We start from the raw sequence: 48172 nt of genomic DNA, 5'->3' as shown, positions 1-48172 counted from the left end.
TCAACCGCGCCCGCCGCTTGCCCGTCCGCTACGAACGCCGCGCCGACATCTACGAGGCCTTCACGTTCCTGCAGGCAAGCCTCATCACCCTCCGCCAGATCAGGCGGTTCTGTTAGGCGCTCTTAATTTTGCTATTCGCAACTTCCGGATCTTCGGCGATAGTCGCTAAAATGACCTGCTTCCTGCCGCAAGCTATCACTGCAGAAAGGGTTCAAGCTAGGCTGCCATAAGACTCTGAGCATAAGACTCTGATGTCGTGGCCGCCACTCAAGGGGCTGCTTCTTCCTACGAAGCGGCCATCTGAGCTATGGTGCTTCAAGGTCTGCATGGGGTCAGTTTCGGCTCTGAAAGTCAGCGAACCGCGCGCTCAGGCGATCGCGATCCGGTTGATCGGCGCGACGGTTGGGGAGCCGTATTGTGCGGCCGGCCATTGCCTTGATCCCCTGTTCTAGCATCGGGCCGTCATCGATCGCCAGGAGCTGCGGGCTGACGTGTATCCGGAAGTCTGGATCGATGCCGATGAGGTGGGCGTCGAACGCGGCATGGTGCACCTTGGATAGTGGCAGACCGTTCGGCACGATCGGCTGACCGAGGGTCTCGTCCCGGTCCGGTGCTATGTGCGCAGCGTCAAGTAGGCGTGGCTCCGGCAGCCCCGAGATCGCGCATCGCCCCCCGTAGGCGGCCAGGACGGCCTCCCGGAATGTAGCCTGATGCAGGCGCTGCCGCACGAGCCGCAGGCCATAGCGCCGCTCTGCCGCCGTCGGCATGTTCCGGGGGGCCTCTGCTTCTCTGAGCCCGAGCTCGCCGGCTGGCGCTCCGAATGCGAGCCGCGCCGTCAGCGTGTCCGCTGACCAGTCGGCGACATAGGTCGGGTACACCAGCGTGTAGCGGCCCGGTGCGACCCCGAGGAAGTACAGGATCGGCACCGCTTCCCGCATCGCCTCGCGTAGGTGACGGTTCTCCGGCATGTCGGGGCCGCCGACCATGAAGGCATAATCCACCACTTCGTCGCCGGCCAGAATCTGGCGGTGAACCTGCCGCTGGTCGTCGTACCAGATCTTGCTGCCCGTGCTCGGGAAGACCGTGCGCACGCTGAGCAGGTGACGCATCACGCGTGGGCGGAAGATGCCGCGCTGCGGGTTGATCAGAGGTACGCGCTCGCCCGCGTAGGCGAAGCCGGCCGCGAGGTCGTCCGACGTGAGCACGCCTGCAACCGCGCGGCGCCGTAGCTGCTCGACGGCGGCTGCGCGCATCGCCGCGTCGGTGAGCGGGTCGGCTGTCATCCGCGGTAACGTTCCTCGCGGTGCCAGCGCAGTGCGTCAGGCGATGGCGCTCCGCCGCGCGGCGGACGAACCGTTGCACCGTGCAGGTCGTAGTACTGTCGGCCGTTATCGAAATCGGCCTTCAGCCGGGCGCTCACCTCAAATCGGTGGTCCGGCGAGACCGTGACGTAGCCGAGATCGAAGAGTCGGTGGATGTCGGTGCGCAGCAGCAGCCCGTTGGAGAGGTGATGCGCACCGCCCTCAGTGAATGGGCGGATGTGGGCGGCGTCCAGGATCGGCAGCGTCCGCTCGCCCGTGACGGCACAGCGCCGCTCGTAGCCGTCGGTCACGGCCAGACGGAACGCTCCCTGACCAAGACGAGGCAGCACCAGCACAGGGGAACCGTAGCGGGGAAGGTCTACAGCAGGCGCTGCCGGCTCAGACGCCGAACCTGTGGCGAGACGCTCAGTCACAGCGTCCCAGATCGCGCGTCCCTCAAGTTCGTCGGTGCTGTACCCCTTACCCTGAACGATGGCCTTGGCGAAGCTCGCTGGGGTCGGTAACCATTGCGCGCGAGGCCAGAAGAACGGCTGCGTCAGGATGCGGCAGCCGATCATCGGATCGCTGCGTGGGTCAAGCGGTCCCGCCTCTCGCCGGTAGCGCGCGATGCGTCGGCGCATCTCGGCGAGACTGGACGCCCCATTGCGGGTCTCGAAGGCTTCCCAGGCCAGTGACAGTGGTGCGAGCGAGCCGTGGGAGAATACGCCACCGCCGACGATGACATCGTCGGGCGCGTGTAGTTTGAACAGCAGCAGTTCACCCGGCTGTAGGGCGCGGAAGTTGTAGCGACCGCTCGGCTGCCAGAAGTTTACCTCATCCGGCGTCTGCCGGGCGAGGGCATCGAACCAGTCCCGGTCGGTGATCGCGACGAACAGGTGAACCATCCGTCGAGCGTGGTGGAGCGCCCGACGTTTGGCAAGGCCACGATCGTATCGCTGGCCGACAGACTTGATGACGCGCCCGCGTCGACGCAGAACGTCCCGGTCTCTTCATCGCCGATCCAGTCGGCATTTCTGCTCCACGGGCCGCATGAGTGTTTTAAATGGGGCCATCGCCGCCTACGATCGCGGAGCGGCGGCGTTCACGGCGCGCTACGAAGCGGTGAGCGCTGGAGCTCTGTGGGGGCGGCTTCAGGACCTGTTGCCGAGCGGTGCGGGACGCCTCGCCCTCGATGTCGGAGCGGGCTCCGGCCGTGACGTGGCGTGGCTAGTCGGCTTGGGCTTCGAGGTCGTAGCCGCCGAGCCTGCCGCTGGGATGCGTGCGGAGGGCAGGCGGCTGCACCCGGAGCTGCGCTGGGTCGATGATCGATTGCCCGCGTTGACGGCCGTGAACTGCGCCTGTCGTTGCGCCGAGAGCAGTGGGGTGGCTGTGAGGTTGATGAGCGTCTCCAGAGGCATTGACCTATCGGGCCGAGCTGGAGGTCGCTGACCGCCGTCGAGGCCGCATGTCGGCAGAACCGGCCCGTCGAGAGGTGCCAAGTTTCAAACACTTGGCGGGGTCAAGATTCGTGGAAAATCTGCAATGGTCCGCGTCGGGTGGTCGCGGTGCTGAGGTCAGCCGGGCGGAGAGCTCAAGAGCGCTAAGTCATAGGGCATGGTGGCAGAGGTGCCGGGGACCAAGGGGGCATTCAACCGCCTGCCGGCTGTACGCCGGTGCTTACCGGCTGAGGCGCCGTAGGCGGCAGGGCGGCCTGCCGGTCCAGTCCGTCTGGCGCCGGCTGGAGTGATTTTCGGTGTAACGTAGTGGCCGCTATCGGCGCCAAATAGCCGTGGACGCGGTCTCCCTACGCAGCGATGCTGAGCTGGCGTGTCGGACGGCCGCGCCCTCAGCGCTTGTCGCTGTCCGCGGCCTTCGCCCGTTGTAGTTGCCAGACCGGCACTTGGTTCGGGTCGAGCCGGGCACGACGCTCCGTCATGAACCGGCTGAACGAGGACGTCGTCGACAGGACCGCGTCTCCAATCGCCAGTCGCAGCCGCCGCTGGCCGCTTTCCTCAATGTCGTCGGTCTCGCGCAGCAGGCCCTGCACTCGGTGGAGGTCGACCGTGCCGCCCGCGATCAGCGCACTGGCGTTCATGGCATGATCGGGGGCCTCGGTGTGGCACCAAAGCCAAAGCAGGTGCTCCGCGCTCGCCAGCCGCGCCGGGACGCCGAACCACGGGCGGGTGATCGCATTGCCCAGCAGCCCCGACTCGGTCGCGCAGGTGCAGGGCCGCAGCGTCAGCTCGATGGGCCGCCGGCATAGATGCGGGTCCATATGAGCGGCGAACCGGGTCCGCGTCGCCCGCACGAGGTCTGCCGCGCGCTCGCCCCCATCCGTGCCGAGATCAGCCACGATCTCGATGTCGCCGACAAAGCGAGCCTGCTCGTGCAGCGTCAAGGCGATGCGCCCGAGAACGGCGTAGGCGGCCCCAGCCGCGTCGAGCCGCCCGATGATGTCGCGGAAGATCGCTGGCAGCATCGGCGTGGCGCGCAGGGTCGAGAACAGCTCTTCCGCCGCCACGTATGACCGACAGGCCTGGAACTTGGCAGTACGGATGTCGCCTGTGCCGAGGCTGCACACGAGCTCGTTGCGGCCCAGGCATCGCCGCAGGTCGGCCGGAACACGGCGTCGGAAGTGGAAGATGCGTCCGCGCTGGACGATGTTGGCGACCGAACCCAAACCGCGCTCCCGCCGTCTCGCGGACGGCCTGTGTAGCAGCGGTGTGTAGCAACACGCTCAAACCGCAGGGCGGTTCAGCGAATTCGTAAATGCCTGGAGCAGCTTAGGTCGCCGAGTGGCTGGGGGACGTGGATTCGAACCACGACTAACGGAGTCAGAGTCCGCTGTTCTACCGTTAAACTATCCCCCAACGAAGCGGTGCATGCCATGGAGCAGAGGAGCGATCCGTCCGCCCGGTGTGTTGCGTCACCGCCTCGGGTGCGGTGGAGATAGGCGGGTTCGCGGATCCGGTCAAGGCCTTCTTGCGCGGCCGGGCCGGATGGCCATCGCCGCGGTTGCTCGGGCGCGGGACGCCGGGGAGCGTGGCCGCCGCACTTCGGTCGACGGCAAGGTTTCGACGCATCGGCCGCCAGGGTCGTCCGTCTCGCTGTTTCGACGCGAAGGCTGAAGCCGCGATCGCTGCGGTGCAGCAGGCCATGGGCCCGGCGCGTGACCAGCGGCGCGACCGCCGGCGCGCCCGGGAAGACCGATCGGGAAAAACCAGAGTCCGGCCGCGATACACAAGTTTTCCTTGGCGGAGCGGCTGTTTCACTTGATGACGGCGTGATCCGCCCGATATGCCTGGACGACTCGGAACGTGCCGGGTTGTTCAGATCGGGATGGAACCTCGTGTCGGACGTCAACCTGGAGCAGGCATCTGAGTTCGTCGGTCTCGCGGCCGACATCGTCTCGTCCTATGTCGCCAACAACAATCTTCAGGTGGCGGAGCTGCCGGCCCTGATCGCGTCGGTCCATGCCGCCCTGGCCACCCTCGGCCAGCCGGCGGCGCCGGCCGTCGAGGAGACGCGGGCGACCCCGGCGCAGATCCGCAAGTCGGTCACGGCCGACCACCTGATCAGCTTCATCGACGGCAAGCCCTATCGCTCGCTCAAGCGCCACCTGACCTCGCAGGGGCTCACGCCCGCGGAGTACCGCCAGAAGTTCGGGCTGCCGCACGATTACCCGATGGTCGCGGCGAGCTACGCCGCCCAGCGCTCGGCCCTGGCCAAGAGCCTGGGCCTCGGACAGCGGCGCCGCGACGCCGCGGCGGCGGCCGCGCAGATCGAGGAGGTTCAGGCCGCAGCGGCCGAGCCCGTCGCCGTGCCGGAACCCGCCGCCGAGCCCGCGCAGGACAAGCCGGCCCCGCGCCGGCGCGCCCGCAAAGCCGCGGCCGAGTAGGATGGCGCTCGCCAATCCCTGGCGGCGGTCGCGCGGCCGGCGCCTCCCGTCGCGCGAGCAGGTTCTGCTGCTCCTGGCCGGGGCGGCGATCGCGGCGGTCGGCGTGGCGCTGGCCGGCGGCGACCTGCTAGGGACTTGGCCCGCCGGGACTTGGCCCGCAGGGACATGGTTTGCACGGACCTGGCTCGGATGACGCGGCGCCGATGAAGCAGACCTCATGCGCGATGGCGCTCGTCCTCGTGCTCGCGACGGGGGCGGCCGCGGCGCCGGACGGCAAGCCCGTTTCCGCTGCGGCGGTGATCCGCTCTTGCAGCGGCGAGGCGCTGCCGGAATACCGGAAGGGGGCGTGCCTCGACGAGGCCGCCAAGGCGCTGCGGGGGCGGCTCGATGCGGCGGTGGAGCGCAAGCTCGCCGCCATCGCGGCGGTCGCCACCCGGCCGCCGAGCCCCGGCAGCCTGGCCGGCCGCGAGGATGCCGAGACCTGGCGCAAGGCGTTCCTCGCCGCACAGGGCGCCTGGGACGAGTATTTCCGGCGCCACTGCGACAGTCTCTACGACTTCGACTACCATGGCGGCTCGGCGGCGGGGCAGCTCGCCTCGGCGTGCAAGATCCGGCTCCTGGCCGCGCGGATCGACGAGCTGCGGGAGCAGCAGTGAGGCGCGAGGAGGGCTGTCGATGAGCGGGCCGCTGACCTTCGAGGACGACGTCGAGGCGCGCCTGGGCGCTCTCGAGCTGATCGTGACCGCCTTGCTGCGCGAGCGGGCGGAGCGGGACCCCGACGCCCGCGAGGCGGTGCTGGAAGCTTTGCGGCGCGAGGCGGCGGTGCCGGCCCCGCCGACGCCGAAGACCGAGGCGGCTCTGGCCAAGGCCGTGGCGCTGGCGGAGATCATCCTGGCGCCCTGATCGGGCGCACCGCCCTGATCGGGCGCTAGGCCCGGACGAGCCGGGCGCGTCAGGCGCCGCCGATCGGCTCGGTGACCGTGCCGGTGCTGGCAAGATCCGGGCAGGGCCCATCCGCGATAAGGCCCGTACCGCTGCAGCGCCGGCGGAGGTTCCCGCTGGTGCCAGGTGTCCCGGGATCGGCCCTGTCGCCGGGCTTCGGCACGTCCTTGGGTGGGCCCGTCGGCGAAGCGGCCATCGCGTCGCTCCCTCGGACCGGAGGTCGGCCGGGCGGCACGATGCGCCCGGCCTCATCGTCACGCGGGGGAGAACCCGCGGCCGGCCTCAGTAGCCGTAGCCGTAGGAAACGCAGGTCCCGTCATACGCGTTGTAGGTCGCGTAGGGCCCGCAGACGCCGTCGTAGCCCGCATCATACCCGCCGCCGTAATAGCCGACGTTGGACAGGCCGTAGCCGAGCCCGAGGCCGAGGCCCACCCCGGCGAGCCCGTAGCCGATCCCGCGCCCATAGCCGCCGCGGTACCCGTAGCCACGATAGCCCCCGTAGCCGCCGCGATAGCCGCCGAACCCGGCACCGCGATAGCCGCCCCGGTATCCACCGCCGAACCCGACGCCGCGATAGCCGACCAAGCCGCCACCAACAAGGCCGCCACCAAGGCCACCGCGGTAGCCACCCAGGCCCGCCCCCCGGAAGCCGCCACCGAGGGCGCCGCCCCGGAACCCGGCCCCGCCGAAGCCGCCCCCACGGAAGCCACCGCCACCGAAGCCACCGCCGTGGAAACCGCCTCCGCCGAAGCCGCCGCCCCGAAAGCCGCCGCGGGCATCGGCCCCGGCGGTGGACAGGGCGAGGGCGCCGGCGGCGACCGCGGATGCGAGTACGAGATGCTTCATGGCACCGTGTCCTGCTTGTGAAGAAACGCTTCCTTCAAGGCCTGACAACGTTGGCGGAGGAGGGCGGTTCGGAGCCCTTTCGTCGCGGCTCGCCGGCTCGCGGGGTCGTGACCGCGAGCGCTCGGCCCGTCATCGGACGGACTGCGCCTGGCAGCCGGGTCGCCCGTCCGAACCGCTCGCCACGCCACCTCCCTTCTGAACGCACTCCCGACGATAGATATTTCCATCAATCCCCCTCTGAAAATATATTTTATTGTGATAACATGTACACAGCCAGTGTAAGTACAATTCAACAGAATCATAGTATTTATTCGCAACGTTCATCATGTCTGATTTCGACATGATTACTCACGATAATGTTGCAGACGCTGCCCGATAGCGGGGCATGAACTTTGCCACGGGACACGGCGTGACGGTCACATCGACCAAGAGGGACGCTACGACCTCGGGCTCTACCCTCGCGTGGAACGACGACGCTGCGGCGATGACCCGGTCGCGGCAATGCCCGGAAGCCTGTGGGGGGCGCCGTGCGCGACGATCAACAGCGTCATCGACGATGCGGTGCACCAGTGCCGTGGATCAGCACACCGTCGTCATGGCGGCGACGGTCTGAGCCGGGCGATGGGCGCCGTCCCCAAGGGAAGCCGGCCCGGCCCGCGACGGCGCGAGAGGAGGGGTTCGGTGCCTTCCCTCCCACCGGCTGGCCGAGGCGCCGGGGCTGCCCGGACCGGCACGCGCTCGGCGGGCGGCCGGTCCACCGTCTCGTCGGTGCGGCCGGCGACGGCCTGTGCCGTTGCGCGGTCGGGACGACGGCGATGCTCCCGACCGAGAGCGGCCTGGCCCCGGCGCCGGACGATCCCGCGCTGAACCGCTGGGGCGAGCCGCGTGGGTGACCACGGCCCGGAGCATCGGGTTCCGCCGGATCCCTCGAGCAGCGTCCGACGAGACGGATACCGGTTCATCGTGGACGAGGCGGCACGATCACAGACCTGAGCAGCGTCCGATCGCAGCGCGATCGAGCGCCGCCTCAGCCGGAAAACGCACGAAGATCAGTGATCTACGGCGTCGCCCGGTGGCCGCGTGATCGCGCGAGGCTCTACTCCCGATGCGTCACCCGCGGCTCGCTCACGGTCGGCCAGGGCTGGGCCGCCTCGACGGCGCGCGACGCCGCGAGCACGCGGGCATCCGCCCCCATCGGTCCGACGATCTGCAGGCCGACCGGCAGGCCGGCTTGCGTCAGCCCGCAGGGCACGCTCGCGGCCGGCTGCCCGGTGAGGTTGAACGGGTAGGAGAACGGGGTCCAGTTCAGCCAGTCGTCGCCGAAGCGCCCGTCCGGCGGGGTGAGGTTCCCGACCGCGAAGGCGGGGACGGCGAGCGCAGGCGTCAGGAGCAGGTCGTAGCGGCGGTGAAACCGCGCCATGGCGGTGAACAGGGCCCCCCGCGCATTGAGGGCGGCGACGAAGTCCGGCGCCGCGATCGCGCGGCCGCGCTCGGCCGCCGCCCGCAAGGCCGGCTCGACGAGGCCGCGCTTCTCCTCCGGGATCCCCCGCAGCACGCACCAGGCGCCGACGAGCCAGATCCCGTTCAGCGTCTCGACCGGGTCGGGGAAGCCCGGATCGGCCTCCTCCACGATCGCCCCGAGATCCGCGAAGGCCCGCGCCGCCGCCTCGGTCAGGCGCGCCACCTCGGGATCGACTTGGCCGGCGAAGCCGAGGCGCGGGCTCCAGGCGACGCGCAGGCCTCGCACCCCGTCCTCGAGGCCCGCGAGGTAGTCCGGCGGCTCGATGAGGGACGCGGCCATGTCGCGGGGATCGGGCCGGGCGATCGCCTGCATCATCAGGGCCGAATCGCGGACGGTCCGGGTCATCGGCCCGAGATGCGCCACCGGCCCGAACGGCGAGGGCGGGAAGGCCGGCACCCGGCCGAAGCTGGGCTTCAACCCGTACACGCCGCAGAACGCGGCCGGGATGCGGATCGAGCCCGCCCCGTCGGTGCCGATGTGGATGTGGCCGAGATTGAGCGCCGCCGCCGCGGCGGCCCCGGCCGAGGAGCCGCCAGTGGTGACCCGCGTGTCCCAGGGGTTGCGGGTCGAGCCGGTATGGGTCGAATCGCCGAGGCCCTTCCAGCCGAATTCCGGCATCGTGGTCTTGGCGATCGGGATGGCGCCGGCCTCGAGGAGCCGGTCGACGATCGGGGCGTTCTCGGTGGTGGGTGCGTCGGAGGAGGTGAGCGAGCCGCGGCGCATCGGATGGCCGGCCCAGGCGATGTTGTCCTTGACCGTGACGGTCACGCCGTCGAGGGGGCCGAGGGGCTCACCCTTCGCCCAGCGTGCCTCGGAGGCAGCGGCCGCTGCCATCGCCCCATCGCGGTCGACGAGCACGAAGGCGTCGAGGTCCGGGCCATGGCGCTCGATGCGGGCGAGGGTGTCGGCCACCACGTCGCGCGGCGAGAGCGTGCGGTCGCGGTAGGCCTGGAGCGTCGCGGCGGCGTCGAGGTCGCGGATCTCGGTCATGCTGTCTCCCTCGTGAGCGTCAGGCCGCCGGGTAGGTGCGCCCCTTCCAGGTGGCGACCCCGGCTTGGGCCGGACGCAGGAGCGCGTTCCATTGCAAGGTCAGCGCCAACGCCACGGTGAGAGGATGGAGCGGAATCGTCCAGGGGTCCTCGCGGGTGGACAGCGTGATCGCCGCCCGGGTGAACAGGGAAAGGGCGAAGGCGGCCAGCGCGAGCGGCAGGCTGCCGGCCCCGAGAAGGGCGGCCAGCACCAGAAGCAGGGGCAGCACGTGGCCGCCGCCGAGGAGCAGTGTCCAGACCGGGAGCGCGCGGGGCGTCGCCATGCCCTCGTGGGCATTCTTGGAGAAACCGGCCCAGGATTCGCGGAAGTTGGTGTACATCCGGCAGGTCGCGAGGCCGGAACCCGCGACGAGGTCGGTCGTGAGACCGGCGCGGCGGAAGATCCGGGGCAGGTGCACGCCGTCGTGCAGGCTCGCGCGGATCGCGCCGTGGCCGCCGACCCGGCGATAGCCTTGCGCCTCGACCAGCACGAGCTGGCCGCAGGCCGCCCCGAGGGCGGGATCGCGTAACGTGCGCATCAGCGGGATCGGCAGGTAGCCGAGCAGCATGAGGTTGATCATCGGCACGGTCAGGCGCTCGCCGAGCGAGCCGGTGACCTGCCGGGGCACGCCGCTGATCAGCGCCGCGCCCGCCGCCTCGGCCGCTGCGGCCATGGAAGCGGCGCCATGGGGCGCGAGGCGCACGTCGGCGTCGATGAACAGCAGGTGGCGCCCGGTCGCGGCCTGGCTGAGAACGTGGCAGGCGTGGATCTTGCCGGTCCAGCCCGGCGGCAGCGGCGGCACCGGGATCAGGCGGAGACGCCCATCGCGGGCGGCGACCTCCGCGACGATCGCCGCCGTTCCGTCGGTCGAGTGGTCGTCGGCGACGATCACCTCGACCGGGACCCCAGTGCTGGCCAGAGCCGCCGCCAGGGTCGGGCCGATATTGCCGGCCTCGTTGCGGGCCGGAATCAGGATCGAGACCAGTCCGTCCGGCGCCGGTGCCTTCGGCGCCTTGCGCAAGGCCAGCAGGTTGGCGAGGGCGAGCAGGGCCGGCAGCAGGGCTAGGGCGAGGGCGAGAACCGCCAGGATCGTGGGAACCGAGACGGTCACGGCGCCCGCCCCTCGCGGTGGCCGGCCACGAAGCGGCGCCCGGTGAGCGCCGCGACGACGCGATTCCAGGCATCGTAGACGCCGCCGACGCCGCGGCGCCCATCGAGCAGGGAGGTGAAGCGGGCGGGATCGCGGCTCCGCACGTCGGTGGCGAGGCGATCGAGGGTGGCGGTCAGGTCGGCCTCCAGGCGGGCGAGGCGGTCCGGGCGGGGCAGGGCGAGGAGGTCGCGGGCCGGGATCCCCGGCCCGAAGGCGAGGCAGGCTTCCGCCCCGCGCTCCTCCCAGAAGGCGTAATCGAGGGCGAGCGGCACGAACAGGGCCTCGGGGGCGAGTTCGGCGATCCGCGCGACGCCGGGGCGCAAGCCCAGCGGGCGCTCGCGCACGTCGCTGAAGCGGCCTTGCGCGGTGATCCACATCACGCGGCCCGGCCGGTCGAGGATCGTCCGCGAGGCGGCCATGAACGACGCGGCCCCGCGGGGCGAGTCGAGATCGACCCCGAAGGCGCCCATGCGGGAGAAGATGCGGTAGCGGGCGAGCATCGCGGCGTCGAACGGCGCGAAGCTCTCGGCCGCGGGGAAGAAGCGCTGGGCGAGCAGGATGATCAGCGCCGCATCCCACCAGGCCGGGTGGTTGCAATAGACCACGACCGGCCCGGCGGCCGGCGCCGCCGGGGGCTGGCCCCAGGTCGCGAGCCGCACGGCGTTGAGATGGCGCCTCACGAAGCGGGCGAAGTACACGCCCATGAAGCGCCAGATCAGGGGGGAGCGGGCCGCGACCGGGTCCGGCGGCAAGGCCCGCCCGGCTGGGGTAGCCCGCCCGCTCACGAGGCCGCCTTCAGGTCCTCGGCCATCTCGCGGGGATCTTGGCCGCGGGCGTCCTGGTCGAGGGCGTCGGCGGCGATCCAGCCCGACATCATCACCATCGGCATGCCCGGCCCCGGATGGGCGGCGCCGCCGGCGAGGTAGAGGCCGCGGACCTCCCGCGAGCGGTTGCCGGGCTTGAACGCTCCCATGATCCGGCCGTGCGAGGCCAACCCGTAGATCGCGCCGTTCAGCACCTTGTAGCGCGAATGGATGTCCGCCGGGGTCAGGTGGCGCTCGACGACGATGCGGTCCTCGATGTCCGGCATGCCGGCGGTGCGCTTCAGCTTGTCGAGGATCTTCTGCCGGTAGGCGGGCAGCATCTGCGACCAATCGTGGTGCGGGCGCAAGTACGGCGTGTGGACCAGCACGTAGAGCGCCTCGCCGCCCTCCGGCGCCACCGACGGGTCGGTGCTGCTGGGGGCCGCGAGATAGGCGGTCGGGTCCGGCGCCGGCTCGCCCTTGCGGTAGATCGCGTCGAACTCCTCCTCGGGGTCGCGCGAGAACACGAAGTCGTGGTGGGCGAGGTGGTCGTAGCGCTTGTTCAAGCCGAGATAGAGCACCACGCCCGAGCAGGCCGGCTCGAAGCTGCGCTTCTCGTAAGTCCGCCCGACCGCGCCGCCGACCAGCTCGCGGTAGGTGCGCACCGCGTCCATGTTGGAGATCACACGATCGTAGGGCACGACCGCCCCCCCGACCCGCACGCCCTTGACGGCGCCGTTCTCGATCGCGACCCCCTCGACCTCGCTGTCGGCCTTCAGCGTCGCGCCGAGGTCGCCGGCGAGCTTCATCAGCCCCTCGGCCACCGCCCGGGTGCCGCCCATCGGGTACCAGACCCCGTCGGCGGTCTGCATGTGGGCGATGGCGCAGAGCACCGCCGGCGCGCCGTAGGGCGAGGAGCCGACATATTGCACGAAGTGGTCGAGCATCTGGGCGAGGCGCGCGTCGCGCACCTTGCCCCGGATGGTGCCCGCGACCGAGGCGTGCATGCGCAGCGAGAGCACGTCGCGCAGGGTGCCGGGATTGAGGTTGGCGCGGATGTCGATCGTGTCGAACAGGTCCTGCACCGGCTTCCAGAAGAAGAACTTTTCGGAGACGCCGTGCAGGTGCTCGGACAGGGCCAGGAAGCGCCGGTAGCCCTCGCCGGCCCCCTGGCCCGGGGCGAACCGGTCCATCTCGGCCGCCATGGTGGCGACGTTCTCCATCAGGTCGATGCGGCTGCCGTCGTCGAAGAAGCAGCGCCATTGCGGATCGAGGCGGCGCAGGTCCATGTAGTCGTGCACCGAGCGGCCGGATTCGGCGAAGATCCGCTCGAGCACCCGGGGGACCGTCAGGATCGTCGGCCCCATGTCGAAGCGGAAGCCGCCCTCGTGCAGCACCGCGGCCTTGCCGCCGATCCAGGCATTCTTGTCGTAGAGGGTGACGTCGTGCCCGCGCGAGGCGGCCACGCAGGCCGCCGCCAGACCGCCCAACCCGCCGCCGACCACCGCGACCGAGGTCCCCGCCATCACGCCTCTCCCGAGCGGGCATCAGCGCCCGTTTCGGACAAGCTAGGCCCGGGTCCAGACCGGTCAACGCGCGGCGAGCGGTCCACGTTGCCGCGCCAGGGGCATTCCGAAAGTTCAGGGACCCGGGCCCGGGCCCGGCGGGTTGACCGGGCAGACGAGTAGCTCCGCCGCCTGGCGGAGAACGGCTCCGCCGCACCGGAGACATCATGCCATGAAGACGACCCTCGCCCTCGTCGGCCTCCTCAGCCTCGGCCTCGCCGGCCCGGCCCTCGCCCAGGAGGCCCTCGACATCACCGTGAGCCCGCGCGCCCCGCAAGGAGACCCGCTCGCGACCGGCAGCGTCCGCCCGCTGCGGCCGAACCCGAACGTCACCCCGAGCAACCCGATGGGCGTGGTCGGCTTCGACGGACCGCCCGGCGGCACCACCAGCGTGATCGGCGACGACGAGCCGCTGGCCCCCGGCTCGCCCGCCGCGACCCCGGACGCGCCCTTCGCCCGGCCGTGAGGCTCGGCCAGTCTCTTGCAGAGTCTCCTGTGGATGGATCCGCCCGCGACGTTTTCGTCCCGGTCCGGTTGACTTGTCGCCCCCCCGCCGGGTAAGTCACGCGCCTCCGCACGGGCGGTGCTCCGCATCGCCCGGCGTCGGCGTTCGTCCTGGACGGTCTTCGTCTGGGACATTCGCCGCGAGCCCGCTTTCCCATCCGCGCCCGGGCGTTCCGGCGCACCGACGTGAGACCAGACCGATGAAGATCCGCAACTCGCTGAAGTCGCTCCGCGGCCGGCACCGTGACAACCAGCTCGTGCGCCGCAAGGGCCGGGTCTACGTCATCAACAAGACCCAGAAGCGCTACAAGGCCCGCCAGGGCTGAGGATGCGGACGGCCTGCCGGGTTGGAACCGCGGCAAGCCATCGCGTTGACGGGACCGCGCCGGCGCCGGACAGTGCCGGCATGCACCGTCTCTCTCTTCCGATCCGCATGATGGCCGGCCTCCTCGGAGCGCCGGCTTTCGTCGTTTCGGCGGTCGTCCCGATCGCGATGAGCGGCCCCGCGGTCGCAGCCCCGGAGGCCCCTAAGAAGGACGCCCCGAAGGAAGCGCCGCGCGCGCCCGTCACCCTCGACGACCTCTATACGCGGCTGAAGGCGGCCAAGGACGATGCGGAGGCCCGCGGCGTCGCCCAGCTGATCGAGCGCCGCCTCGACCGCTCGGGCAGCGACACCGTCGACCTGCTGGCGAGCCGCGCGGCGGAGGCGATGCAGGCGAAGGATTACCCCCTCGCCATCGAGCTGCTCGACCGGGTGACCGTGCTGGAGCCGGGCTGGGCCGAGGGCTGGAGCCGGCGCGCCACCGCCTTCTACCTGCTCGAGGACCAGGCGAGCGCGCTGGCCGACCTGCACAGGACCCTGACCCTGGAGCCGCGCCACTTCGAGGCCTGGGCGGCGCTCGCCCATATCTACATGGCGAGCGACGACAAGGCCCGGGCGCTGGCCGCCTTCCGTCGCGCCGAAGCGATCTATCCCCGCATGGGGAAGGTCCACGAGGCGATCGAGCGCCTTGCCCCCGACGTCGACGGCCGCGAGCTGTGACCGATCTCTCCCGCCTCGGGGGCGCCTCGCCCGCCGCCCCGCTCGATGCGTTCGCGTAAAGGACGGGTCACCCGCGTGCTGACCCTGACCGCCGGCCTTCTCGGCGGCGCCGTCGCGGCGCTCGTCCTCGCCTGCCTCATGGCCACCTGGATCATCACCCTGGTGGTCGAGGCGCGCTATCCGCCGGCGGGCCGGCGCGTGACGGTCGAGAGCGGGCACCTCGCGGTGATCGAGGCCGGCCCGGGCGAGGGCGCCCCGAGCCGCGGCACCGTCGTGCTCCTCCACGGCGCATCGGCCAACGCCATGGACCCGATGCTGGCGATCGGCCGGCGGCTGGCTGGCGACGGTTTCCGGGTGCTGTCCTTCGATCGGCCCGGCTTCGGCTACAGCGACCGCATCGCCCCGGACGCCGCCTCGCCGGCCGTGCAGGCGCGGCTGATCGCCGAGGCGCTGGCGGCGATGAAGATCGGTCCGGCCCTGATCGTCGGCCATTCCTGGTCCGGCGCGCTCGCCACCGCCCTCGCCCTCGACCATCCCGAACGGGTCGCCGGCCTGGCGCTGCTCGCCCCCGTGAGCCATCCCTGGCCGGGGGGCGATGTCGGCGGCTATGCCGGCTGGTACCGCTCGCTCCCCGGACGGATCCTCCTCCGGATCGCCACCTACACGGTCGCCGCGCCGCTCGGATACGCCTATCTCGACCGCTTCGCCGAGGTGGTGTTCCGCCCGCAGGGTCTCCCCGAGGGCTATCTCGACGGCGCCCGGGTGCCGCTGATCCTGCGCCCCTCGACCTTCGGCGCCAACCTGCGCGACCTCGACGGGCTCTACGGCTTCCTGCAGCAGCAGAGCCCGCGCTACCCGACCATCACCGCCCCGACCGTGATCGTCGCCGGCGACGTCGACCCGGTGGTGAAGACGGAGATCCACGCCCGGGCGCTCGCCCGCGAGGTGCCGGGGGCGAAGCTCGTCGTGCTGCCGGGCGTCGGCCACATGCTCCAGTACGTCGCCGCCGACCGGGTGGTGGCGGAGATCGAGGCGCTGGCGGCGCGGGAGCGGGCGGAGTAGGAAAGCCGATCGCGTGCGGTTGGCGGACCCCGTGCGGTTCGTCATGATCGACCGCATGGACGACGCCATCCGCGCCACCTTCGCACCAGTGATCGGCTTACCCTGCTGGCGCGTCGAGCGGGGGCAGGGCAGCATCCTCTCCTTCGAATTCGGATCGCCGCGCCTCTTCGTTCGCGAACCGTATGCTTCGACCTCGTCCTCCGCCAAGCTGCGAGCATCAGCAGCGCGGCGGGTGGTCAAGCCGGTCGGAGAATGGAATCTCTTCGTCTTTTGCTGCCGGTGGTGTGTCGTGGTCTCGGGTAAAGTTCTGGCAGACAACGAGAGGTCTCACGCACAGATTGAGGCCGCAGCGCAGGCAATGGACGGTCAGAAGCTGACGGCGTTCACGCTCGACACCGCCTCCGGGCAAACCGCTTTCTTGTTCGATCTCAGGGCGATCCTAACGACGTGGCCTCACGAAGCGAACGAGGAGGAGCAATGGTCATTATATCGACCGGACAAGCGTGTCCTGACCTACCGGGCTGATAGCCGCGCCAGCCTCGCCGCCGGCGATGCAAATCCGGAGCAGGCGGTTTGGCAGACAGTCGCACGGAACATCAGTGTTCCATAGCTCCGAAGTCAGGGCAGCGGCTTGAGCCGCCGGGTAAAATCCGTCAGCTCGTCGATGTCCCATTCGGTGCCGTTGTTCCAGAAATCCAGCAGTTCGGCGTGGTTGAGGCGCACCCAAGCCCGTACCGAGTCGGCGGCTTGGCGGGACTGAACGGTGCCGATGAAATCGTCGCGCACCACGGGGTCGGGTCCGATCGAGACGATGACGCAAGGGGCGTTGCCCTTCGGCTTGTCGGCGTACCACTCCACTCGCGGACCGTGAGAGCCGAGGCGGGACGAGACGAAAATGATGCCCGGGATATTGGTGTGCTTGCGTCCGAGATTGGTCATCTCGAAATCTACGTCTTCGGCAAAATCGTCCGGCGGCGTCCCGGCGTGGACAGCGCGATCGCCTAACAGGGCGGCAGACATCTCGGCCTCCGTGGTCGCAGCCGGCAGAGAATAGCGGCCGCCGAGGCCGGGCAGCAAACGCTGCCCCGACCCTCACGCCTTCGCCGCATGCTCCGGCGTCACCGTCGCGATCCGCACGAGGTTCGTCGCGCCGGGCGTGCCGAAGGGCAGGCCGGCCACCACGATCACCCGGTCGCCGATTCCCGCGAAACTCTCGCGCACCGCGAACTTGCAGGCGCGGAACGACATGTCGTCGATGTCGCTGGCGTCGTTGGTGACGATCGGGTGGGTCCCCCAGGCGAGCGCCAGCCGCCGCGCCGTCTCGCGCTTCGGGGTGAGCGCGATCACCGTGGCGTCGGGCCGGGCGCGGGCGAGGCGCAAAGCCGTCGAGCCGGAGGCGGTCCAGGCCATCACGGCCTTGAGCCCGAGCGTGTCGGCGATCTGGTGGGCGGCCGCCGCGATGGCGTCCGACGCGGTCGATTCCGGCTGGTTGCGCTGCGCCGCGATGATCGACCAGTAGATCCCGTCCTGCTCGACCTGCTCGGCGATGCGGTTCATGGTCGAGACCGCCTCGACTGGGAACGCCCCCGACGCGCTCTCGGCCGAGAGCATCACCGCGTCGGCGCCCTCGTAGACCGCGGTCGCGACGTCCGAGACCTCGGCCCGGGTCGGCACCGGGGCGGCGATCATCGATTCGAGCATCTGCGTGGCCACCACCACCGGCTTGCCGAGGCGGCGCGCCCCGCGGGTGATGCGCTTCTGCACGCCCGGCACCTGCTCCAGCGGCATCTCGACCCCGAGATCGCCGCGGGCGACCATCAGCCCGTCGGCCACCGCCATGATCGCGTCGAGGGACGCCACCGCCTGCGGCTTCTCGATCTTGGCCATCACCAGGGCGCGCCCCTGCGCCACCGCCTTGACCTCGGCGACGTCCTCCGGGCGCTGCACGAACGACACCGCGATCCAGTCGGCCCCGGCGGCGAGGCCAGCCTCGAGGTCGAGGCGGTCCTTCTCGGTCATCGCCGCGACGGGAATCGTGGTGTCGGGAAGCGACACGCCCTTGCGGTTCGAGATCTTGCCGCCGGTCACCACCTGGGTCACCGCCCGGCCGGGCCCGACCTCGGTGACGACGAGGCGCAGCTTGCCGTCATCGATGATCACCGCGTGGCCGGGCTCGAGCGCCGAGAGGATCTCAGGGTGAGGCAGGTGGACCCGGGTCGCGTCGCCTGGCGTGGCATCGTCGTCGAGGACGAAGCTCTGGCCGTTCTCGATCACCGCCGCGTCCGCCGCGAAGCGCCCGACCCGTAGCTTCGGCCCCTGGAGGTCGACCAGCACGGCGATCGGCCGCTTCAGCTTCTGCTCGATGCCCCGGATCGTCGCCACCCGCTCGCTCAGCCGCTCGCGGGGCAGGTGGCTCATGTTGATGCGGAACACGTCGGCGCCGGCCGAGAACAGCGCCTCGATCACCGCCGGATCCTCGGAGGCCGGGCCGAGGGTCGCGACGATCTTGGTGCGGCGGGCGCGCTTCATGAGGGTGTCGTCCGAAGGTTGAGCGGTGGGGGAGGATGGACCGTACGGAAAGCCGGTCGGCGAGCCCGGGTCAATTGGCGTTTTGGGGCCGGGCAGGGGGTGAACGATCGGGTAGGGTGATCGGGTGGTGGCGCACCCGCTCTTGTCGGGTCCGATTTTTGTAGATACAAAAACCATGAAGATCGTGTTCGATGAGTCGAAGCGGCGGATGGCCCTCGCGAAGCACGGATACGACTTCGCCGACTTCGATCGATGTTTCGACCGTGAGACGGCCCTGGTGCTGCCGACCCGGCCGAGCCGCACCGGTCGCGCCCGCTACCTCCTCATCGGCCGCTGGAACGGTGAGATCGTCGTCCTCGCGGTCGTGTCGCCCCTCGGCAGCGAAGCGTTGTCGCTTGTCAGCCTCCGCCGCGCGGACAAACAGGAAAGGGAAGCCTATGACCGGCACGCCGCCCCCTGAACGGCCCTCTCTCGTCACCTCGGAGGAGGATTGGGATCTCGACGGCGAAATACCACCCCTGACGGACGAGGAGCTGGCCCAGCTGCGCCCGGCCCACGAGGTCCTGCCCCCCGAGATCTACGCGGCGCTCCCGAGCCGCGGCGGCCGGCCGCGCGCCGAGCGGACGAAGCAGCTCGTGAGCCTGCGCCTCGACCCGGAGGTGATCGAGACCTTCAAGGCGACGGGGCCGGGGTGGCAGACCCGGATGAACGAGGTGCTGGCGGAGGCGGCGCGGAAGTTGCGGGCAGCGTGATTTATTTCGGTCTTCGCGAGTGGTGAGCAGAAACGCCGGCTGCGGAGAACCTTTCTTTATGACCCGGATCTTCGATGAGCCTGATCGACAACGAGCGCACGAAGCTGACGGCAACCTACCTGAACACGGCGGCGGGCGGCCTGTTCACGGCCGGTGTCATCGCGCCCGTCGTGGCGGCGACATTCGGCATCTCGGGAGCGGCGGGCGGTCCCTCTGCGTTGACACTGGTCGGAGGCGTCGCGATCTTTCTAGGCTGCAGCGTCGGCCTCCACCTTCTGGCCCGCACCGTTCTGAAGGGGCTCAACCCATGACGGACATCCAGATCGTCGCCTTTATCGTCACGCCACTGATGGCGCTCGCGGTCGGCTGTGGTGTCGCATACTGGGCGCGGCACGCGAATTGATGGCCCTGGCAATCTACGCCAACCTGGCGCTGCCCCTCATCGCCCTCGCCAGGGCTACGGCGTGACGCGCTTCAACGAGCGCAAGACAGGATCTGGGTCGGCCGAGCGGTAGGACACAATCCGCTAGCCCCCCCTCACGGCCCCGCCCGCCCCGGATCCGTCAGCTGGATCGTCCAGCTCTTCTGCTCCCCGGTATCGACCTCGAAGAAGCCGTTGCGGTCGTAGCCGCGGGCCAGGCAATCCTCGACGCCCCGGATGGTGAACTCGCGGTCGCGGGTGCACATCAGCGAGCGGCCGCTCCACTCGCCGCCGCGGTCGTAATCGACCGCGAAGACGTAGTAGAAGCGGGCGGCCAACGCCCCCTTGAGCAGGGTCTCGCAGCCCTTGGCGGAGAGGTTCCACCAGCCCTCGGTGACCCAGCCGCCGGAATCGCGGTAGCCGAGCGCGATGCCGATGCGGCTGCCGGTCATGTTGCACATGCGCAGGTCCGCCCGCGCCGGCCCGGCCCCGAGCAGGGCCAGGAACACGACCGAGAGCGGGAGCGAGAGAAGGGCGGCGCGGCGCGGGCGGGAAATCAGGTCAGCCAACCAGGATGATGCGGAGGTCATTGACGTTGGTGCGGGTGGGCCCGGGCCGGACGAGGTCGCCGATCCGGTCGAAGAACGGGGTCGAGTCGTTCTCTCTCAAGCTCGCCGCCGCGTCGAGCCCCGCCGCCGCCGCACGGGCGAGCGTCGTGGGGTCGATCATCGCGCCGGCCGGGTCGGTCGCCTCGCCGCGGCCGCCATCGGTGCCGTCGGTATCGGCTGAGAGCGCGGCGATGCCGGGGGCGCCGTCGAGGGCGAGGGCGAGGGCCAGCGCGTATTCCTGGTTCGGCCCGCCCTGGCCTTCGCCCCGGATGGTCACGGTCAATTCGCCGCCGGAGATCAGCGCGGCTTTCCGCCCGGCGGCGGCCATCTCGCGGGCCAGCGCCGCATGCGCCGCCGCGACCTCGCGCGCCTCGCCCTCGAGGTCGGCCCCGAGCAGAACCGGCTCGTAGCCGGCGGCTTCCGCCGCCGCGGAGGCCGCGTCGAGAGCGTCGACCGGCCGGGCGACGATGCGGAACGCGGTGCGGGCGAAGGCGGGATCGCCCGGCTTCGGGCTCTCGTTCGCGGGGTCGCTCAGGAGCGCCTCGGCGGAGGGCGGCAGGGGAATGGAGCGGCGGGCGCAGATCGCCCGCGCCTCGGCCAGCGTCGTCGGGTCCGGCACGGTCGGGCCCGAGGCGATCACCGCCGGGTCGTCCCGGGGCACGTCGGAGATCGCCAGCGTCAGGAGCCGACCGGCGTTGCGCGCGGCCTGCGCCAGCCGCCCGCCCTTGATCCGCGAGAGGTGCTTGCGCACGCAGTTGATCTCGTCGATCGCCGCGCCGGAGCGCAGCAGCGCCCGGGTGATGCCCTGCTTCTCGGCCAGCGTCAGGGCGCCGGCCGGCGCGATCCAGTTCGCCGAGCCGCCGCCGGAGAGCAGCACCAGCACGAGGTCGTCCGGGCCGGCCGAGGCCGCGAGGGCGAGGGCGCGTTCCGTCGCCGCGATGCCGGCCTGGTCCGGCACCGGATGGCCGGCCTCCACCACCTCGATCACGCCGGCCGGCTCGCCGTAGCCGTGGCGGGCCACCGCCAGGCCGGCGATGCGGGACGGATCGACCCCCTGCGCCCGGTAATGCCGCTCGGCGAGCGCCGCCATGCTGGCCCCGGCCTTACCGGCACCGAGGATCACCAGCCGCCCAGGCAGCACCGGGGGCAGGTGCGGCACCAGGCAGCCGCGGGGATGGGCCGCCGTGACGCCCGCATCGAGCAGACGCAGCAGCAGGGCGCGGGTCTCCGACGGGGAGGGATCTCGGGCGGGGGAATCGGTCAAGGGACGGCTCCTCTCTCGGTATGGTCACGCTTCGGGCCGGCTTCGTGCCCGCCTCGTTCTAATCTGTTAGAGCTAGGCCAGCCGAGTGGAACGCCGCGGTCGCGCGACCGCGATGCCGGCCAGGATCAGGCCGCCACCGAGCACCTGCAGCGGCCCGAGGGCCTCGCCGAGGAGGAGCCAGGCCAGGATCGCCGCGGCCACCGCCTCCAGGAAGATCACCAGGGAGGAGAAGCCCGCCGGCAGGCGCCCGAGCGCCACCGAGAGCAGGCCCTGGCCGCCGGCATGGCTGACCAGCGCCAGCGCCAGCAGGCCGGCGGCGGCGCTCCAGGAATGCGGCAGCACCGGCCGGGTCTCGAGCAGCGCGACCGCGCCGAGCAGCACGCAGGCGGTGATGCAGGAGACCACGAAGGTGACGCGGGCGGCCCCCAGGCCCCGGGTCCGGGCACGCTCCACCGTCAGGAAGTAGAGGGCGAAGAAGACCGCGGTGATCACCCCGTCCCGGTCGCCGACGAGGCGGCCGGGATCGACCTGCACCGACTGCCCGACCAGGGTGGCGCCGCCCATCAGGCAGACGAGGAGGCCGAGAAGGGTCCGCCCGGTGGGTCGGCGGCGCAGGCCGGCCCAGGCGAACAGCACCACGAAGACCGGCGCGGTGGTGGCGAAGAAGGTGGCGTTGGCGACCGTGGTGCCCAGGATGGCGAGATGCCAGAACAGCAAGTCGCCCGAGAAGGCGAGGCCGGCGAGCACCGCCGACGGGGTGAGACCGCGGCGCAAGCGCGGCGCCCGCGCCTCCTCCCACCGCATCCAGGCCCACAGCACCGGCAACGCCAGGGCGACGCGCCAGAACGCGCTGGCGAAGGGCCCGACCTCCGGGCTGACGAACCGGACCAGCACCGGCGACAGGCCCATCGCCACCGCGCCGGCGACGAGGGCGACGAGGGCGGGACCGAGACCGGCCTGATCGGCGGCGGGACCGGCCGGAACGCCGGCGGCGTCGAGATCGGTCAGCGGCGTGCGGGACATCGGCAAAGCCTTCGAGGGCCACGACCTTCGCGGCGACGTCGTCGTGGGAAAACCTGCGCGGGACGAGCGCCCGGCGCGGGGATCCGTCCACGGTCACTAGGACAAGACGCGGCCGGCGTCACCGTGCGGAGGCGATGGAGGCGGCCCCGCCATTTGGGTATGAGGGAGAGGACCGACACCAGCGATCCGCCCGATGACAGCCGCCACAGCGTCCCATCCCCATTCCCGCCCGCCCCAGCCCGTGGAGACGATCCCCGGCGATCCGGCCTGCGGCCTGCTCCTGCTGTGCGACCACGCCTCGAACGCGGTGCCGCCGGACCTCGACCACCTCGGCGTCGCGAGCCCGCATTTCGAGCGGCACATCGCCTACGACATCGGGGCGGCGGCGGTGACGCGCTCGCTCGCCCGCCGGCTCGGGGCGCCGGCTCTGCTGACCACCTTCTCGCGGCTGATCATCGATCCCAATCGCGGCCGCACCGACCCGACCCTGGTGATGCGCCTCTCGGACGGGGCGATCGTGCCGGGCAACGCCCGGATCGGGCCGGAGGGCGTCGCCGAACGGCTGGCGCGCTTCTACGATCCCTACGACCGGGCGATCGATGCGGCCGTCGCCGCCGCGATGGAGGCTGGCGCGCCGCCCGCCATCGTCACCGTGCACAGCTTCACGCCGGCCTGGCGCGGGGTGGCGCAGCCCTGGCAGGTCGGCATCCTGTGGGATCGCGACGACCGCCTCGCCGGCCCGCTGATCGCGGGCCTGCGCGCCGATCCGGCCGGGTTCACGGTCGGCGACAACCAGCCCTATGGCGGCGGCCTGCCCGGCGACACGATCGACCGCCACGCGATGGCGCGGGGCCTGCCGAACGCGCTGATCGAGATCCGCCAGGACCTGATCGGCGACGAGGCCGGGGCCGAGGACTGGGCCGCGCGCTTCGCCGCCCTGCTGGGGCCGTTGGTCGCCCGCGCTTGACCGGGCGGGGCCGCGCCCCGACCTCACGACCTTCTCACGGGAGACGCTTCATGGACGGCATCGACGAGACCACCCGCACCGAGCTCGAGGCCGCGGTCTTCCGCCGGCTGGTGTCGCACCTGCAGGGGCGCACCGACGTGCAGAACATCGACCTGATGAACCTCGCCGGGTTCTGCCGCAACTGCCTGTCGAACTGGCTCAAGGACGCGGCGGATGCCCGCGGCCTGGCCCTCAGCAAGGACCAGAGCCGCGAGCACGTCTACGGCATGCCCTACGACGAGTGGAAGGCGCGCCACCAGAGCGAGGCGAGCCCGGAGCAGGCGGCCGCCTTCGCGGCACGGGCGGAAAAGCACTGAAGCCCCCGCCTGCGCGGGTACGGGCGGAGGAAGCACTGACGGGATCGGGCCGGGAGGCGCAAGAACTCGGTAAGGTTGCGCATCTATCAAGATCCGGGAGGGCGAGCCGCGAAGGCCGCCATCCGTCAGTGGGTTGGGGTGCCTGATGGCCGCGTCCGCCCCCGGCGGCACGACAGACCCATCGGCAAGGAGACCGTGAATGAACGCGCACAGCATGCCGGACGCCGACGTCGCCTCGTCGGGCGTCGCCGCCGAAGAGCTCAAGCAGTTCATCGAGCGCATCGAGCGCCTGGAGGAGGAGAAGGCCGGCCTCCAGGGCGACATCAAGGACGTGATGCTGGAGCTCAAGGGCCGCGGCTTCGACGTCAAGGCGGTCCGCACCATCCTGCGCCTGCGCAAGAAGGACCACTCGGAGCGCCAGGAGGAAGAGGCGATTCTGGAGCTGTACATGCAGGCGCTGGGCATGGCGTAGGCCAGGCCCCCGTTCCCTGCTTCATCGCGTGAGGCGCGGGCGTCTCCTCTCCCCACGGGTGGGAAGAGGGGAGGCCCGCGCCTTTTCTCGTCTCGGGCAGCCCGGCCGTCGGATAACCCCGCCAGACCACTCGCGGGAGGAACCGGCGCCACAGCCCCGGACGTTTGGAGCGGATGGAGACGATGACGCCCCCGAAACCCGCCGACGGCTTCCGCTACGCCGACCTGACCCCGGCGACCGATTTCCTCAGCATCCTCGACGACGCAGCCTACCGCGCCGTCCCGGAGGAGTGGTGGGTGGCGGTCACCGACGTGGTCGATTCGACCGGCGCCATCGCGGCGGGGCGCTACCGGGCGGTGAACTTCGTCGGGGCGGCGGTGATCGCGGCCCTGCGCAACGCGCTGGAGCGCCGCGACCTGCCCTTCGTGTTCGGGGGCGACGGGGCGAGCGTCCTGGTCGCGCCCGACGAGGCGGAGACGGCCAAAGGGGCGCTCGCCGCCACGGTGACCTGGGCCCGCGACGCGATGGGGCTGAGCTTGCGCGCCGCCCTGGTGCCCGTCTCCGAGATCCGGGCCGCCGGCCACGCGGTCGAGGTGGCGCGCTACGCCCCCTCGCCGGACATCGCCTACGCGATGTTCATGGGCGGCGGCCTCGCCTTCGCGGAACACGCCCTGAAGCAGGGGCGCCACGCCGTCGCGGCGGCGCCGGCCGGCGCGCAGCCGGACCTCACCGGGCTGACCTGCCGGTTCGAGCCGGCCCGGGCGCGGCACGGGCTGATCCTGTCGGTCCTGGTGGTCGCGGCCGAGGGCGCCGACCGCGAGGCGGCGCGGGCGGCGATCGCCGACGCGGTGCGGCTCGCCGCCGAGGCGCCGGCCAACGGCAACCCCCTGCCGCCCGGCGCGCCGCCCCTGCGCTGGCCGCCGGCCGGGTTCGCCCACGAGGTGCGGGCGCGCGGTCCGCTGCGGGGCTCGCGCGCCCTGCGCCGCCTGCACGTCCTGGGCACCACGCTGCTCGCCACCGCGATCTTCCGCCTCGGCCTGAGCGTCGGAGCGTTCTCGGCGCCGCGCTACCTCGACGAACTGGTGGCGAATGCCGATTTCCGGAAATACGACGACGGCCTGCGCATGACCATCGATTGCGGCCCCGACCTCGCGGCGCGGATCGAGGCGCAGCTCCAGGCGGCGGAGGCGGCGGGACTGGTGCGGTTCGGCCTCCATCGCCAGGCCGCGGCGCTCACCACCTGCATCACCCCGGTCGCGGCGCAAGCCGACCACGTCCATTTCGTCGACGGCGAGGATGGCGGCTACGCCCGGGCGGCGCAGGCGCTGAAGGCGAAAATCCGAGGCGAGCCCGCGGCCCCGGCCTTGACGGGGCGCGGCGAATCGGCCGGCGTGCCGGTTTGAGGCAGGACCATGGCCGCTTCCGGCCCGGGCAGGCGATCGGTCGCATCCCACCCTTGCGTCAAGAGAAGGGACTTGGTGAGGAGACTCACCGTATATCCCACCTTTCCGATTCGAACTGGAACGAGCCCCTTTGGAAATGAACGACGCGGTGTGGACGGCTGAGGCGACCGAGAAGGCGGTCGCGCTGTGGATCGAGGGACGTGAGCCGGCGGAGATCGCCGGCGTGGTCGGCACGACGGTCGCCGACGTGATCGGCCGGGTGGCACAGGCCGCCCTGGCGCGTCAGCAGGCCGCCGCAGCGGCCAAGGTCGCCAAGCCTGCCGCAGTCGCCAAGCCTGCCGCTTCGGTGATCAAGCCGGTGGCTCCGGTGACGAGGCCGCTCGCCCCGGCGGAGACGGTCGCCAGGGTCATCCCCGCCAAGGCGCCCGCCGCGCCGGCGGTCCCGCCGGTCGCTGCCCCGCTGGCGAAGGCCGAGCCCGAGAAGGCTCCGGCGCCCCGGATCCTGCCTTCCCGGATCCTCACCGCCGAAGCCGCCCCCGCGAAGCCCGCGGCGGCTCCCAAGGTGCTGCCCTCCCGGCTGACGGCCGAGGCCGCACCGGCAGCGTCTGCCAAACCTGTCGCCGCCAAGCCTGCGGCCGCCAAGCCCGTAACTGCCAAGCCGGCGGCCCCGCAGGCCGAGAAGCCGGCGCCCCGCGTCGAGCCTCGTGTCGAGGCGCCGGTGATGAGCGCGCGCGCCCTCGAGGAGGCCACCCGGGCCTTCCTCGCCGCCAACAAGGCACCGGCTCCCGTCCGCAAGCCCGCCGCCCCCGCCGTGAAGGCGGCCCCGGCGGTGAAGCCGCCGGTCGCGGCCCAGGCCGAGGCGCCGCGGATCCAGGCACCGCCGCGGCCCGTCGCGGCGCCGGTGGCCGCCCCCGTCGCGCAGGCGGAGCCGGCTCCGGTGCCCGCTCCCGCGGCCGCCGAGGCGGCCGAGACCGGCAGCATCGTCGCGCTGCCGATGTCGCGCCGGGTCCCGGCGGCGGCGGCCGATGGCGGCGAGGGCGTGCTGTTCCTCAAGGCCGGCCTGCTCGACTGCACCTTCCCGCTCTGGGCCGACGGCGACGGCACCGCGATCGAGACCAAGCGCGTCTGCGGCTGCCGCGTGCTCACCGGCAAGCGCTGGTGCCGCACCCACTACGCCACGGTGTTCGAGCCGCCGAAGCGGCCGATGCGGGCGGCGTAACCGCCGCGCACGCCATCCGGACGGCCCGTGCCGGCCCCGAGGGGGCCGGCCGGGGTCAGCCGGGCAGCACCACCATCACGTCCGGCTCCCGGCCGGTGGCCAGGGTGCCCTGGACGCGGCGCCCCTCGAGATCGACGATCGCGATCCGGTCGTTCTCCAGGGCCGCGAAGGCGAGCGGGCTCGACGGGTGGCGGGCGAGCGCCACCGGCGCGCCCTCGAGGGCAACCACCGCCATCTCCTTCAAGGCCGGATCGAGGAGCGACAGGCTCTTCTCGGCGTAGTTCGCCAGGATCAGGTCGCCCTCCGGCCCGCAATCGACCCGCACCACGTCGCCCCGCGTCGGCACGGTCCGGGTCACCGTCATCGCTTCGGTGGCGAGGGCGGTCAGCGTCGCGCTGCGGCGGTTGGCGACGTAGAGGGTCGCCTCGTCGGGGGAGAGCGCGTTGCCCTCCGGCCACAGCCCGGTCGCGGCGATGCGCGGCATCTCGGCCGGCGCGAAGGGCCGGACCCGGCTCACGGTGTTCGACAGGATGTTGGCGACGTAGGCCGTCTCGCCGTCCCGCGACAGCGAGAACAGGTGGCCCTTGAGGCCGCCGGTCGCCACGGCCCGGTCCGGCCGCTCGGCACGCTCCGGCGCGTCGAAGCCGAGGAGCACGTCGCGGTCCTCGCTCAGCACGAACAGCCGATCCTTGGCGTCGAGCCGGATCCCGTGCAGCCGCCGGAACGGCGCGCAGGTCAGGGTCCGGGCGAGGCTCCTGGCGGCCAGATCGACGACGTAGACGGAATCCCCGCCCGGACCCGGGGTGGTCGAGGACTTGGCGCCGTACAGGGCGGCGTAGGCGCGCGCGCCGGCCCGGTCGACGACGAATTCGTGCGGGTACTCGCCCGGGAACTCGACCCGGCCGGTGCGCCGCCCGCTGGCGAGCTCGTAGAAGCTCAAGGCGCGGTCGCCCTTCTCCATCACCACGAGGGTGTCGGACCGGCCGGCATTGCCTTGCGCCCGGGCGGGGCCGGTCATCGGCGCGAGGGCGAGGGCGGCGAGACCCGACAGGCAGGCGCGGCGGTCGATGGCGGGGGGCATGCAGGTTCCTCGATGGCTCCCGACACAACCCGGACCTGACGCAGCGGTTGCCCGGACGCGACCGTGACATCGAAGCCACATCGGCCGAGGATCGCCGCCGAACCTGCTGAAGGTCGCATCGCCGTCATGCGATAGGGTTCAGCGTTGCGGCACCTGTCGAGTGGATTTCGGTCATGCCGCCCCTCCGTTCCTGGCCGCTCGCCGCCCTCCTGCTCGCCTCCGCCGGCCTCCCGGCCGCCGCCGTCGAGGGGGTGCCCGGCCCGTTCGGCGAGACGCTCAGCATCGACGAGAAGGGCATCACCCTGAAATTCCCCGACGATGCCGCGACCCTGCGGATCGGCGGGCGCCTGCAGCTCGATTTCGGCACCGGGCGGGTGCAGCAGCGCGGCTTCGGCACGGTGTTCGACACGCCGATCGCCGTGCGGCGCTCCTGGATCGAGAGCTACCTGACCCTCGGCAAGCAGCTCGAACTCGCCTTCCAGTACGATTTCGCCGAGCCGAACCGGCCGATCAACGACGCGGTCGTGGCCTATAAGGGCTTCAAGGACGTCATCGTGGCGCTCGGCAACATGAAGGAGCCGTTCAGCCTCAACCAGCTGATCTCCGACAACAACACCCTGTTCACCGAGCGCTCGCTCGCCGACGCCTTCGCGCCGGCGCGCAATGTCGGCCTCGCGATCGGCACCCACGGCGAGCGCTGGACCGCGGTGACGAGCGTGTTCGGCGGCAACATCAACAATGCCGGCATCGGCGCGCAGGGCGTCGCCTCGACCACCCGGATCACCTACGCGCCCTGGCTCAGCCAGGACGGCAACGACGTCCTGCATTTCGGACTTGCCGGCAGCTACCGCTCGCTGCCGAACGACGGCAGCGCGCTCACCCTGTCGAGCCGCTCCGAGGCGTTCCTGTTCGCACGGCAATTCGTGAACACCGGCGGCATCCGCGACGCGGCGAGCATCGGCCGCGTCGGGCTCGAGGCGGCGTGGCAGACCGGGCCGTTCCGGCTCCAGGCCGAGTACATCCTGACCGAGATCGGCCGCTTCGGCGGTGCGCCGTCCTTGAGCTTCCAGGGCGGCTACATCCAGGCCGGTCTGCTGCTCAACGGCAAGGGCCGGCGCTACGTGATCGCTCCGAACTACGCCACCGAATATGCGGTGTTCGGCGGCGTGCAGGTCGAGGAGGCGCAGCGGGTCAGCCGCGGCGGCACCGGGGTGTTCGAGCTAGGGGTGCGCTACAGCGCCATCGACCTCGAGGACCGCTCCATCCGCGGCGGCATCGAGCAGGATTTCACCGCCGGCATCAACTGGTACCCGGACCGCAACATCCGCTTCGTGTTCGACTACGTCCGCTCCCACACCTCGCCCTCACCGACGAGCCTGAACTTCAACCGCCGGACGATCGACGCGGACGCGTTCATCGGACGGGCGCAGCTGTATTGGTGAAACAGCCGGCGGCTTCGCAAGCCGACAAGGGTCACCACCCCCTCGGGGTCATCCCGGGGCCACGCCGCGGAGCCCGGGATCCTGGAGCACAAGTGGTTCAGGATCAGGCGGACGAGCTTCCGCGTCGTCAGGCATGACCGGCGGTTCCGGCTTCCGGGCTCCGCTTCGCGGCCCCGGAATGACACGGTCGACGTGAGTGTCCAGGCGGGTCAATCGGCTCGGCAAGAAGCCGGCGTCCCGCATCGAAGCAGCCCGGAGACACAGATCAAGGCAGCGCCACGAACTTGGCCGTCAGGAAGAACGGCCGGCCCGGCGCGGGCGACGCCGCCAGGGTGAGGCGGGACGGCTCCTCGGCCAGCCGCAGGCGCGAGAACGGCGACGGCTCGGTCTCGATCGCCGGCAGCGGCACGAACGTCGCCGCGACCTGGATCGGGTGGATCGGCGGGGCCGGGCGCCGGCGGGCCGGGATCACCACCACCTCGCGCCCGGCGAGCGCGAGGGCCTCGGGCCGGCTGACCTCGCCGAGGCCGGCCGGCACGATGAAGGCCGGGGCGAGGCTTACCGGCGCGGTCCCGTCGGCGGCGTAGGCCGTGGCGCTCGTCACGGCGGCCGCGCTGCCCGGGGCCGGGCCGAGGGCGGCGAAGGCCGAGGCGCGCTTGATCAGGGCGGTGAAGCTCGAATGCTGGCCGCCATCGGCGTAGGTGGTCCGCACGGCCTCGGTGCCGTCGGCGACCAGACCCTGGATGCGGGCCTCCTCCTCCGTGCGCCGCGCCACCGCCAGGGCCTCGACCGCCGGGTCGGGGTAGGGCGCGAAGACGTAGCGCCCGCCCTCGACGCCGACCAGGGGCTCGCGGCCGGTGGCCTCGAACCGGTCGGAGCCCTCCTTGAGCTGGCGCCAGAAGGCGATGTGCCGGTCGGTGCGGTGGCGCGCCATGGCGCGGGCGGTCATCCGGAACGGGAAGGCCTGGAACTGGAACGCCGTCTGGCCGCCGGCGAGCGCGTCGCGCACCAGCGCGTAGATCTCGCCGACCTGCCGGTCGGTCATCGCGAAGCAGCCGGCCGACGAGCAGGTGCCGTGCACCATCAGGGCCGAGCCGGTGCCGCCATGGGCCCGGTCGTAGGCGTTGGGATAGCCGACGTCGAAGGAGAGGTAATAGGCCGAGTTCGGGTTCAGCTGGCGCGCCGCCACCGCATAGAACCCCTCGGGCGCCTGCCGGTCGCCGGCCCGGGTCTTGGGGCCGAGCTGGCCCGACCAGCGGCAGATCGGGAAGGTCTTGAGGTGGACGAAGCGGCCATCCGCCGCCCGCTTCCACACCTCGATCTCGGATTCCTGCTTGTAGGCCCGCAGCAGCACCGGGGCCGAGGGCGCCATGCTGCGCGCCGCCATCAGCGCGACGGTGGCGGGCGGCACCGGGGCGAGGTGCTTGGGAGCCGCCGCGGCGGGCGCGGCGCCCGCGAGCAGGGCCGCCAGGCACAGGATCGTCCTTCCCCGCACACCCATTCCCCGCCGCTCCATCCTCGCCCACACACCGCCTGCCACCGCAATGTGGCGGTTTTCGCGCGCGATCATGCCTGGAAATACTGTTCAGATTGCTGACGGGTCGGGGCTTTCTCGGACCCGTCCGGCCTCGTCTTCCCGTCGGCGGCATTCTCAAGGCTTTGTTAATGACTTGTTCGTGCCTGGCGCGCAGCATCGGAGGCTCACCGGACCACGGAGGCCGCGATGCCCGAGACCGGATCCCGCTGGCTGCGGCTGGTGGACGAGGACGCCCCGGCGGACGCCGCCGACGGGCCGCTGCCCGGGGAGGCCGGGAGGCGGCGGCTGGCCGCCCTGCGGGGCCAGCTGCGCAACCAGCTCGCGGCCCTCCACGATACACCGATCTCCGCCGAGGTGCGGGCGACGCCGGAAGGCGCCGAGGCCGCGGCGGCCTTGGAGCGGCTCACCCTCGAGGTCACCCGCCTCGCCGAGGGCTGGGACCGCCTCGCGCAGGCGGTCGCCGCCCTGTCGGCGGGTGACGGGGCGCCGCCGGAGGAGTAGGGTCCGGGCTTCCCGCGGGCACCACCGGACGACCATGGCCCCGACCATCAAGCTGCGACCGCTGGAACGCGAGGACCTGCTCTTCGTGCACCAGCTCAACAACAACGACAGCATCATGCGCTACTGGTTCGAGGAGGCCTACGAGTCCTTCGCCGAGCTGGCGCAGCTCTACGAGCGCAACATCCACAACCAGACCGAGCGGCGCTTCATCATCGCCACGCCGGAGAACGAGCGGGCCGGCTTGGTCGAGCTCGTCGAGATCAACCACCTGCACCGCTCCTGCGAGTTCCAGATCGCGATCCACCCGTCCTTCCAGGGCCGCGGCTACGCCAAGCGGGCGACCCAGATCGCGATGGACTACGCCTTCAAGGTCCTCAACATCCACAAGCTCTACCTGCACGTCGACCAGGACAACCGGCGCGCCATCGGCATCTACGATTCTTGCGGCTTCCAGACCGAGGGCATCCTGCGCGACGAGTTCTTCGTCAACGGCAAGTACCGCGACGCGGTGCGGATGTGCATGTTCCAGCCGGCCTACCTCGCCGAGCGCGGCGGCGGCGACGTCAACGAGCCGGTGCTGAAGACCTGACCCCCTCAGGGCGGCCGATCCGAGGCACACTTAAGAATGCGGCAGGCGGCCCCTGGCGCGCGCCGGCCCGGCTCCCCTATTGAGGGGGCCGACCGGGAGCCCCCAGAGCCTTGCTGCGCGAAACCTACCACATCGAGATCATCGGCCCCGAGGACGCGCCGGTCCAGCGCGCCTCGGTCCGTACCGCCGGCCTCGACGCCGCCCGCGAGCGGGCGCTTCGCCTGTTCCGCCGCGCCCGGGTGCCCCAGCGCTCCGGGCCGGCGGCCGAGGCGGTGCGCATCGTCGACGGCGCCGGCACCGAGGTGTTCCGCTGGAGCGTGTGGGACGAGGGGACCGGGCCGGGGCGCGGGCGGGGCTGAGCCCTCACCCCCCGTCCGCCCCCGTCCGCGCCGCCAGTTCGTCGATCAGGCCCTGCAGCGAGGCCGGCACCGCGTCAGGCACCCGCTCGGCATACATCGTCCGCAGCATCCGCCCGATCTCGTTGAGGGACAGGCTGCCCTTGACGATCACCCGCTCGGTGTCGCGGCCGAGGCGCTCCTTCTCGGCCGGCGTGATGTCCTTGGCCGTCAGCACCACCACCGGCACGTCGGCGCCGTCGGGCCGGGCGCGCAGGCGCGTGAGGAAGTCGAAGCCGTCCATCACCGGCATCATCAGGTCGAGGAGGATCAGGGACGGGCGGCCCTCGTCGAGGCGCTGGAGGCCGACGGCGCCGTTCTCGGCCTCGTGCACGGCCCAGCCGTCGCGGGCGAGGCTGCGGCGCAGGCGCTCGCGGGCGTCAGAATCGTCGTCGACGAGCAGGACCGAGCCGGGGGAATCGGACGGGCGGTAGCGCTCCATCAGGCCCTTGAGATGGTCCCAGTCGATCGGCTTGACCAGGTAGTCGGTCGCCCCCAGCGCCCGGCCGAGGCCCTGCTCGTTGACCACCGAGGTCATGATCACCGGGGTGGCGGCGAGATCCGCGTCGCTGCGGATGGCGTGCAGCACCGACCAGCCGTCCATCCGCGGCATCTCGATGTCGAGGAGGATCGCCCGGGGCTTGAGCGCCCGGGCGAGCGCCAGGCCGGCCTTGCCGTCGCTGGCGGTGCGCACCCGGAACCCCTCGCGCTCGAGGAAGCGGGAGAGCAGCTCCCGGGCCGCCGGGTCGTCGTCGACGAGGAGCACCACGTCGTGGCGCGCGGCCTCCGCCTTCGCCTCGGCGAGCGCCCGCACCTCCTCCGGACTGGGCTCGTCGTCCTTCGCCGTCAGCACCGCCGGCAGCCGGATGGTGAAGGTCGCGCCCTCGCCGTAGGTCGAGGTGACGGCGATCTCGCCGCCCATCCGCTGGCAGAAGGCGCGGGTGATGGCGAGGCCCAAGCCCGTGCCGCCGAATTGCCGGGTGGTCGATTCGTCGGCCTGGGCGAAGCGCTCGAACAGCCGGCCGATCTGCTCCTCGGTCAGCCCGATGCCGCTATCGGCCACCGCGAAGGTCAGCCAGTCGGCCCCTCGCTCGGCCCCTCGCTCGGCCCCTTGCGCCTCCTCGCGCCGGGCCGAGAGGGTGATGGTGCCGCCCTCCGTGAACTTCGCCGCGTTGCCGAGCAGGTTGACCAGGCACTGGCGCACCTTGCCCTGGTCCTGGCGCATGGTGCCGACATCGTCGGGGATGTCGAGGACGAGGCGGTTGCGCTTCTTGCCGACCAGCGACTCGGTCGCCGCCACCACGTCGCCGATCATGTCGCGCACGGCGAAATCCTCCGCCGCCACGGTCATGCGGCCGGCCTCGATCTTCGAGATGTCGAGGACGTCGTTGATGAGGCCGAGCAGGTGGCGGGCCGACGCTTCGATCTTGCGCAGGTCGGGCAGCAGCTCGGCCTGGCCGAGGTCCTCCAGCTCCTCGGCCAGCATCTCCGAGTAGCCGATCACCGCCGAGAGCGGCGTGCGCAGCTCGTGGCTCATGTTGGCGATGAACTGGCTCTTGGCGCGGTTGGCCGCCTCGGCGGCGTGGCGGGCCCGGTCGATCTCGGCCTCGGCCTCCTTGCGGTCGGTGATGTCGACATGCATGCCGACCCATTCGCGCACGCTGCCGTCCTCGGCGGTGACGGGGGCGGCGCGCACCTCCATGTGGCGCCAGGCGCCGTCGCGCCGGCGCATCCGGTACTCGATCTCGAAGGGCGCGCGCGTCTCGACGGCGCGGGACCAGGCATCGGCGGCCCTGGCCCGGTCGTCCGGGTGCACGGCCTCGACCCAGCCCCAGCCCTGGCACTCCTCGTCGCTCTGGCCGGTATAGGCGGTCCAGCGCCACTGCCCGATCGAGAGCTCGCCGTTGGCATCCGCCGACCAGATGATCGCCGCGGCGCTGTCGACGAGGGCGCGGAACCGGTCCTGGGCGTGGCGCAGGCGCTCCTCGGTGGCCCGCCTCCGGCTGATATCGGTGTTGGTGCCGTACCAGCGCACGATCTGCCCGGACGCGTCGCGGAACGGCCGGGCCCGGGACAGGAACCAGCGGTAGACCCCGTCGGCGCCTTTCAGCGGGAACGTGTCCTCCCACGGCTCGCCGGTCGCGAAGGCGCGGCGGAAGCGCGCCTCGACCCGCTCGAGGTGGTCCGGGTGGTGGACGGCACGCCAGCCCCAGCCCTGCATCGACGCGAAGGTCGTCCCGGTGTAGTCGTACCAGCGCTGATTGTACCAGACGATGGCGCCGTCGGCCTCGGCGATCCAGGCGAGCTGCGGCAGCGACTCGGCGAGGTTGCGGTAATCGTCCTCCCGCAGGGCTGCCTCGCTCATCGGGCGCGGCCCCGGGACAGGGGCGAGGGCAGGCGTGCGGGCATCCGACGGCTCCGTGGCGAGGCCCTGACAGCGGGCTCAGGCACGGATCTATGCGGGCCGGCGCCGGCTTCCAGTGCGCCCCGGTGCCGTAGGGTCGCCGGACCTACCCGAACTGCTCGCGCAGGATGCGCTCGTCCATCCCCTGGCCGGGATCGTGCAGCATCACGAGGTCGGTCGAGCGGTCGAGCTGGGTCTCGACCCGGGCGACGCGGCGGAACTCGGTGTGGTCGGCCACCGCCGCCACCGGCCGGTATTCCGGGTCCTTCACCTCGATGCGGATGCGGGCGTGGTTGGGCAGGAGCACGCTGCCCTGGCGCCGCGGCCGGAACGCGGAGATCGGGGTGAGCGCGATCAGCTGGGACGAGATCGGCAGGATCGGCCCGCCGACCGAGAGGTTGTAGGCGGTGGAGCCCACGGGGGTGGCCGCCAGCACCCCGTCGGCGATCAGCTCGGGCAGGCGCACCTGGCCGTCGATCGAGATCTTCAGCTTGGCGGTCTGGTGGGTCTGGCGCAGCATGTAGACCTCGTTGACCGCCCGCGCCGTGTAGGTGAGGCCGAGCACGTCGGTGGCGACCATCAGCAGCGGATGGACGATGCTGCGCTGCGCCACCTCCAGCCGCTCGATCAGGTCGTCGAGGTGGAACTCGTTCATCAGGAAGCCGACGGTGCCGCGGTTCATGCCGTAGACCGGCTTGCCCGAGCCCATGAAGCGGTGCAGCGCCTGCAGCATCAGCCCGTCGCCGCCGAGGCCCACCACCACGTCGGCCTCCTCGGGCGGGACGTGGTCGTAGCGCTGCATCAGGAGCTCGGCCGCCTGGCGGGCGTCGGGCGTCGGGCTCGCGATGAAGGCGATCTGTTTGAAGCGCCGCGCCATGTGGTGTCCCGACCGCCGAATGTGAGGTCCTGCCGCTTGACGGCCCGGGGCCGGCCCCGGCATCCCGGGACGTGCGAGGCCGCCGGGCCGTCGCCGGCCGCGTCGGGAGAGGCATAGCATGGAGCGTCCGCTTCTCGTCTACACCACCTTCCCGGACGCCGGGACTGCGCTCGCGGTCGGCGAGGTCCTGGCCGAACCGCTCGTCGCGGCGCTGAAGAGCCGCCACCCCTACGAGACGGTGATCCTGACCCTGCCGGTGGAGGCCGACCCGGCGACCCTGGCCTGGCTGGTGGCGGAGACCGGCGGAGCGCCGGCCTGACCCCGCCTCACCACAGCGAGAACTCCGTGGCGAAATCCGTGGTCCGGAGCCGGGCGCAGGCCGCGGCGGTGCATGCGCCGAGGGGCCGCAGCGCCAGGCGCCCCGACGCCTCGGTCTCGAAGCGCAGGCGCAAGGGCGGGTCGTCCTCCTTGGTGTAGACGAGGCTGACCTCGAACCGGACGAAGTCGTAGGCCTTGGCGTCGGCATAGAAGATCGAGTCGCGCGAGACCGCCTCGCCGGGATTGAGGTCGGAGGGCTCGGTCCCGTCGGCGGCACCGGCGAAGAGCTTGCCCTGGCGCAGGATCACGGTTCCGGGCTCGTCGAGGACGTAGCCGCGGGCAGCGGCCAGGGTGCCCGCCGGGCCGGACCGGTCGGATAGGGCCGCCTCGGTCCCGAACCGCGCCCGGAGGCCCGTGACCGTGTAGACGAGGCCCAGCACGCGCACCCCGGCCTCGCCGACATTGCGGCGGGTCACGGTCGAGCGGATGGCGACGTGGCCGTCGCGCTCGCCGGCCTTGGCGAGGGCGGTCGTCACCGACACCGTCGGCGGCGCCAGGCCCGGCTTGATGCGCGCCTCGTAGATGAAGGTGTAGACGCCCCAGGCCCCGGCGCCGAGGATCGCCAGGGTCTGGACCAGGGTGTTCGCGCGGTCGAGGCCGTGCGCCGCGCCGGTCATCCGGGGCGTCGCTCAGGCGAGCTCCACGCCCCATTGCAGCGGCACGAACTCGTAGGCCCCGCCCTCCCGGGCAATGTGCCCGGCGGCCGGGAAGGGGGCGTGGTAGAACGCCACCGGCGCCCGCTCGTCGGCCATCAGCGCCAGCATCCTGTGGCGGGTGGCGCGGGCCTCTCCGGCATCCATGTCGAACATCGCCGACCAATCGGGATGGCGCACGAACAGGGCCGGGTGGTTGGTGATGTCGGAGGCGATCAGGAGCCGGCGCCCGCCGGATTCGAGACGGAACGAGGTGTGGCCCGGGGTGTGGCCGGGGGTGCCGAGCGCGGTGAGGCCGGGCAGCACCTCCTTGTCCCAAGGATAGCGTTCGACCTTGAGGCCGCCGAAGGTCTTCTGCACCGCACCGAGCGTGGCCTTCAGGGCCTCGGGCGGGTTCGCCATCCTTCCGTCCTCCATCCAGAAGCGCCACTCGGCCTCCGGCACCAGGACCTGCGCGTTCGGGAAGGCCGGGGTGCCGTCCTTGCGCCGGAGGCCGAGGATGTGGTCGGGGTGGAAGTGGCTGATCACCACCGCGTCGATCGCCCCCGGCTCGATCCCGGCGAACGCCAGGCCGCGCAACGCACCGCCGGTGCCGGGCGGGCCCTGGTCGGCGAAGCCGGCATCGACCAGCACCCGCTTGCCCCCGAGGGTGAGGAGGAGCGGCGTGAAGGTGATCGGCAGGGTGTCGGTCGGCAGGAAGGCCCGGGAGAGGGCGGCCTGGACCTCGGCGAGCGGGACGTTGCGCACGAAATTCGCGTCGAGGGGGCGCTTCACCCCGCCCTCGTGCAGGGCGGTCACCGTCGCGTCGCCGATCTTGGTGCGGTAGACCCCCGGCAGGTCGGCGGCCGGCGCGGCGCCGCCGCCGGCGAGGCCCGGGGCGCTGGTGAGGACGGGGCCGGCGAGGACGCCTCCGGCCATGAGGGTGCGGCGGGACATCGACATCGGGGCCTCCCTGTGCGTCTGCCCTGCGCAGCTAGCGCAGGCGCGGCGGAAGGGGATGCCGGGGCAGCGAAAAACCGCCCGCGCGATACAGCAGGGCGCGACCCTCGTGTACCGTAGCGGCGATTCGACGAGAGGGCAGGACGCTCATGCGCCACAGGACGACTTCACGCCACCGGATCGCCTCGCTCGGCATCGGCCTCCTGGCGACGCTCCTCGTGGTGGCGGTCCCGCGGGACGCTGCCATCGCCGCCTCGCGGGCGCCGGTCGCCGCCGAGCACGGCATGGTCGTCACGGCGCAGCACTACGCGACCCAGGTCGGCGTCGACGTGCTCAAGCAGGGCGGCAACGCCGTCGATGCCGCGGTCGCGGTCGGCTACGCCCTGGCGGTGGTCTATCCGGCCGCCGGCAATCTCGGCGGCGGCGGCTTCATGACGATCCAGCGCGCCGACGGCAGCCGGACCTTCGTGGATTTCCGCGAGAAGGCGCCGCTCGCCGCCACCCGCGACATGTTCCTCGACAAGGCCGGCAACGTCGTCAAGGGCTTGAGCACCAAGGGCTTCCTGGCGGTCGGCGTCCCCGGCACGGTGGCGGGCCTCGAATACGCGCTGGCGAAGTACGGCACGCGGCCCCGCGCCGACCTGATGGCGCCGGCGATCCGTCTCGCCCAGGAGGGCTTCACCCTCGACCAGGGCGACGTCGACATGCTCGGCACCGGCACCGAGGATTTCGGCAAGGATCCGGCCTCCGCAAAAATCTTCCTGAACCAGGGCCGGCCCTACCGGGTGGGCGAGCGGCTGGTCCAGGCCGACCTCGCCGGGACGCTGCGGGCGATCAGCGCGGAAGGAAAGGACGGGTTCTACAAGGGCAAGGTCGCCGACGCGCTGACCGGAGCGAGCCGGGCGCAAGGCGGCCTCATCGTCCAGGCCGACCTCGACCGCTACGCCACCCGCGAATTGCCGCCGATCGAGTGCGATTATCGCGGCTACCGGGTGATCTCGGCCCCGCCGCCCAGCTCCGGCGGGGTGGTGATCTGCGAGATGCTGAACATCCTCGAAGGCTACGACCTCGCCAAGCTCGGCTGGGGCTCGGCGCAGGCGGTCCATTACGAGATCGAGGCGATGCGGCACGCCTATCTCGACCGCAACAGCTATCTCGGCGACCCCGCTTTCGTGACGAACCCGGTCGATCGGCTGATCGACAAGGCCTATGCCGCGAAGATCCGGGCGGTGATCGACCCGCAGAAGGCGGGCGTCTCGGCCGAGCTCAAGCCCGGGGTGGCGCCGCATGAGGGCAGCAACACCACCCATTACTCGATCGTCGACTCAGCCGGTAACGCCGTCGCGGTGACCTACACCCTCAACGACTGGTTCGGCGCGCGGATCGTCCCGGAGGGGACGGGCGTGCTCCTCAACAACGAGATGGACGATTTCACCGCCAAGGTCGGCGTGCCGAACATCTACGGCCTGCTCCAGGGCGAGGCGAACGCGGTGGCGCCCGGCAAGACGCCGTTGAGCTCGATGAGCCCGACCATCGTCACCAAGGACGGCAAGCCGGTCTTCGTCACGGGCACGCCCGGCGGCAGCCGGATCATCACGGTGGTGCTGCACAGCATCCTCAACGTGATCGATTACGGCATGAACGTCCAAGAAGCCGCCGACGCGCCGCGCCTCCACCACCAGTGGATGCCCGACGTGACCAATGTCGAGCGCTTCGCCCTGTCGCCGGACACGCGCAGGATCCTGGAGGGGATGGGGCACAAGTTCGGTGCGGCGCAGCCGGCGAACCATCTGGCGGCGATCCTGATCGGGGCGCCGACCTTGAGCGGGCAGCCGGTGGGGGCGTTCCGGTATTACGGGGCGAACGATCCGCGGCGGAATACGGGGAGTGCATTGGGGTATTGAGGTAGGGGCGCCGCGGGGGCTGGCTGCTCCCGCGGCTGGCAGGCGCCTGAACACCTAATTAGTATAAATAGGCGCCCAACATGGATAAACGATTCTCTATATTGCGCCGCCGTGATGCTGATAGACAATTTCAATCCAACGAAACGGCTGGCGCAGGTGTCCAATTCCAACTTGCCTCCGCCCGAGCCGAGATTTCAGAGAACCACCCTTTGATCTCACCAGCCGGATCGCGAGCATCCAAGTGCGCGAGGGTCATGTGAGCGGCGGCCTGTTCATTAAGACGCTTCTTGGCCCGACTGATTTTCTGTGACTGCTTTTTCTCGGTTATTGCCGCCCAGAGAACCGATGGATTGCTGGCTTCATGCTGCGCTTTGGCAACAAGAGCTGGGACGTCACAAACGTCCGTGAACTCAATCGCAAACCCCATTGACGCATTGATGGCGTCAGCATGGAGGTAATTCTCCATCTCCCGCTTCGAGGTCAAAAGTCCGATTGATCCGTCATTTCTGTTGTTTACAGCATCAATTGATGCTTGGTACTTTGCAGGATTTTCGACGTCGCGATCGTAGATGTGAACTTCAACTCGCTTCAAGCGACTGAGATACTGCCCATTAACCCAGTGCTGAAGATTGCCTCCCCCAGTGACAACGAAAGCAACTCGCGGATCATTCTCGATGTCGATACAGCCCCTGTCGCCCTGCTGCAGCAGCCGCGACATATTAAATAGGAATGTAACATCATGAGGACCTTCGACATACACCAAAACCCTGGCGCGACTATCGGGGACAACACCGAGCTCGTCAGCCACCCGCTCCAGAACTTCAGCGCTGCCCTCTGCGACGCTTGGGTAACCGTCGTCACCACGATGTACAAACCGAATACTTTCTGCGGGTAGCATACCGGCAATGCCAGGAACGTGCGTCGTCAGCAAAACCTGGGTGTCTGAATGGCGACTTAACTCCATCAAAGCCTTGATTAGCAAGGCTTGATTTTTGGGATGCTGTGAATTTTCTGGCTCCTCAATGGCATAAATTATCCCCGGGCTATTTGCATCCGAACGCCGTCGCTCTGCTTCAGCGCGAAAAAAGTTCAACAGTATAAGACGTCGGACCCCGCTGCCGCGTTTGTTGATGGGGATATCCTCATCCCCGGTCAGCGAAAGCTTGAAGCCATCCCACTTCGGCTCGGCCTTGAATACCGGGCGAAGCTGCCGCGCCAATGTCGAATCCATCTCCTGCAGCTTCGTCAATGTGCGCCGCGCCACCTCAAGGGCGTGCTCCTCGACCTGCTTCTTGATGTGCTCGAGCTGAGGCTGAACAGCCTGTAAAGCCGCCTGTACTGCAAGCTTCATTGGGTCCTGGATTTCAGGATCGTCATCTTTGCTGGCACGGTCTGACTGAAAAAGAGCGAACGTCGGCATCCAGCCCGCAAGTTGATCCCAAACCTTCTTAGCATCCTCAGCCGCAAGTGGAATTTCGCAGTGCCGCAAATCGAGATCACCAACCGCCTTTCTAATTGCCGCTCGAAGCGCAACGTTGGAACGCTGATCAACGTTTTTTAGATCAATACCTGCCTTACTAGCCCGCAATTTGAGATCTACCTGCTTAAGCTGCAGGAGATCAGCGCAGTCCTGGGCGTGAGGATGTATAGCCTGGGCAAAAATTGTACATTTTGGCCTTGCGTTGGCGCAATCCCATTTTTTTGAAATTTCCAGAAATCCATCGGAATTTAGGAGATATTCCTCAGCAAGGGAGGTTTCCGATTTAGCGTCTATTACGATGCTAGAAGGGAAATCATCAAACACACATGAGATTTTTGTTGGACTCTGACGATCTGCAACATGCGCATCTTGCTGATCAATCTTAACCACATCGCAATTGAAAAAAATCTCAAGGGCCTCAAGTATCGTACTCTTTCCAACATCGTTTCTACCAACCATTGATGTAAAATCAGCGATGTTTATTTCCGTCCTGAGACGATATCCACGGAAATTCTCAAGTATAATTTTACGTAGTCGCATTTTAGATCCGATAATTGGCAGCCTTATCTTTCGCTGTCATGCTAATTCAGCCCAATCTTGATTACTAGTCAGATTTTTCTCATAGGACTCGCGCCTGGTGACAGAAATTGTTCCTATGACTTCTACGCAACACCTTGCTGCATGTTGTAGCGCTGCCAAGAAGTACCGATCCAAAAATATAGCTCGTGACTGCCGCATCCTCGTCTACACTCATTCCAAACGCCTCGCTTATGCGACGCAACCGTCGAGGGTATAGGCATCGCGCAGACCAAGGTCTTCGTCGCGCCTGGCACTCAGCCCCGCCCCACCCGCATCGCCTCCTCCTCCCCATCCTGCGGCTCCCCCCAGAACGCCGCCACGCTCGGCCCGTCCGTCACCCGCCGATCACCGAACAGGAACCGCCGGATCTCGTGGAACCACACCCGCCGGCCCATGCGGGCATACCAGCGCATGGCGTGGCGCAGGGCCGGATCGGGGTGGAACAGGGTGCGGGCGAGCGCCTTCGGCCGGGCCTGAAGCACCACCTCGGCGAGCTTGACCCAGGCGAAGACCCGCCAGGGCGGCAGGTGTCGGGTCGCCAGCACCTGGTGCTTGTAGTCCCACAGCCGCCGGTCGGCCTGGATCACCCGGCGCCCTGCTGTGAGGCGGAAGTAGGGCGTCCAGCGGTGCGGCGTCACGTAGAGCATCTGGATCTGGTCGGGATCGTAGGACAGGAGCTGGCGCAGGCCGCGCCAGTGGTCGGCGTCACGCTCCTCCTCGAACCCCACCACCCAGGTCGCCATCGACAGGATGCCGTGCCGACGCAGCAGGCGGATCGCCTCACGGTCGGTCGCGGTGGCGCCGCCCTTGCGGATCAGCGCGAGGGTCGCGGCGTCGGTGCTCTCGAGCCCCAGCAGGAAGCGTTGCCAGCCGGCCTTGCGGTAGAGCGGCAGCAGGTCGGCGTCGCGGACGATGTCGTCGGCCCGGGTCGAGCCGACGAGGATCAGGTCGACATTCTCGGCGACCAAAGCCTCCAGGAAGGCGCGCCAGGCCTTGGGCGAACAGGTCGGGTTCTCGTCGGCGAAGTTGATCACCCGGACACCGTGCTCCCGGTGCAGCCGGGCGAGCTCGGCGGCGAAGCGGACCGGGTCGCGGTGGCGCCAGCGGGTCCAGAAGCCGCGCTGGCCGCAATAGCTGCACGGATGCGGGCAGCCGCGGGAGAACTGCACCACCACCGCCCGTAGGCCCCCCCAGTAGGAGTAGCGGGCGTGATCGATCAGCTCCCAGCCGACCCGGTAGGCGTCGAGGTCTGGAATCGTCGGGGCCGGGGGCGTCGCAAACGGCTCTCCCCCACGCCGGATCGCCAGGCCGGGCACCGCGTCGAGGGGCAGGCCTTCGGCGAGGGCTGCGACGAGCCGGCGGGCGGTCTCCTCGCCCTCGCCGCGCACGATCGCGGTGACGTGGGGCTCCTCGGCCAGGATCTCGCGCCAATGATAGGTCGGGTAGACGCCGCCATAGACGATCGGGATGCCGGGCAGGCGGGCGGCGATGGCGCGGGAGAGTGCGGCGATCACTGGATGGCCGGAGGTCGAGCCGGAATGGCCGAACAGCACCGCGTCCGGCGCCCAGGCGAAGACCGCCTCGACGAGATCGGCAAGCGCCATCGGGCCGAACTCGCCGTCGATCAGCCGCACCGCGTGGCCGTCATCGAGGAGGGGACCGCCGATGGCGAGCAGACCGAGCGGCGGCAGGTGGTCGTCCGGGATCCGGCTGCCGATCGCCGGATGCGGCACGTTGACGAGGACGACGCGCATCGGTTCACGCCGCCGTCGGCAGCCCGCCGAAGCGGCGCTGGCGGCTGCGGAACGCCGTCATCGCGGCACTCAGCTCCGCCTCGCCGAAATCCGGCCAGGGGCAGGGGGTGAAGTGCAGCTCGGCATAGGCGCTCTCCCACAGCAGGAAGTCGGAGAGGCGCTGCTCGCCGCTGGTGCGGATGACGAGGTCGACCGGCGGAGCGCCGTCGCCGGTGACGAGGCGGTCGAACGCCTCGCGGGTGATGCCGGGGTCCGCGGCGCGGGCGGCGGAGAGGATCGCGTCGCGGGCCGAGTAGTCGAGGGCGATGCGCAGGTGCAGGCGCGTTCCGTCCCGGGTCGCGGCCTCGGCAGCCGTGATCGCCTCGGCGAGGCCGGGGGGCAGACGGTCGCGCCGGCCGATCACCGTGAGGCGCACGCCATCGCGGCGCAACAGCTCGACCTCGCGCGTCAGGTAGAGGCGCAGCAGCGCCATCAGCCCGGCGACCTCGGTGGGCGGGCGGCGCCAGTTGTCGGAGGAGAAGGCGTAGAGCGTCAGCGTGCCGATGCCCTCGGCCGGCGCGGCCCGCGCCACCCGCCGCACCGTCGCGACCCCGGCCTCGTGGCCGACGCCGCGGGGCAGGCCGCGGGCATTGGCCCAGCGGCCGTTGCCGTCCATGATGAGGCCGACATGGAGTTTTTCGCTCTGATCTGAAGTGCTTTGCATTGCAAAGTCTCCGGATAAAAAAAGGGGGAGTTCAGGCGGGGAGGGGCTCGGGGTCGCCATCGACCTGACCTTGCCGCGCCGCCTCGGCGGCGTCGCGGACCACGCGTTCCAGCACCGTGAGGTAATCGACGAAGCGCTGGCGCCCGGCCGGGGTGAGGCGGCAGGTGGTGAGCGGGCGGCGGCCCTCGTAGCCCTTGCGGATCTCGACGAGGCCGGCCTCCTCCAGCACCCCGAGATGGCGGCTCAGGTTGCCGTCGGTCAGGCCGCAGAGCTGCTTGAGGTCGGCGAAGGCGAGGGGCTTGGGATGGGCGGCGAGCGAGGTGAGCAGGCTGAGCCGCGCCCGCTCGTGCAGCACCCGGTCCAGCCCGTCATAGGCGTAGGGGGCCTCAGGCATGGTCGCCTCCGGAAGACAGGTGCAGGATGAGGGCGAGGAGGCCCTGGCCGACCACGAAGGGCAGGCCCATGGTCCAGGGCGAGAGCGCGTGCCCGTCGGCCGAGGCCGCGAGGGTGCCGAGGCCCGCGACGAGGTACCAGCCCGCCGCCAGGGCGACCGGCCGCGGCAGGGCGCGCAAGGACGCGAACAACCCGAGCCCGACCAGCATCTGCCACAGGCCCGGCAGCAGCCACAGGCAATCCGGGGCGAGGCGCGCCAGGACGAGCAGCAGCAGCGCCCCGGCGGCGCCGGCCGGCAGGAAGGCCTCGACGGCGTTGAGGACCATCGCGTCGGCGAGGCCGGAATGGTGCCGGCGGCCGCGCGCCAGCATCTCGGCCCCGATCACCCCGACGGAGACGATCGCCGCGGCGACCCAGCCGCCGAGGAAGGCGAGGGGCTGCGCCGTCGGATCGTCGAGGAGGAGCGCCTGCGAGCCGGCGGTGGCGAACGCCAGGGCACCGGTGAGGCCGAGGGCGGTGGGGCCGTAGCCCTGGAACGCGGTGCCGGCGGCGACCTGGCTGCGGATCGCCACGATGTCGGCCAGCACCTTGTCGAGATCGGCCCTGTCGAGGTCGCGCATCGGGAACCTGCATCAACTTTCTGATGCAAAGTACGCCGGATTGCAAAGTTGAGCAAGCGGAGTCGGGCGGCTTTCGAGCCGCCCGCGCCTACCGGTTGGCCCGCGCCAGGGCGGCGTGGAGCAGCAGGTTCACGCCCGGCATTGTCGGCTCCAGGGCAATGTCCTCGGCCTCGTTGTGGGTGATGCCGTTCCGGCAGGGGGTGAAGATCATGCAGGCCGGCGCCACCCGGGCGACGTGGTAGGCGTCGTGGCCGGCCTGGGAGCGCAGGTCCATGGTCGGGATCTCCAGCCGCGCCGCCGTCTCGCGCAGCAGGCCGATCAGCCCGTCATCGAACGAGAAGACCCCGAAGCCCCATTCCTCGGCGACCTTGATCTCGGTGAGCGAGCGGGCGGCGCAGTCGGGCAGGGCGGCGCGCAGGGACGCCTTCATGGTCTCCAGGGTCTCGAGCTTCGGCGCCCGCATGTCGATGAAGAGCTCGGCATATTCCGACAGGGTGCCGGGGAGGTTCGGCACCAGGTCGAGGCGGGCGGCGGTCGCCTTGGCGTCGGTGTCGGCATGGGCCCAGCCGATGTCGTTGACCGCCACCGCCACCATGGCGGCCCCGACCAGCGCGTTGTGGCGCTCGGCCATCGGGGTCGGGCCGGTATGGGCGGTGGCGCCCTCGACGGCGATGCGCATGCCGCAGCTCGGATAGCCGCCGGTCACGATGCCGACCGGCACGCCGGCCGCGTCGAGGGCCGGGCCCTGCTCGATGTGGAGCTCGAAATAGGCGTCGATGGTGCGCCCGCCGACCGGCTCGGGCCCGCGATAGCCGATGCCGTCCAGGGCGTCGCCGAAGCGGATCCCGTCGCGGTCGCGCCGGTTCTCGACCCAGTCCGGCGTCGCCTGGCCGGACCAGGCGAGCGAGCACAGCATCGGCGGCGAGAACCGCGCGCCCTCCTCGTTGGTCCAGTTCACCACCTCGATGGCCCGCCGCGTGCTGATTCCGAGGTCGTCGAGGGTGCGCAGCACCTCGAGCCCGGCGAGCACGCCGAGGATGCCGTCGAAGCGCCCGCCGGCCCATTGCGTGTCGAGGTGGCTGCCGATCACCACCGGCGGCAGGCCGGGCTCGGTGCCTTCGCGCCGCAGCACCATGTTGCCGAGCCCGTCGACCGTGAGAGGATAACCTCCTTCCGCGGCCCAGCTTTTAAGCTGGTCGCGCACCACCCGGTCGGGCTCGGTCAGGGTCAGGCGTCGCAGGCCGCCCCGGGGCCCGGTGCCGATGCCCGCCGACACCATCAGGGTGTCCCAGAGCCGGTTGCCGTTCACGGAGAGGTTGGTGGTCATCGCTGAAAGCCTCACGTTACGCGGGGACGACGCGCGCCCGGATGCGAGAGCCGTGCCGGACGGCCCGGCGGCGGGCGCGGGGTGAGTGTCAGCCCAGCCGCGCCCGCGCCGCGGCGTATTCCGCCTTCAGCCGGTCGATCACCAATGCGGTGGCCGGCGCGTCGTCGATGGTGCCGACGCCCTGGCCGGCGCCCCAGATGTCGCGCCAGGCCTTGGTGGTGCCGGAGCCGAAGTTCATCTTGGTCTTGTCGACCTCCGGCAGGGCGTTGGGGTCGAGGCCGGCGGCGGTGATGCTGGGCGTGAGGTAGTTGCCCGGCACGCCGGTGAAGTAGGGGGTGTAGAGCACGTCCGCCGCCTTCGTGCCGACGATCATCTCCTTGTAGGCCGGGGCGGCGTTGGCCTCCTGCGTGGCGATGAAGCGGGTCCCCATATAGGCGAGGTCGGCGCCCATCGCCTGCGCCGCCAGGATCGCATCGCCGGTGGTGATGGCGCCGGACAGGATCAGCGGCCCGTCGTAGAAGCGGCGCACCTCGCTCACCAGCGCGAAGGGCGAGAGCGTGCCGGCGTGTCCCCCGGCCCCGGCGCAGACCAGGATCAGGCCGTCGACGCCGGCCTCCAGCGCCTTCTCGGCGTGACGCACGGTGGTCACGTCGTGGAAGACGAGGCCGCCCCAGCCGTGCACCGCCGAGACCACGGCGTCCGGCGCCCGCAGCGACGTGATGATGATCGGGACCTTGTGCTTCCCGCACACCGTCAGGTCGTGCTCCAGCCGGTCGTTCGAGGCGTGGACGATCTGGTTGACGGCATATGGCGCGACGATCCGCTCGGGGTCGGCAGCCTTCGCCTGGCTCAGCGCCGCCGCGATCTGCGTCAGCCACGCGTCGAGGGCTTCCTTGGGCCGCGCGTTGAGGGCCGGGAACGAGCCGACGATGCCGTTCACGCACTGGGCGATGACCAGTTCCGGCCCCGAGACGATGAACATCGGCGAGGCGATCACCGGCAGGGCGAGGGCGTGGCGGAGACTGTCGGGCAGGGACATCGCGGCGTGGCTCCCGGGATCGCGTTCGAGCGCTGTCGTTTACGCTCTCGCATCGCACCGGGCCCGGATGCGGTCAACGGGCGGCTTGCATCCCGGCAGGCCTTGCATCCCGGCAGGTCTTGCACCCCGGCAGGTCTTGCGGCACCCGGCAGGTCTTGACGCCGACGGCCGCGGCCGGTCCTGTTCGCCCTTCTTCGCGGAGCGGGAGACGCGCGGTGCAGCTTGAGATCGGAACCCCGGAGGCGGTCGGCCTCTCGTCGGAGCGGCTGGACCGAATCGTCCCGTGGATGCGGGGCTACGTCGAGGCCGGCAAGCTGCCGGGCCTGTCGGTGACCGTGGCCCGGCGCGGCCAAGTGGTGTTCTCCCGCCAGGAGGGCCTGCGCGACCTCGCCCGGGGCCTGCCGATGGAGCACGACACCATCGTGCGCATCTACTCGATGACGAAGCCGCTGACCTCGGTGGCGATCCTGATGCTGTACGAGGAGGGCCGGTTCCAGCTCGACGATCCGATCACCCGCACCCTGCCGGAATTCCGCGGCATGCGGGTGCTCACCGGCGGCAGCCGCCTGCGCCCCGAGACCGTGCCGGCGGAGCGCGACATCACGTTCCGCGATCTCCTCACCCATACCTCGGGCCTGTCCTACGGCTTCATGGACGCCACGCTGGTCGACCGGATGTACCGGGAGGAGGGCGTCGACTTCCAGACCGCCGAGACCTCCCTCGCCGACGTGGTCGCCAAGGCCGCCCGCCAGCCGCTGCTCGCCCAGCCCGGCGCGGAGTGGAACTACAGCATCGCCACCGACGTGCTCGGCCACCTCGTGGCGGTGATCGCCGGCCAGCCCTTCGACGACTTCCTGCGCGAGCGGATCATCCGGCCGCTCGGCATGGTCGACACCGAT

Annotated in this window: 50 protein-coding genes, 1 tRNA gene and 1 pseudogene (1 of these 52 cut by a window edge); 25 read left to right on the top strand and 27 right to left on the bottom strand. The window is 70.6% G+C overall.

Annotated elements, in window-relative coordinates; all coding sequences use genetic code 11:
* Positions 1-116 (top strand): annotated as a pseudogene (locus FF100_RS16930) (IS5/IS1182 family transposase); the annotation flags it as partial.
* A gap of 216 nt (positions 117-332) precedes the next feature.
* Here FF100_RS16930 and FF100_RS16925 read toward each other — a convergent pair.
* The 4 genes from FF100_RS16925 to FF100_RS16905 all read right to left on the bottom strand — a co-directional run bounded on the left by FF100_RS16925 (position 333) and on the right by FF100_RS16905 (position 4171).
* Positions 333-1283, bottom strand: coding sequence for an HNH endonuclease (locus FF100_RS16925; RefSeq protein ID WP_139036841.1), 951 nt, complete (start codon positions 1281-1283; stop codon positions 333-335).
* The gene (locus FF100_RS16920) at positions 1280-2206 is read right to left on the bottom strand and encodes an HNH endonuclease (protein ID WP_139036840.1); all 927 of its coding nucleotides are present in this window, start codon (positions 2204-2206) and stop codon (positions 1280-1282) included. The genes FF100_RS16925 and FF100_RS16920 overlap by 4 nt, the downstream gene beginning before the upstream one ends.
* Positions 2207-3147: 941 nt before the next feature.
* Entirely contained in the window at positions 3148-3981 is an 834-nt protein-coding gene (locus FF100_RS16910; protein ID WP_139036839.1) for a DUF6538 domain-containing protein, read from the bottom strand.
* A gap of 116 nt (positions 3982-4097) precedes the next feature.
* Positions 4098-4171, bottom strand: a tRNA-Gln gene (locus FF100_RS16905).
* 479 nt (positions 4172-4650) lie between these two features.
* Here FF100_RS16905 and FF100_RS16900 point away from each other — a divergent pair.
* From FF100_RS16900 to FF100_RS16885, 4 genes are read left to right on the top strand one after another with little or no spacing between them, the layout of a single operon-like run.
* The gene (locus FF100_RS16900; protein ID WP_171070202.1) at positions 4651-5199 is read left to right on the top strand and encodes a Ros/MucR family transcriptional regulator; all 549 of its coding nucleotides are present in this window, start codon (positions 4651-4653) and stop codon (positions 5197-5199) included.
* Between the two features lies 1 nt (position 5200).
* Positions 5201-5392 carry a hypothetical protein gene (locus tag FF100_RS37595; protein WP_139036838.1) on the top strand — a complete coding sequence of 64 codons (192 nt, stop codon included), beginning with the start codon at positions 5201-5203 and terminating at the stop codon, positions 5390-5392.
* Positions 5393-5402: 10 nt separating this feature from the next.
* On the top strand, positions 5403-5855 hold the full coding sequence (locus FF100_RS16890; protein WP_139036837.1) for a lysozyme inhibitor LprI family protein: 453 nt from the start codon (positions 5403-5405) through the stop codon (positions 5853-5855).
* 19 nt (positions 5856-5874) lie between these two features.
* Positions 5875-6102 (top strand): hypothetical protein, encoded by a 228-nt coding sequence (locus tag FF100_RS16885; RefSeq protein WP_139036836.1) that lies wholly within the window; start codon positions 5875-5877, stop codon positions 6100-6102.
* A gap of 321 nt (positions 6103-6423) precedes the next feature.
* On the opposite strand, the gene FF100_RS16875 is transcribed toward FF100_RS16885, so the two are convergent.
* From FF100_RS16875 to FF100_RS16855, 5 genes are all read right to left on the bottom strand, one after another.
* Positions 6424-6987, bottom strand: a complete 564-nt coding sequence (locus FF100_RS16875; RefSeq protein ID WP_139036834.1) for a hypothetical protein — start codon at positions 6985-6987, stop codon at positions 6424-6426.
* 1096 nt (positions 6988-8083) lie between these two features.
* Positions 8084-9499 (bottom strand): amidase, encoded by a 1416-nt coding sequence (locus tag FF100_RS16870; protein ID WP_139036833.1) that lies wholly within the window; start codon positions 9497-9499, stop codon positions 8084-8086.
* A gap of 19 nt (positions 9500-9518) precedes the next feature.
* Positions 9519-10649 carry a glycosyltransferase family 2 protein gene (locus FF100_RS16865; protein WP_139036832.1) on the bottom strand — a complete coding sequence of 377 codons (1131 nt, stop codon included), beginning with the start codon at positions 10647-10649 and terminating at the stop codon, positions 9519-9521.
* Positions 10646-11392, bottom strand: coding sequence for a lysophospholipid acyltransferase family protein (locus FF100_RS16860; RefSeq protein ID WP_171070209.1), 747 nt, complete (start codon positions 11390-11392; stop codon positions 10646-10648). Before FF100_RS16860 ends, FF100_RS16865 begins: the two co-directional genes overlap by 4 nt.
* 77 nt (positions 11393-11469) lie before the next feature.
* Positions 11470-13017 carry a phytoene desaturase family protein gene (locus tag FF100_RS16855; protein WP_425463318.1) on the bottom strand — a complete coding sequence of 516 codons (1548 nt, stop codon included), beginning with the start codon at positions 13015-13017 and terminating at the stop codon, positions 11470-11472.
* A 211-nt stretch (positions 13018-13228) separates the two neighbouring features.
* On the opposite strand from FF100_RS16855, the gene FF100_RS16850 reads away from it, so the two are divergent.
* From FF100_RS16850 to FF100_RS16830, 5 genes are all read left to right on the top strand, one after another.
* Positions 13229-13522 carry a hypothetical protein gene (locus FF100_RS16850; protein WP_139036829.1) on the top strand — a complete coding sequence of 98 codons (294 nt, stop codon included), beginning with the start codon at positions 13229-13231 and terminating at the stop codon, positions 13520-13522.
* A gap of 238 nt (positions 13523-13760) precedes the next feature.
* Positions 13761-13886, top strand: coding sequence for a type B 50S ribosomal protein L36 (gene ykgO / locus FF100_RS16845; protein WP_012334921.1), 126 nt, complete (start codon positions 13761-13763; stop codon positions 13884-13886).
* 107 nt (positions 13887-13993) lie between these two features.
* A complete protein-coding gene (locus tag FF100_RS16840) occupies positions 13994-14602 on the top strand; it encodes a tetratricopeptide repeat protein (RefSeq protein WP_425463322.1) in 609 nt (202 codons plus the stop codon).
* 45 nt (positions 14603-14647) lie between these two features.
* Complete coding sequence (locus FF100_RS16835; protein ID WP_139036828.1) at positions 14648-15664, top strand: alpha/beta fold hydrolase; 1017 nt, start codon at positions 14648-14650, stop codon at positions 15662-15664.
* A 55-nt stretch (positions 15665-15719) separates the two neighbouring features.
* Complete coding sequence (locus FF100_RS16830) at positions 15720-16274, top strand: hypothetical protein (protein ID WP_139036827.1); 555 nt, start codon at positions 15720-15722, stop codon at positions 16272-16274.
* 8 nt (positions 16275-16282) lie between these two features.
* Here the strand turns inward: FF100_RS16830 and FF100_RS16825 are convergent, their stop codons facing one another.
* A complete protein-coding gene (locus tag FF100_RS16825) occupies positions 16283-16684 on the bottom strand; it encodes a hypothetical protein (protein ID WP_139036826.1) in 402 nt (133 codons plus the stop codon).
* 72 nt (positions 16685-16756) lie between these two features.
* A complete protein-coding gene (gene pyk, locus FF100_RS16820; RefSeq protein ID WP_139036825.1) occupies positions 16757-18193 on the bottom strand; it encodes a pyruvate kinase in 1437 nt (478 codons plus the stop codon).
* A gap of 175 nt (positions 18194-18368) precedes the next feature.
* Here pyk and FF100_RS16815 point away from each other — a divergent pair, with 175 nt between their 5' ends.
* The 3 genes from FF100_RS16815 (at position 18369) to FF100_RS16805 (ending at position 19256) form a co-directional block, all read left to right on the top strand.
* Positions 18369-18653, top strand: coding sequence for a BrnT family toxin (locus FF100_RS16815; protein ID WP_139036824.1), 285 nt, complete (start codon positions 18369-18371; stop codon positions 18651-18653).
* On the top strand, positions 18631-18945 hold the full coding sequence (locus FF100_RS16810; RefSeq protein WP_139036823.1) for a BrnA antitoxin family protein: 315 nt from the start codon (positions 18631-18633) through the stop codon (positions 18943-18945). Before FF100_RS16815 ends, FF100_RS16810 begins: the two co-directional genes overlap by 23 nt.
* Positions 18946-19019: 74 nt before the next feature.
* A complete protein-coding gene (locus tag FF100_RS16805; RefSeq protein ID WP_139036822.1) occupies positions 19020-19256 on the top strand; it encodes a hypothetical protein in 237 nt (78 codons plus the stop codon).
* A 226-nt stretch (positions 19257-19482) separates the two neighbouring features.
* On the opposite strand, the gene FF100_RS16800 is transcribed toward FF100_RS16805, so the two are convergent.
* The 3 genes from FF100_RS16800 to FF100_RS16790 all read right to left on the bottom strand — a co-directional run bounded on the left by FF100_RS16800 (position 19483) and on the right by FF100_RS16790 (position 22261).
* Positions 19483-19935 (bottom strand): DUF1036 domain-containing protein, encoded by a 453-nt coding sequence (locus tag FF100_RS16800; RefSeq protein ID WP_425463317.1) that lies wholly within the window; start codon positions 19933-19935, stop codon positions 19483-19485.
* Complete coding sequence (locus tag FF100_RS16795; RefSeq protein ID WP_139036820.1) at positions 19928-21238, bottom strand: glycerate kinase type-2 family protein; 1311 nt, start codon at positions 21236-21238, stop codon at positions 19928-19930. The genes FF100_RS16800 and FF100_RS16795 overlap by 8 nt, the downstream gene beginning before the upstream one ends.
* A gap of 72 nt (positions 21239-21310) precedes the next feature.
* Entirely contained in the window at positions 21311-22261 is a 951-nt protein-coding gene (locus tag FF100_RS16790; RefSeq protein ID WP_139036819.1) for a DMT family transporter, read from the bottom strand.
* Between the two features lie 193 nt (positions 22262-22454).
* Between FF100_RS16790 and FF100_RS16785 the strand changes: the two genes are divergently transcribed.
* From FF100_RS16785 to FF100_RS38370, 5 genes are all read left to right on the top strand, one after another.
* Complete coding sequence (locus FF100_RS16785; RefSeq protein WP_139036818.1) at positions 22455-23228, top strand: N-formylglutamate amidohydrolase; 774 nt, start codon at positions 22455-22457, stop codon at positions 23226-23228.
* A gap of 50 nt (positions 23229-23278) precedes the next feature.
* Entirely contained in the window at positions 23279-23584 is a 306-nt protein-coding gene (locus FF100_RS16780; RefSeq protein ID WP_139036817.1) for a DUF1244 domain-containing protein, read from the top strand.
* A gap of 214 nt (positions 23585-23798) precedes the next feature.
* Positions 23799-24056: a DUF2312 domain-containing protein gene (locus FF100_RS16775; protein WP_236012505.1), complete on the top strand. Its 258-nt coding sequence runs from the start codon at positions 23799-23801 to the stop codon at positions 24054-24056.
* 182 nt (positions 24057-24238) lie between these two features.
* A complete protein-coding gene (locus tag FF100_RS16770) occupies positions 24239-25459 on the top strand; it encodes a DUF3095 domain-containing protein (protein ID WP_246102123.1) in 1221 nt (406 codons plus the stop codon).
* A 136-nt stretch (positions 25460-25595) separates the two neighbouring features.
* Complete coding sequence (locus tag FF100_RS38370) at positions 25596-26678, top strand: hypothetical protein (RefSeq protein WP_171070201.1); 1083 nt, start codon at positions 25596-25598, stop codon at positions 26676-26678.
* A 55-nt stretch (positions 26679-26733) separates the two neighbouring features.
* Here the strand turns inward: FF100_RS38370 and FF100_RS16760 are convergent, their stop codons facing one another.
* Entirely contained in the window at positions 26734-27759 is a 1026-nt protein-coding gene (locus tag FF100_RS16760) for a YVTN family beta-propeller repeat protein (protein WP_139036815.1), read from the bottom strand.
* A gap of 173 nt (positions 27760-27932) precedes the next feature.
* Here FF100_RS16760 and FF100_RS16755 point away from each other — a divergent pair, with 173 nt between their 5' ends.
* Positions 27933-29201, top strand: a complete 1269-nt coding sequence (locus FF100_RS16755; protein WP_139036814.1) for an OprO/OprP family phosphate-selective porin — start codon at positions 27933-27935, stop codon at positions 29199-29201.
* Positions 29202-29466: 265 nt separating this feature from the next.
* Here FF100_RS16755 and FF100_RS16750 read toward each other — a convergent pair whose 3' ends face one another.
* Positions 29467-30702, bottom strand: a complete 1236-nt coding sequence (locus FF100_RS16750) for a L,D-transpeptidase family protein (protein WP_246102122.1) — start codon at positions 30700-30702, stop codon at positions 29467-29469.
* Between the two features lie 222 nt (positions 30703-30924).
* Between FF100_RS16750 and FF100_RS16745 the strand changes: the two genes are divergently transcribed.
* From FF100_RS16745 to FF100_RS16735, 3 genes are all read left to right on the top strand, one after another.
* Entirely contained in the window at positions 30925-31239 is a 315-nt protein-coding gene (locus FF100_RS16745) for a hypothetical protein (protein WP_139036813.1), read from the top strand.
* A 34-nt stretch (positions 31240-31273) separates the two neighbouring features.
* Positions 31274-31828, top strand: coding sequence for a spermidine N1-acetyltransferase (gene speG / locus FF100_RS16740; protein ID WP_139036812.1), 555 nt, complete (start codon positions 31274-31276; stop codon positions 31826-31828).
* Between the two features lie 113 nt (positions 31829-31941).
* On the top strand, positions 31942-32187 hold the full coding sequence (locus FF100_RS16735) for a hypothetical protein (RefSeq protein WP_135418056.1): 246 nt from the start codon (positions 31942-31944) through the stop codon (positions 32185-32187).
* Between the two features lie 4 nt (positions 32188-32191).
* Here FF100_RS16735 and FF100_RS16730 read toward each other — a convergent pair whose 3' ends face one another.
* Together FF100_RS16730 and FF100_RS16725 are read right to left on the bottom strand one after the other, a co-directional pair.
* Positions 32192-34588 carry a hybrid sensor histidine kinase/response regulator gene (locus tag FF100_RS16730; RefSeq protein ID WP_139036811.1) on the bottom strand — a complete coding sequence of 799 codons (2397 nt, stop codon included), beginning with the start codon at positions 34586-34588 and terminating at the stop codon, positions 32192-32194.
* A gap of 145 nt (positions 34589-34733) precedes the next feature.
* A complete protein-coding gene (locus FF100_RS16725; RefSeq protein ID WP_139036810.1) occupies positions 34734-35504 on the bottom strand; it encodes an NAD kinase in 771 nt (256 codons plus the stop codon).
* A gap of 118 nt (positions 35505-35622) precedes the next feature.
* On the opposite strand from FF100_RS16725, the gene cutA reads away from it, so the two are divergent.
* Positions 35623-35823 carry a divalent-cation tolerance protein CutA gene (cutA, locus tag FF100_RS16720; RefSeq protein WP_139036809.1) on the top strand — a complete coding sequence of 67 codons (201 nt, stop codon included), beginning with the start codon at positions 35623-35625 and terminating at the stop codon, positions 35821-35823.
* Positions 35824-35830: 7 nt separating this feature from the next.
* Here cutA and FF100_RS16715 read toward each other — a convergent pair whose 3' ends face one another.
* Both FF100_RS16715 and FF100_RS16710 read right to left on the bottom strand, forming a co-directional pair.
* Positions 35831-36499 carry a hypothetical protein gene (locus tag FF100_RS16715; protein WP_139036808.1) on the bottom strand — a complete coding sequence of 223 codons (669 nt, stop codon included), beginning with the start codon at positions 36497-36499 and terminating at the stop codon, positions 35831-35833.
* 12 nt (positions 36500-36511) lie between these two features.
* On the bottom strand, positions 36512-37477 hold the full coding sequence (locus tag FF100_RS16710) for an MBL fold metallo-hydrolase (RefSeq protein WP_139036807.1): 966 nt from the start codon (positions 37475-37477) through the stop codon (positions 36512-36514).
* Between the two features lie 146 nt (positions 37478-37623).
* Here FF100_RS16710 and ggt point away from each other — a divergent pair, with 146 nt between their 5' ends.
* Positions 37624-39378 carry a gamma-glutamyltransferase gene (gene ggt, locus FF100_RS16705; RefSeq protein WP_139036806.1) on the top strand — a complete coding sequence of 585 codons (1755 nt, stop codon included), beginning with the start codon at positions 37624-37626 and terminating at the stop codon, positions 39376-39378.
* 130 nt (positions 39379-39508) lie between these two features.
* Here ggt and FF100_RS16700 read toward each other — a convergent pair whose 3' ends face one another.
* The 7 genes from FF100_RS16700 to FF100_RS16670 form a co-directional block, all read right to left on the bottom strand.
* On the bottom strand, positions 39509-41398 hold the full coding sequence (locus FF100_RS16700; protein WP_139036805.1) for an ATP-binding protein: 1890 nt from the start codon (positions 41396-41398) through the stop codon (positions 39509-39511).
* Positions 41399-41691: 293 nt separating this feature from the next.
* Positions 41692-43191 carry a magnesium-protoporphyrin IX monomethyl ester anaerobic oxidative cyclase gene (gene bchE / locus FF100_RS16695; RefSeq protein WP_139036804.1) on the bottom strand — a complete coding sequence of 500 codons (1500 nt, stop codon included), beginning with the start codon at positions 43189-43191 and terminating at the stop codon, positions 41692-41694.
* Between the two features lie 4 nt (positions 43192-43195).
* On the bottom strand, positions 43196-43894 hold the full coding sequence (locus tag FF100_RS16690) for a di-trans,poly-cis-decaprenylcistransferase (RefSeq protein ID WP_139036803.1): 699 nt from the start codon (positions 43892-43894) through the stop codon (positions 43196-43198).
* A 31-nt stretch (positions 43895-43925) separates the two neighbouring features.
* Complete coding sequence (locus tag FF100_RS16685; protein ID WP_139036802.1) at positions 43926-44288, bottom strand: winged helix-turn-helix domain-containing protein; 363 nt, start codon at positions 44286-44288, stop codon at positions 43926-43928.
* A complete protein-coding gene (locus FF100_RS16680; protein WP_139036801.1) occupies positions 44281-44907 on the bottom strand; it encodes a hypothetical protein in 627 nt (208 codons plus the stop codon). Before FF100_RS16680 ends, FF100_RS16685 begins: the two co-directional genes overlap by 8 nt.
* Before the next feature lie 88 nt (positions 44908-44995).
* A complete protein-coding gene (locus FF100_RS16675) occupies positions 44996-46234 on the bottom strand; it encodes a Zn-dependent hydrolase (RefSeq protein WP_139036800.1) in 1239 nt (412 codons plus the stop codon).
* An 88-nt stretch (positions 46235-46322) separates the two neighbouring features.
* Positions 46323-47273: an NAD(P)H-dependent flavin oxidoreductase gene (locus FF100_RS16670; RefSeq protein ID WP_139036799.1), complete on the bottom strand. Its 951-nt coding sequence runs from the start codon at positions 47271-47273 to the stop codon at positions 46323-46325.
* 215 nt (positions 47274-47488) lie between these two features.
* On the opposite strand from FF100_RS16670, the gene FF100_RS16665 reads away from it, so the two are divergent.
* A protein-coding gene (locus FF100_RS16665) for a serine hydrolase domain-containing protein (RefSeq protein WP_171070200.1) crosses the window boundary here: on the top strand, positions 47489-48172 show its 5' portion. The gene runs 537 nt beyond the window's last position; the window shows 684 of its 1221 coding nt (coding positions 1-684); the start codon lies at positions 47489-47491; its stop codon lies beyond the right edge, outside the window.

Origin of the sequence: Methylobacterium terricola, from assembly GCF_006151805.1 — a bacterium.
Lineage (GTDB): Bacteria > Pseudomonadota > Alphaproteobacteria > Rhizobiales > Beijerinckiaceae > Methylobacterium > Methylobacterium terricola.
This window is presented reverse-complemented; position numbering and strand designations above follow the sequence as displayed.

Excerpts from the sequence above, each read along its gene's own strand:
- FF100_RS16925 (WP_139036841.1), bottom strand. The coding sequence starts at position 1,283 with ATGACAGCCGACCCGCTCACCGACGCGGCGATGCGCGCAGCCGCCGTC.
- FF100_RS16920 (WP_139036840.1), bottom strand. The coding sequence starts at position 2,206 with ATGGTTCACCTGTTCGTCGCGATCACCGACCGGGACTGGTTCGATGCC.
- FF100_RS37595 (WP_139036838.1), top strand. The coding sequence starts at position 5,201 with ATGGCGCTCGCCAATCCCTGGCGGCGGTCGCGCGGCCGGCGCCTCCCG.
- FF100_RS16890 (WP_139036837.1), top strand. The coding sequence starts at position 5,403 with ATGAAGCAGACCTCATGCGCGATGGCGCTCGTCCTCGTGCTCGCGACG.
- FF100_RS16885 (WP_139036836.1), top strand. The coding sequence starts at position 5,875 with ATGAGCGGGCCGCTGACCTTCGAGGACGACGTCGAGGCGCGCCTGGGC.
- FF100_RS16875 (WP_139036834.1), bottom strand. The coding sequence starts at position 6,987 with ATGAAGCATCTCGTACTCGCATCCGCGGTCGCCGCCGGCGCCCTCGCC.
- FF100_RS16870 (WP_139036833.1), bottom strand. The coding sequence starts at position 9,499 with ATGACCGAGATCCGCGACCTCGACGCCGCCGCGACGCTCCAGGCCTAC.
- FF100_RS16860 (WP_171070209.1), bottom strand. The coding sequence starts at position 11,392 with ATGGGCGTGTACTTCGCCCGCTTCGTGAGGCGCCATCTCAACGCCGTG.
- FF100_RS16855 (WP_425463318.1), bottom strand. The coding sequence starts at position 13,017 with ATGGCGGGGACCTCGGTCGCGGTGGTCGGCGGCGGGTTGGGCGGTCTG.
- FF100_RS16850 (WP_139036829.1), top strand. The coding sequence starts at position 13,229 with ATGAAGACGACCCTCGCCCTCGTCGGCCTCCTCAGCCTCGGCCTCGCC.
- ykgO (WP_012334921.1), top strand. The coding sequence starts at position 13,761 with ATGAAGATCCGCAACTCGCTGAAGTCGCTCCGCGGCCGGCACCGTGAC.
- FF100_RS16840 (WP_425463322.1), top strand. The coding sequence starts at position 13,994 with ATGATGGCCGGCCTCCTCGGAGCGCCGGCTTTCGTCGTTTCGGCGGTC.
- FF100_RS16835 (WP_139036828.1), top strand. The coding sequence starts at position 14,648 with ATGCGTTCGCGTAAAGGACGGGTCACCCGCGTGCTGACCCTGACCGCC.
- FF100_RS16830 (WP_139036827.1), top strand. The coding sequence starts at position 15,720 with ATGGACGACGCCATCCGCGCCACCTTCGCACCAGTGATCGGCTTACCC.
- FF100_RS16825 (WP_139036826.1), bottom strand. The coding sequence starts at position 16,684 with ATGTCTGCCGCCCTGTTAGGCGATCGCGCTGTCCACGCCGGGACGCCG.
- pyk (WP_139036825.1), bottom strand. The coding sequence starts at position 18,193 with ATGAAGCGCGCCCGCCGCACCAAGATCGTCGCGACCCTCGGCCCGGCC.
- FF100_RS16815 (WP_139036824.1), top strand. The coding sequence starts at position 18,369 with ATGAAGATCGTGTTCGATGAGTCGAAGCGGCGGATGGCCCTCGCGAAG.
- FF100_RS16810 (WP_139036823.1), top strand. The coding sequence starts at position 18,631 with ATGACCGGCACGCCGCCCCCTGAACGGCCCTCTCTCGTCACCTCGGAG.
- FF100_RS16805 (WP_139036822.1), top strand. The coding sequence starts at position 19,020 with ATGAGCCTGATCGACAACGAGCGCACGAAGCTGACGGCAACCTACCTG.
- FF100_RS16790 (WP_139036819.1), bottom strand. The coding sequence starts at position 22,261 with ATGTCCCGCACGCCGCTGACCGATCTCGACGCCGCCGGCGTTCCGGCC.
- FF100_RS16785 (WP_139036818.1), top strand. The coding sequence starts at position 22,455 with ATGACAGCCGCCACAGCGTCCCATCCCCATTCCCGCCCGCCCCAGCCC.
- FF100_RS16780 (WP_139036817.1), top strand. The coding sequence starts at position 23,279 with ATGGACGGCATCGACGAGACCACCCGCACCGAGCTCGAGGCCGCGGTC.
- FF100_RS16775 (WP_236012505.1), top strand. The coding sequence starts at position 23,799 with ATGCCGGACGCCGACGTCGCCTCGTCGGGCGTCGCCGCCGAAGAGCTC.
- FF100_RS16770 (WP_246102123.1), top strand. The coding sequence starts at position 24,239 with ATGACGCCCCCGAAACCCGCCGACGGCTTCCGCTACGCCGACCTGACC.
- FF100_RS38370 (WP_171070201.1), top strand. The coding sequence starts at position 25,596 with ATGAACGACGCGGTGTGGACGGCTGAGGCGACCGAGAAGGCGGTCGCG.
- FF100_RS16760 (WP_139036815.1), bottom strand. The coding sequence starts at position 27,759 with ATGCCCCCCGCCATCGACCGCCGCGCCTGCCTGTCGGGTCTCGCCGCC.
- FF100_RS16755 (WP_139036814.1), top strand. The coding sequence starts at position 27,933 with ATGCCGCCCCTCCGTTCCTGGCCGCTCGCCGCCCTCCTGCTCGCCTCC.
- FF100_RS16750 (WP_246102122.1), bottom strand. The coding sequence starts at position 30,702 with ATGGGTGTGCGGGGAAGGACGATCCTGTGCCTGGCGGCCCTGCTCGCG.
- FF100_RS16745 (WP_139036813.1), top strand. The coding sequence starts at position 30,925 with ATGCCCGAGACCGGATCCCGCTGGCTGCGGCTGGTGGACGAGGACGCC.
- speG (WP_139036812.1), top strand. The coding sequence starts at position 31,274 with ATGGCCCCGACCATCAAGCTGCGACCGCTGGAACGCGAGGACCTGCTC.
- FF100_RS16730 (WP_139036811.1), bottom strand. The coding sequence starts at position 34,588 with ATGAGCGAGGCAGCCCTGCGGGAGGACGATTACCGCAACCTCGCCGAG.
- FF100_RS16725 (WP_139036810.1), bottom strand. The coding sequence starts at position 35,504 with ATGGCGCGGCGCTTCAAACAGATCGCCTTCATCGCGAGCCCGACGCCC.
- cutA (WP_139036809.1), top strand. The coding sequence starts at position 35,623 with ATGGAGCGTCCGCTTCTCGTCTACACCACCTTCCCGGACGCCGGGACT.
- FF100_RS16715 (WP_139036808.1), bottom strand. The coding sequence starts at position 36,499 with ATGACCGGCGCGGCGCACGGCCTCGACCGCGCGAACACCCTGGTCCAG.
- FF100_RS16710 (WP_139036807.1), bottom strand. The coding sequence starts at position 37,477 with ATGTCGATGTCCCGCCGCACCCTCATGGCCGGAGGCGTCCTCGCCGGC.
- ggt (WP_139036806.1), top strand. The coding sequence starts at position 37,624 with ATGCGCCACAGGACGACTTCACGCCACCGGATCGCCTCGCTCGGCATC.
- FF100_RS16700 (WP_139036805.1), bottom strand. The coding sequence starts at position 41,398 with ATGCGACTACGTAAAATTATACTTGAGAATTTCCGTGGATATCGTCTC.
- bchE (WP_139036804.1), bottom strand. The coding sequence starts at position 43,191 with ATGCGCGTCGTCCTCGTCAACGTGCCGCATCCGGCGATCGGCAGCCGG.
- FF100_RS16690 (WP_139036803.1), bottom strand. The coding sequence starts at position 43,894 with ATGCAAAGCACTTCAGATCAGAGCGAAAAACTCCATGTCGGCCTCATC.
- FF100_RS16685 (WP_139036802.1), bottom strand. The coding sequence starts at position 44,288 with ATGCCTGAGGCCCCCTACGCCTATGACGGGCTGGACCGGGTGCTGCAC.
- FF100_RS16680 (WP_139036801.1), bottom strand. The coding sequence starts at position 44,907 with ATGCGCGACCTCGACAGGGCCGATCTCGACAAGGTGCTGGCCGACATC.
- FF100_RS16675 (WP_139036800.1), bottom strand. The coding sequence starts at position 46,234 with ATGACCACCAACCTCTCCGTGAACGGCAACCGGCTCTGGGACACCCTG.
- FF100_RS16670 (WP_139036799.1), bottom strand. The coding sequence starts at position 47,273 with ATGTCCCTGCCCGACAGTCTCCGCCACGCCCTCGCCCTGCCGGTGATC.